The organism is Candidatus Paceibacterota bacterium (assembly GCA_035452965.1).
Taxonomy (GTDB): domain Bacteria; phylum Verrucomicrobiota; class Verrucomicrobiia; order Limisphaerales; family UBA8199; genus UBA8199.
On record DAOTCE010000008.1, the window covers coordinates 1 to 57,671 of the forward strand.

37 protein-coding genes, 2 tRNA genes and 1 other RNA gene (1 of these 40 running past the window's edge) are annotated in these 57,671 nt (G+C 62.6%); 22 read left to right on the forward strand and 18 right to left on the reverse strand.

What is annotated here, in order from left to right; translation table 11 throughout:
* A partial coding sequence (gene groL, locus P5205_08775; GenBank protein ID HSA10451.1) for a chaperonin GroEL occupies nt 1-1,215 on the forward strand: 1,215 nt, incomplete at its 5' end.
* Nucleotides 1,216-1,392: 177 nt separating this feature from the next.
* Nucleotides 1,393-1,747: a transfer-messenger RNA gene (gene ssrA, locus P5205_08780) on the forward strand.
* Nucleotides 1,748-1,822: 75 nt separating this feature from the next.
* Here the strand turns inward: ssrA and P5205_08785 are convergent.
* Nucleotides 1,823-2,629, reverse strand: coding sequence for a TatD family hydrolase (locus tag P5205_08785; protein ID HSA10452.1), 807 nt, complete (start codon nt 2,627-2,629; stop codon nt 1,823-1,825).
* Nucleotides 2,630-2,759: 130 nt separating this feature from the next.
* Here P5205_08785 and P5205_08790 point away from each other — a divergent pair, with 130 nt between their 5' ends.
* Nucleotides 2,760-3,791, forward strand: coding sequence for a TIM barrel protein (locus P5205_08790; protein HSA10453.1), 1,032 nt, complete (start codon nt 2,760-2,762; stop codon nt 3,789-3,791).
* A gap of 351 nt (nt 3,792-4,142) precedes the next feature.
* Here the strand turns inward: P5205_08790 and P5205_08795 are convergent.
* Nucleotides 4,143-4,233: transfer RNA gene (locus P5205_08795), tRNA-Ser, on the reverse strand.
* A 296-nt stretch (nt 4,234-4,529) separates the two neighbouring features.
* Between P5205_08795 and P5205_08800 the strand changes: the two genes are divergently transcribed.
* Nucleotides 4,530-7,712 carry a hypothetical protein gene (locus tag P5205_08800; GenBank protein ID HSA10454.1) on the forward strand — a complete coding sequence of 1,061 codons (3,183 nt, stop codon included), beginning with the start codon at nt 4,530-4,532 and terminating at the stop codon, nt 7,710-7,712.
* An 86-nt stretch (nt 7,713-7,798) separates the two neighbouring features.
* Here P5205_08800 and P5205_08805 read toward each other — a convergent pair whose 3' ends face one another.
* From P5205_08805 to P5205_08815, 3 genes are all read right to left on the reverse strand, one after another.
* On the reverse strand, nt 7,799-8,584 hold the full coding sequence (locus P5205_08805; protein ID HSA10455.1) for a glycosyltransferase family 2 protein: 786 nt from the start codon (nt 8,582-8,584) through the stop codon (nt 7,799-7,801).
* 109 nt (nt 8,585-8,693) lie between these two features.
* Nucleotides 8,694-9,446 carry a PTS sugar transporter subunit IIA gene (locus P5205_08810; GenBank protein ID HSA10456.1) on the reverse strand — a complete coding sequence of 251 codons (753 nt, stop codon included), beginning with the start codon at nt 9,444-9,446 and terminating at the stop codon, nt 8,694-8,696.
* Between the two features lie 55 nt (nt 9,447-9,501).
* Nucleotides 9,502-10,008: a ferritin gene (locus P5205_08815; protein ID HSA10457.1), complete on the reverse strand. Its 507-nt coding sequence runs from the start codon at nt 10,006-10,008 to the stop codon at nt 9,502-9,504.
* Nucleotides 10,009-10,311: 303 nt separating this feature from the next.
* Between P5205_08815 and P5205_08820 the strand changes: the two genes are divergently transcribed.
* Entirely contained in the window at nt 10,312-11,688 is a 1,377-nt protein-coding gene (locus tag P5205_08820) for a metallophosphoesterase family protein (GenBank protein HSA10458.1), read from the forward strand.
* Nucleotides 11,689-11,824: 136 nt separating this feature from the next.
* Here the strand turns inward: P5205_08820 and P5205_08825 are convergent, their stop codons facing one another.
* Nucleotides 11,825-12,703 (reverse strand): TIM barrel protein, encoded by an 879-nt coding sequence (locus tag P5205_08825; protein ID HSA10459.1) that lies wholly within the window; start codon nt 12,701-12,703, stop codon nt 11,825-11,827.
* 795 nt (nt 12,704-13,498) lie between these two features.
* On the opposite strand from P5205_08825, the gene P5205_08830 reads away from it, so the two are divergent.
* Together P5205_08830 and P5205_08835 are read left to right on the forward strand one after the other, a co-directional pair.
* Nucleotides 13,499-14,155, forward strand: a complete 657-nt coding sequence (locus P5205_08830; protein HSA10460.1) for a hypothetical protein — start codon at nt 13,499-13,501, stop codon at nt 14,153-14,155.
* Between the two features lie 137 nt (nt 14,156-14,292).
* Nucleotides 14,293-17,304, forward strand: a complete 3,012-nt coding sequence (locus P5205_08835) for a TIGR03790 family protein (protein HSA10461.1) — start codon at nt 14,293-14,295, stop codon at nt 17,302-17,304.
* Nucleotides 17,305-17,488: 184 nt separating this feature from the next.
* On the opposite strand, the gene P5205_08840 is transcribed toward P5205_08835, so the two are convergent.
* Nucleotides 17,489-18,250: a prepilin-type N-terminal cleavage/methylation domain-containing protein gene (locus P5205_08840; GenBank protein ID HSA10462.1), complete on the reverse strand. Its 762-nt coding sequence runs from the start codon at nt 18,248-18,250 to the stop codon at nt 17,489-17,491.
* Nucleotides 18,251-18,408: 158 nt separating this feature from the next.
* Here P5205_08840 and P5205_08845 point away from each other — a divergent pair, with 158 nt between their 5' ends.
* Nucleotides 18,409-19,491, forward strand: a complete 1,083-nt coding sequence (locus tag P5205_08845) for a DNA replication/repair protein RecF (GenBank protein HSA10463.1) — start codon at nt 18,409-18,411, stop codon at nt 19,489-19,491.
* Nucleotides 19,492-19,507: 16 nt separating this feature from the next.
* Here P5205_08845 and P5205_08850 read toward each other — a convergent pair whose 3' ends face one another.
* From P5205_08850 to P5205_08870, 5 genes are all read right to left on the reverse strand, one after another.
* Nucleotides 19,508-20,803, reverse strand: a complete 1,296-nt coding sequence (locus P5205_08850) for a Gfo/Idh/MocA family oxidoreductase (protein ID HSA10464.1) — start codon at nt 20,801-20,803, stop codon at nt 19,508-19,510.
* Nucleotides 20,804-20,806: 3 nt separating this feature from the next.
* The gene (locus P5205_08855; protein HSA10465.1) at nt 20,807-21,892 is read right to left on the reverse strand and encodes a uroporphyrinogen decarboxylase family protein; all 1,086 of its coding nucleotides are present in this window, start codon (nt 21,890-21,892) and stop codon (nt 20,807-20,809) included.
* Nucleotides 21,889-24,252 carry a glycoside hydrolase gene (locus tag P5205_08860; protein HSA10466.1) on the reverse strand — a complete coding sequence of 788 codons (2,364 nt, stop codon included), beginning with the start codon at nt 24,250-24,252 and terminating at the stop codon, nt 21,889-21,891. The genes P5205_08855 and P5205_08860 overlap by 4 nt, the downstream gene beginning before the upstream one ends.
* A 15-nt stretch (nt 24,253-24,267) precedes the next feature.
* The gene (locus P5205_08865; GenBank protein HSA10467.1) at nt 24,268-25,278 is read right to left on the reverse strand and encodes a hypothetical protein; all 1,011 of its coding nucleotides are present in this window, start codon (nt 25,276-25,278) and stop codon (nt 24,268-24,270) included.
* A 121-nt stretch (nt 25,279-25,399) separates the two neighbouring features.
* A complete protein-coding gene (locus P5205_08870; protein ID HSA10468.1) occupies nt 25,400-26,290 on the reverse strand; it encodes a prepilin-type N-terminal cleavage/methylation domain-containing protein in 891 nt (296 codons plus the stop codon).
* A gap of 612 nt (nt 26,291-26,902) precedes the next feature.
* On the opposite strand from P5205_08870, the gene P5205_08875 reads away from it, so the two are divergent.
* The 4 genes from P5205_08875 (at nt 26,903) to P5205_08890 (ending at nt 33,415) form a co-directional block, all read left to right on the forward strand.
* The gene (locus tag P5205_08875; protein ID HSA10469.1) at nt 26,903-27,982 is read left to right on the forward strand and encodes a uroporphyrinogen decarboxylase family protein; all 1,080 of its coding nucleotides are present in this window, start codon (nt 26,903-26,905) and stop codon (nt 27,980-27,982) included.
* Nucleotides 27,983-28,028: 46 nt separating this feature from the next.
* Nucleotides 28,029-29,168, forward strand: coding sequence for a PA0069 family radical SAM protein (locus tag P5205_08880; protein ID HSA10470.1), 1,140 nt, complete (start codon nt 28,029-28,031; stop codon nt 29,166-29,168).
* Nucleotides 29,169-29,285: 117 nt separating this feature from the next.
* The gene (locus P5205_08885; GenBank protein ID HSA10471.1) at nt 29,286-30,551 is read left to right on the forward strand and encodes an MFS transporter; all 1,266 of its coding nucleotides are present in this window, start codon (nt 29,286-29,288) and stop codon (nt 30,549-30,551) included.
* A gap of 128 nt (nt 30,552-30,679) precedes the next feature.
* A complete protein-coding gene (locus P5205_08890) occupies nt 30,680-33,415 on the forward strand; it encodes an alkaline phosphatase family protein (GenBank protein HSA10472.1) in 2,736 nt (911 codons plus the stop codon).
* A gap of 166 nt (nt 33,416-33,581) precedes the next feature.
* Here the strand turns inward: P5205_08890 and P5205_08895 are convergent, their stop codons facing one another.
* Entirely contained in the window at nt 33,582-34,202 is a 621-nt protein-coding gene (locus P5205_08895) for a DUF1080 domain-containing protein (protein HSA10473.1), read from the reverse strand.
* A 160-nt stretch (nt 34,203-34,362) separates the two neighbouring features.
* Between P5205_08895 and P5205_08900 the strand changes: the two genes are divergently transcribed.
* The 3 genes from P5205_08900 to P5205_08910 all read left to right on the forward strand — a co-directional run bounded on the left by P5205_08900 (nt 34,363) and on the right by P5205_08910 (nt 38,942).
* The gene (locus P5205_08900) at nt 34,363-35,607 is read left to right on the forward strand and encodes a Gfo/Idh/MocA family oxidoreductase (GenBank protein ID HSA10474.1); all 1,245 of its coding nucleotides are present in this window, start codon (nt 34,363-34,365) and stop codon (nt 35,605-35,607) included.
* Between the two features lie 302 nt (nt 35,608-35,909).
* Nucleotides 35,910-38,597, forward strand: coding sequence for an alanine--tRNA ligase (alaS, locus tag P5205_08905; GenBank protein HSA10475.1), 2,688 nt, complete (start codon nt 35,910-35,912; stop codon nt 38,595-38,597).
* 87 nt (nt 38,598-38,684) lie between these two features.
* Nucleotides 38,685-38,942, forward strand: a complete 258-nt coding sequence (locus P5205_08910; GenBank protein HSA10476.1) for a hypothetical protein — start codon at nt 38,685-38,687, stop codon at nt 38,940-38,942.
* Nucleotides 38,943-39,055: 113 nt separating this feature from the next.
* Here the strand turns inward: P5205_08910 and P5205_08915 are convergent, their stop codons facing one another.
* Nucleotides 39,056-40,831 carry a phosphoenolpyruvate carboxykinase (GTP) gene (locus tag P5205_08915; GenBank protein HSA10477.1) on the reverse strand — a complete coding sequence of 592 codons (1,776 nt, stop codon included), beginning with the start codon at nt 40,829-40,831 and terminating at the stop codon, nt 39,056-39,058.
* Nucleotides 40,832-41,082: 251 nt separating this feature from the next.
* Between P5205_08915 and P5205_08920 the strand changes: the two genes are divergently transcribed.
* The 5 genes from P5205_08920 (at nt 41,083) to P5205_08940 (ending at nt 49,303) form a co-directional block, all read left to right on the forward strand.
* The gene (locus tag P5205_08920) at nt 41,083-42,486 is read left to right on the forward strand and encodes an ROK family protein (GenBank protein ID HSA10478.1); all 1,404 of its coding nucleotides are present in this window, start codon (nt 41,083-41,085) and stop codon (nt 42,484-42,486) included.
* Nucleotides 42,487-42,688: 202 nt separating this feature from the next.
* The gene (locus tag P5205_08925) at nt 42,689-43,546 is read left to right on the forward strand and encodes a PIG-L family deacetylase (protein ID HSA10479.1); all 858 of its coding nucleotides are present in this window, start codon (nt 42,689-42,691) and stop codon (nt 43,544-43,546) included.
* Between the two features lie 52 nt (nt 43,547-43,598).
* Nucleotides 43,599-44,066, forward strand: coding sequence for a nucleoside deaminase (locus P5205_08930; protein HSA10480.1), 468 nt, complete (start codon nt 43,599-43,601; stop codon nt 44,064-44,066).
* 116 nt (nt 44,067-44,182) lie between these two features.
* Entirely contained in the window at nt 44,183-45,592 is a 1,410-nt protein-coding gene (locus P5205_08935) for a hypothetical protein (GenBank protein HSA10481.1), read from the forward strand.
* Between the two features lie 141 nt (nt 45,593-45,733).
* Nucleotides 45,734-49,303 carry a PAS domain S-box protein gene (locus tag P5205_08940; protein HSA10482.1) on the forward strand — a complete coding sequence of 1,190 codons (3,570 nt, stop codon included), beginning with the start codon at nt 45,734-45,736 and terminating at the stop codon, nt 49,301-49,303.
* Between the two features lie 353 nt (nt 49,304-49,656).
* Here the strand turns inward: P5205_08940 and P5205_08945 are convergent, their stop codons facing one another.
* From P5205_08945 to P5205_08955, 3 genes are all read right to left on the reverse strand, one after another.
* Complete coding sequence (locus tag P5205_08945; protein HSA10483.1) at nt 49,657-50,322, reverse strand: response regulator transcription factor; 666 nt, start codon at nt 50,320-50,322, stop codon at nt 49,657-49,659.
* Nucleotides 50,323-50,389: 67 nt separating this feature from the next.
* Complete coding sequence (locus tag P5205_08950; GenBank protein ID HSA10484.1) at nt 50,390-51,271, reverse strand: hypothetical protein; 882 nt, start codon at nt 51,269-51,271, stop codon at nt 50,390-50,392.
* A 392-nt stretch (nt 51,272-51,663) separates the two neighbouring features.
* Nucleotides 51,664-51,748: transfer RNA gene (locus P5205_08955), tRNA-Leu, on the reverse strand.
* Nucleotides 51,749-51,993: 245 nt separating this feature from the next.
* Here P5205_08955 and P5205_08960 point away from each other — a divergent pair.
* Entirely contained in the window at nt 51,994-53,541 is a 1,548-nt protein-coding gene (locus P5205_08960; protein ID HSA10485.1) for an amino acid permease, read from the forward strand.
* Nucleotides 53,542-53,588: 47 nt separating this feature from the next.
* Nucleotides 53,589-54,605, forward strand: coding sequence for a DUF1080 domain-containing protein (locus P5205_08965; protein ID HSA10486.1), 1,017 nt, complete (start codon nt 53,589-53,591; stop codon nt 54,603-54,605).
* 73 nt (nt 54,606-54,678) lie between these two features.
* Here P5205_08965 and P5205_08970 read toward each other — a convergent pair whose 3' ends face one another.
* A protein-coding gene (locus P5205_08970; protein ID HSA10487.1) for a glycoside hydrolase family 38 C-terminal domain-containing protein crosses the window boundary here: on the reverse strand, nt 54,679-57,671 show its 3' portion. 1,270 nt of this gene lie beyond the right edge of the window; 2,993 of the gene's 4,263 nt are visible here — the last part of the coding sequence; its start codon lies off the right edge, out of view; it ends in the stop codon at nt 54,679-54,681.

Consider the following 57,671-nt stretch of genomic DNA (forward strand, 5'->3'; position numbering starts at 1 on the left):
GAGATCAAGCAGGTCGCCACCGTGTCCGCCAACTGGGACACCACCATCGGCGAGATCATTGCCGACGCCATGGACAAGGTTGGCAAGGACGGCACCATCACCGTCGAGGAAGCCAAGTCCATCGAGACCACGCTCGAAGTGGTTGAAGGCATGCAGTTCGACAAGGGCTATTTGTCTCCGTACTTCGTGACCAACGCCGAGACCATGGAAGCCAAGCTGGAAGACGCCTACATCCTGATCTTCGAGAAGAAGATCAGCAGCCTGAAGGACATGCTCCCGCTGCTGGAGAAAGTCGCCAAGGTTGGCAAACCGATGCTCATCATCGCTGAGGAAGTGGAGGGCGAAGCCCTGGCCACCCTGGTGGTGAATAAGCTGCGCGGCACGCTCAACATCGTGGCCGTCAAGGCCCCGGGCTTCGGCGACCGGCGCAAGGCCATGTGCGAAGACATCGCCATCCTCACCGGTGCCAAGTTCATCAGCGAAGACCTCGGCATCAAGCTGGAGGGCGTTGAACTCAGCGACCTCGGCAAGGCCAAGAGCATCGTGGTGGATAAGGAAAACACGACCATCGTGGAAGGTGCCGGCAAGAGCTCGGACATCCAGGGCCGCGTGAACCAGATTCGCCGGCAGATCGAGGAAACCACCTCGGATTACGACCGCGAGAAGCTTCAGGAACGCCTGGCGAAGCTCGCCGGTGGCGTGGCCGTCATCAACGTCGGCGCCGCAACCGAGACCGAGATGAAGGAGAAGAAGGCCCGCGTCGAGGACGCCCTGCACGCGACCCGCGCAGCCGTTGAAGAGGGCATCGTCCCTGGCGGCGGCGTGGCATTGATCCGCTGCCTGGACGCCATTGACAAGGTCAAGGGCGCCAACGAGGACGAGCGGATCGGCGTGGACATCGTCAAGAAGGCGATCGAGTTCCCGACCCGCGAGCTGGCTAACAACGCCGGCGAGGAAGGTTCGGTCGTTGTCGAGGAAGTCAAGAAGCGCAAGGGCAACGATGGTTACAACGTGGCGGACAACAGCTACGAAGACCTCGTCAAAGCCGGCGTAGTGGACCCGAAGAAGGTCACCCGCACCGCGCTGCAGAACGCCGCGTCCATCGCCGGCCTGCTCCTGACGACGGAATGTCTCATCACTGAGATTCCGGAGAAGGAGAAGAAGGCCCCGATGCCGGGCGGTCACGGCGGCATGGGCGGCGACATGGATTACTAAGCCCATCGCAGCCGCGGGCATGGCCGGATGGGCCGGAGGCCCGTACTGTTCCGCGGCGCTTGCGGGAGGAACCGTTGAATCGAGCGAGGCTGGCGCACGCCAGCCTCGCTTTTCGTTGAGAGCCGTTGGATCCTTGACCCGTGGGTTGAAATGGGCGAGATTGGCCCTGCAGCTTTTGGGGGCGTACTGGTTTCGACTTGGAAGATGCGCCAGAGGCGGCATGCCGAGGATGGTTCGTTGGCCTCGTTAATCATCGGACCGAACATTAATTGCTAACGAAGAATTAGCTCTCGCGGCCTAAGTGCCACGACGTTCGCCGGCGGACACCTGCTGCGCCGGACGAACGCCACAGCAGGTTAGGCCAGTCGCGGCGTCCGCGCGCGCCTGGTTGAAGCTCTTACCCTGCGGGCTAGGCTGGGCGACTCGGTGTCAGGCCGCAATCGCCTGGTAGAAAACTCTCTCCTGACTAAGCATGTAGTCGCGGCTGGCAAGTTTGCCAAGGACGCGGGTTCAACTCCCGCCGCCTCCACCATTTGCGGGAGGCGGGCCTGTCAAACGCTGCCAAAACCACCCGTTGACGGCTGAGGAACAAATGTTCTGAGGTTTCCTACAGTTTACCGAAGAACCTCGCAGCGGTGGCACACGTGGCAGCGCTCAGCTCTTCGAGCGAACAGCCCTTGACCTGGGCGGCGACTTCGGCGGTCTCCTTCACGTAGGCCGGCTCGCAGCGTTTCCCCCGGTAAGGCGCAGGCGCAAGGAAGGGGCAGTCGGTTTCCAGCATGAACTGGTCGAGGGGAGTGGCGGCGAGAGCATTCCGAATCGTCTGATTGCTCTTGAAGGTTAGAATGCCGGTGAAACTAACCAGCGAGCCCAGCGCCAGGATGCGCCGCATGGCCGTCGCATCGTCGGCGAAGCAATGGAACACGCCGCGCACGCGCCCGGCGAATGGTTGCACCTGGGCAAGCGTGTCTTCCAGCGAGTTACGCTGGTGAATGACGCAGCCGAGTCCAAGCTCGGCGGCCACTTCCAGGTGCTGGCGGAACAGCTCGATTTGCCTGGCCTTGAAGCGTGCGTCATCGGCGGCAGTGAACCCGGCTTGCCGGCTCGGCAGGCGGTAGTAGTCCAATCCAGTCTCGCCCAGCGCGACAACCTTGGGATGCCGCGCCAGCTCGCGCAGCGCCGGCCGGAAATCGTCGGGGGCTTCGAGGGCGTGGGAGGGATGCCAGCCGACGGCGGCATACACGTTGGGGAATTGCTCCGTCAATTCGACGGCGCGCCGGCTGCTGGCGAGGTCGGTGGCGATGGTAACAATTTTCGTGATACCCGCGGCGGCGGCCCGCGCGATGACCTGGCCCAGGTCGTCAGCGAACTCGGGGCGGCCAAGATGGGCGTGAGTGTCATAAAACACCGACATAGGCTGAAAGTAAGTGCGAGAGAGCAGGCTGCAACCAAAATCCGAAAAATGGGATTGCGTTCGCTAGCCGACGCCAGTAATGCTCTGGCGGTCGGTCAATGAATAAACCTGTATAACCTTACGCAACATTATGGCAGACAATTGTTTTCATCCCAGCATCGAAGGAGCGCAGCACGGAGCCAAGAGTCTTGCGCAGTTCCTTGAATACGCGAAGAGGTCGGGCGCCGCCGGGGCGCAGCCGTCCAATTTCATGCTCCAGAGCGGCACCGGCTTCAAGAGCGCGAAGGAGATCAAAGACGCGTTTGCCAAGGCCAAGCTGAGCCTGGACGGTGTCTCCGCGCACTGCCCGTTCTGGGTGCACACAACCGCCTGGACTGGCAGCCCAACCGTCCGGCCATTCATCCCGGGCGACGTGGCGAAAAAGTCGCCCGCGGAGATTGAGAAGTGGGCGGAGGATTACATCCTGCGGCTGCTGGATTTGTGCGCTGAGCTGGGCGTCAAGATCGTGCCGATGTTCTGGGGCGTGGCGTTTGGGTGGGAGCTGGCGACGGGCTACCCGTGGGGATTCTGGAAAGGCGGCGACTACGACTTCCTCAAAGAAGGACAAGAGCGCTTTGTCAAGAAGACCGCCAAGATCCGCAAGCAGGCCAAGTCACTAGGCATCTTCCTGGCCCACGAAATCCACCCCGGCACGGCGGCGATGTGCGCGGATGACTTCAACATGCTGGTGGAGATTTGCAGCGGGGACAAATGCCTCACGGTCAACGCCGACCCGTCTCACTGCTGGGAGGGGGAGGATTGGGAGACTCGATTCCTGAAGGTGGCGCCGCGCATCTACGCCTGCCACGTGAAGAACTTCGTCATCCGCCCGGGCCTGCCACTGCGCATGATGGAGGCGGGCTGGCAAAAGCGCGCGATGCAGTTTGTGGACATCCCCACGGGCGACCTCAACATGATGCGCTATGTGGAGCTGCTGATCCATACCGGCTATCCCCAGCGCTACTGCCAGGTGATGGGCACCAAGTCCGCGCCGCTGATTGTCGAGGCCGAGAGCGCCTACCGCGATTTGGACGCTACCAGCGCCAACGGCATCCAATACGTGCGCGACAACCTCTGCTTTCCGCTGGCTGCCGGCTCGTTCGAGGACGGCATGGGCGCGTAGCCTGGCAGTTTGTTAGAGGAGCTTAACCGCTTGCACCCTCTCTCTTCCGGTTGGAAGGGAGAGGGCTTTCTATTGCGGGTCAATTCACGCCCGTCCGATTGAGCAGGTAGATTATCACGCCAACTGCCACGCATGCGGCCACGCTAAGAAAGACAGCAAAGTACAACGACTGCATCTTCCGAGTGCGAACGTGCCTCGGGTTACCTGGAAAAAGCAATTGCGCCAACCTGCCCATCTTGCCCGGCAAGGAATATAGACGCGGCGATGAGTTTCGCAATCATTCATTCCCTGAATCCAGATTAGGCAGGGAGCCGACACCGCTACCGGGAACCGGCAACGGAGCGTCGGAATTGGCGGAGAGACTGGGATTCGAACCCAGGGTGGGGTATAAGCCCACTCACGCTCTCCAGGCGTGCGCTTTAAACCACTCAGCCATCTCTCCAGCCGTTCAACTTCAATGGACTACGTTTTCGATCCGGCGCTCAGCCTTACGGCTTGAAGCCGCAACCTGAATTCGGCGGGAGGTCCTCTGACCGCGCAGGCAAGCTTCGGCAGAGGATGCCCGAACCGAACCGGGCTCGTCACGTACCATCGCGCATGTTATTCACATGAATCTGAGTTAAGCGCAAGCCGATTCGGCACTCCGGGTCACTGAAGTTTGCTTCACAAGCCGGCCACGCGACCGTATCGTTGGGCAACGAAACCCAGGCTGGCTTGGGGACTGGCAGGTTCGAAGAGATGTACGGCTGGCAAAAGCGCGACGAGGCGGCCAATCTGCCCCCGGGCAGGCTGACCAAGCTGGTCCCATTGCTGGCGGCGGCGCTGATTACGGTTTGTTTCGTGTCGTTCCCCTCTGCACCGCCGGACAATGACGTGGATTCCTCCTTAAGCGCTGGGTTGAACTACGCTCAGGAGGAGGGGCTCCAGTTTGGTTCTGACCTGGTGTTCACGTATGGGCCGCTGGGATTCCTGATGTTTTACTATTACTCGCCCTGCGCCGCGGGTTGGCGCATGGCGGCAGACGTGGCGTATTGCCTGGCGACAGCCGTTGGATTATGCCTGCTGGCGTGGCGATTGCGACCGCTGTGGCGCTGGGGGTTGCTGCTGCTGTTTCTCTGGATCGCCCCCAACATTCCGACTCGGGCAGACCTGGTGATTAATATCGGACTGCTATCCTGGAGCTTGCTGTGTTTGGTCGAATCCGGTTACCGCCTTCTGGGGTGCTTGCTGGCGTTTGCGGTTCTCGCGGCTTTTGCCGCGCTGGCGAAGATTTCGTTTCTTTTCACCGCCACTGTCGGCGTGGCGGTGGTTGCGGGAGACCTGGCACTGCACGGACGTTGGCGGTTGGCGGTGGGGATGACCGCTGGCTTCGGCACAGCATTCGTATTGGGCTGGGCAGGCGCGGGGCAAGCGTTCGCGAGTCTGGGCGCCTATTTGGCTAACGGTCTGGCAGTGGCGCGGGCCTACAATGGCGCGCTGGGTTGGGAAGGTCCGGTTCTGCTGCAGAGCTTATGCCTGGCGCTGGCGCTGGTGGTCCTAGTCATGATTATCCTGCGCGTGGCGGCGGCGTTTGAGGGCGGCCAGGCGCAGCGAACTGCCCGTCTGGGTTTGTTGCTGGCGTGGTTGTTGTTGCTGAGCTTTGCGGCTTGGAAATATGGGTCCGTGCGGTCGGGGCGGGAGGTGTACTTCCTCGGGTTCATCGCGGTGTTGGCGTTTGGTTTGGAGACGCTGCCCGGCGAGGGGCGGGTGGCGCGCCGGTGGGCCCGGGGCCTGGCATTGGGTGTCTGCGGGTTGTCATTGATAACCATGCAAGTGAACTGTTTCGCAGGCTGGCCTGGATCGTTCCGGGTGCCGTTTCGCACGTTCGGGCAGAATCTGTCCTGGCTGATGAACCCGGCTGGCTATCGGTGCCAGATGGAGGAGGCGCTGGGCGCGAGGCGGCGCGAAGCGCAATTGCCGCGCTGCACTGAACAGATCGGGCGCGCCAGTGCAGACGTGTTTGGCCACTGGCAGGCCTACGCCTTGCACAACGGCTGGAACTATCGCCCGCGCCCGGTCTTCCAAAGCTACGTCGCGTGCAGCCGGGCATTGATGCAGCTAAACGAGAGTTTTTACCTATCCAAGGCGGCACCCGAGTATGTGCTGTTCCGGCTGTTCGCGCTTGACCGGAAATTCCCATCATTGGAGGACGCAATGGTGTTGCGAACGCTGCTGGCTAATTACCAGCCCATAGCCGCCGAAGACCGGTTCCTCTTGTTGAGGCGAATCGGCACGAAGCGGCCCGTCCTTTCACTGGTCCGCGAGGGAACCGTGCAGCCGGGCCAGGCAATTGACTTGCGCGAATTCGGGAACACGGATTTGTGGCTTGAAATTTCCCTGCAACCGACCCTCTTGGGCCGGCTGAGACAGGCACTTTACCGGCCACCGACAGTTCGACTAGCTGCGTGGCGCGAGCCCGGCGGAAAGCTGATGGTCCGAAATCGAGCTCCCGCCCAGATGCTGGCGGCCGGCTTCCTGGCCAGTCCGCTCCTGCTCAACAACGACGACGTGCTGAACCTCTATGCGGACCGGGCGGTCGCGCGTCCGGGCGCCTGCTCCGTCGAGTTGCTGCCGGGTGAAGGGTGTTACTGGCAGGAGACCATTCACTATCGCATCCACAAGGTGCAAAGTCGGTTAGGCCGGTGCGTGCCGGCGGATTTGGCGGAGCAGTTGTCCGAGCAAATGTCCGGGCAGCAGGCGGCAGGGCAGAGTTCACTCAATGCTAGCCCCTCTGCGGTTGCGGCTCCTGCCTCGCCGGCGAAGCATCTGTTCAGGCTGTTTCCGGTGGCGCGATGGCGACCGGCGGCGCCACTGCCTGGGGGATGGCAGGAGAACGTCACCTTCGGGTTGTTTCTGGCGGCACCGATGGCGAGCATCGGTTTGCTGCTGGTATTTGTCAGACGAGGCAGGAGGGGTGTAGCTCCAACCGGCTGGGGCCGCCTGGTCATCGGGAACGCCCTGGTTCTGGCTTGCCTGGTAACACCGGTCTTGCTGGTTGGGGAAACTTACTTCCGTTTCTGCTGTGACACCACGGACTCGCTGGCCTTCACCCGGATTTCGGAGCGTTGGGTGCAGCGTCATTGGCGCGTGAACGGCGCGGGCAGCCGTGATAATCTGGAATACTCGCCCGCGCTGACGTCCGGCAGACGCCGGATCAGTTTCGTCGGGGATTCCTTCACCGCGGGGCATGGCATCAAAGATGTGGGAGACCGGTTCGCGAATCGGCTGCGCCAGGCCCATCCGGATTGGGAGATTCACCTGCTGGCCTCGGTTGGTTTGGACACGGGCGGGGAGATGACAGTGATGAAGAAGGCTATTGCGCGAGGCTACCAGCTGGATCAGGTGGTGTTAGTCTATTGCCTGAATGACATTGGCGACCTGCTGCCCCCGCAAGCCGACGCCACCAGGCGCATCCTGGCAGAGCTCGACAACAGCGGCTGGCTGGTGCGCAACAGCTACATGATGAATCTCTGGTATCATCATTACCGGGCGTCGCGGGATCCATATCTGGGGAACTACTGTGCCTTTGTGCGCGAGGCTTACAACGGCGCGGTCTGGGAGCGGCAACAGGAGCGGCTGAAGGCCTTTCGCGACCTGGTTCAAGCTCAGGGCGGGCGTCTTGCCGCGGTCACCTTTCCATTCCTGCACGCCCTCGGGCCCAACTACGAATACCGGCCGGTTCACGTCAAATTGGATGAGCTCTGGCACGAGTTGGGGGTGCCGCACCTTGATCTGTTGGAAGTCCTTGAGGGCCTGCCGCCGAGCCGGTTGACGGTGAATCGGTATGACGCCCACCCCAACGAATACGCCCACCAACTCGCCACCGCGGCGATTGACCAATGGTTGCAGAAGCTCATGGCGATCCGCCCTCGGCCGGATTGATGGCCGGTTCAGAGTAGAGCACTATGTCGCACCTGATTTTCTAAACGAAACTGGAAGCAAAGAGACGGACGAAGCGCGAGGTTACCTCATCGTGCTTTTCTGTAGTCACCGCGGCTAAAGTACTTCTCGAGCCAGACGTAGAGGCAGATGAACAGATATCGGCTGCCCATCTCCCGGAGCTTAAGCTTGGCCACGCCCGTGCGCCGGTTGCGCCAGGTGATGGGGATGACCGTCCAGGAAAATCCCCGGACGATCGCCTTGAGCGGCAATTCGACGGTCAGGTTGAAGTGCGGCGCGATGAGCGGGCGGCACCCCTCGATGACCTCGCGCCGGTAGGCCTTGAAGGCGTTGGTCGTGTCATTGAGGCGGATGGCAAAGAGGGCCTTGAGAAAGAAGTTCGCCAAACGATTGATGAAGAGCTTGATCTTCGGGTAGTCAATCACCCCGCCCCCCTTCAGGAAGCGGCTCCCAAAAACGCAGTCCCAGCCCCGGTTCAACTCCTGCCAGTAGCGCACGACGTCCCGGCAATCGTCCGATTCATCGGCCATCATGATGACCACTGCGTCGCCCTTCATGTGGTTCAACCCGCAGATGATCGCCCGGCCAAAGCCGTGCGGTCCCTCGTTCTTTACCGGCGTCAGTTCGGGGACTTTGGCCTGGAGATCAGTGAGCAGTTCCCAGGTTCTGTCCGCGCTGCCATCGTCCACCACGAGAAGTTCATGCGGCACGTTATGGAGCCGCAGTTCAAGGTGGAGATGCTCGACGGTTGAACAGATGCATCCCTCCTCATCGCACGCGGGTATGACGACCGAAAGCAATGAAAGCGGGCGCGCGTGGGCCGGAGGGGAATCGTGTGACGTCTTGTTGGCCATGCCTGGACTTGGGGGCAGATTCTAGTCCGGCGTGGCGCAAGGGCAAGCCAAAGCAGAGCCAGGTCCCGGAAGACATCGGCTAGTCGTCCAGCCGCTTGGCCCGGCTCCTTCAGGCTGGAGGATCAGATGAGTCCGCCAGGGGCTTCCGATTGGCCAGGACGGCCTGTTCTGCGGCGAGAATGCTCTGGCACATGGCGTCGGCATCAGTCACTTGCCGAAGGTCGGCAAGCAAGTCCGTCTTCTGCGCCATCAGGCACAAGCGAGCCAGCGTGTGCAGATGCATTCGGTCATCCGGACAGCCGATCAGGAAGAAGAGGTCGGTCGGCTGACCGTCCGGCGCGCCGAACGGGATCTGCTGGATGGTCCGGCCCAGGGCCAGAAAAGAGGCTTCAAACAGATAGGACTCCGGATTGCGTGAATGCAGCAGGGCCAGACCGCCCGGGATGCCGGTTGAGCACAACTCCTCTCGCGCCTGCAAACCCTCCAACAGCGTTTGCGGATCGCAGACGCGCCCGGTCTTCTCGGCCAGAGCCACCATTTGGCGCAGCACGGACGCTTTGGTCTTGGCTGTCATGGCCGGCTCGATGAACCCGGGCTGGATCATGTCCGGCATGATGGCCTCGTTTGGGACGATCTGCCGGGTGCCGCGGGAGGATCGCTGGTGGTAATCGGCCAGGGGCCGGCCTTCCAAGCCGAGGATGCGTTGCGAGGCCCACGAATCAATATCCACCTTGCGGAACACCAGCCGTTCGCCGTGCCGCTCGAAGGGGATATGCTTGTCTTTTACCAACCGCTCGATGTCGGCACCGCTCAGGTGCAGATAACGAGCCACCTCGTCAAGGCCGTAGGTCCGGTAAGGCATGCGTTGCGGGCCGCGCCTGCCCACCATCCGGCCCGGCGCCGCCTGGAGGCCAGCACTAATCCTTGTCTTCTTCGGCCCGGCGTCCCGCCTCGCGGTCTATTTGGTAAAGGGCGCCGCGGTGATCGCCGGCCAGTTCGAGTTTGGTAAGGAGATCGCTGACGTTCCGTTCCTCCTCGACCTGCTCATCGAGGAACCACTTAAGGAATGACAGAGTGGCATAGTCTTTCTCCGCGGCCGCCAGTTCGTATATGGCGTAGATCGCGGCCGAAACCTTCTGTTCGTGGCCCAGGCTGGCCTTGAAGGCGTCCAGGGGCGACCTGTAATCGCACTTGGGCTCGGCGATGCTTTGTAAACCTACTTTGCCGCCCCGTTCCACCACATACTTGAAGAAGCGGTTGGCGTGATCCAATTCCTCCTTGCTCTGGACTCTCATCCATTTGCCGAAGCCGGTGAAGGGGGTGCGCTCGAAATACGCCGCCATGCCCAGGTAGGCGTAAGCGGAGGAGAATTCGAGGTTGATTTGGTCGTTCAGAACCTTTTCTAGCTTGCTGGATAGTTTCATGGTGCACAAACACTAACCCAAAAACTGGCCCAATGGCAAGTTGGAAGGACGCTGCGGCGGCTTCCTACATGCCTCTTGACACTGGCATCATAGTGGGAGAATAACAAACGATGGCTCATCCAAACGTCAGCTTGTCGCCAAGGTCAGCGCCGCTGCCAGGGGCCAGGCCAACAATGGACGCAGCCGGGGCGGCTCCATCTCGCTGTCTCGAATCAAGGCCGCCGCAGCAACCATTGGGACGATCTCCGGCGACCACGCGAAAAGGCCACAGCACAGAGCTGCGAAGTTCAGAAACACTGAAGAATGAAAGCGCGTAAGTTGGCCAAGCCGAGAAACTGCGGCAGAGTTTTCGCCGGACTGCTCAAAGTTGCAGCCTGCCTGAACTTATGCGTCGCCACACCCGCACTCAGCCTGGGGGCGCCGGCAATAGCCGGTAGCGTGTATTCGATTGTCACGAATCCGGGCGAGGACGCCGCAACCCAAATGAATATCGGCTGGCACGCAGATTTGGGAGCCACCAACTGCTTTGTCACCTATGCGAAGAAGTCCGATACCAACTGGGCGCACGCCGCGACCGTGAACGGAACTTGCGAGCGTTGCGATATTTTCAACGGCGTGTATTCGAAGACCGGCTCCGGCGCGGATTTTAACGAAGACGCGGTCTTCCTGGATTACGGAGCAATGTTAACCGGCCTGGAGCGGGATACCGAATACATGTATAAGATCGGCATTGAGGGCGGTGTTAGCAGCCCAGTCCACTATTTCAAAACCGCCGGCGCGGCAGAATTCAGCTTTCTGTGGATCGGCGATTTTCACGCCTATCCCCCACTTTCCGGACGCCTGAACAACGCCGTGAAAGTAATTGACGCAGCGCTGGCGAATGACCCGGGTGTGGACTTCATTTTCTCGACCGGCGACGTGGTGGCCTGGGGTGGCAGTTACTCGTTCTGGAGGCTCTTATACGAGCAGGATTTCATCAAGAACTACATGTTCGCCAACGTCCTGGGCAACCATGACGCCATGACCCGGACCGGTTCCACCAGTTCGGCTTACTTCAAGGTGGCCAACAACTTCCCGGGCAACGGCTACCCCGGCCAGGAGGGAGTGTGCTACTGGTTCACATATGGCAACGTCCTGTTCATCACGCTCAACAACGAGGTCATGTCCAACCGTCCCAGCGAGCAGACGATTGCGAGAAACTGGGCAGCCGACGTGATCCGGCGGCTCAAAGGGAAGTACCGGCATATCTTCCTTTGCGAACACTATCAGTGGTTTGACGGCCGGGCGGGCAAGACCAGCTGGTATGCGAACTGGAAGGACTTCTGCGACGAATATGGAATTGCCCTCGCGTTGGCGGGTAATAACCACGTCTATCAACGAACCCATCCTCTGTATCAGGACAAAGTCGTGGCGGACGGGAAGGGGACGGTGTATATGGTGGTGCCGTCCTCGGACGGTGATCGCGGAGTGAAGGCGGGCACGCTCACATACAATGCCGAGAAGCTTGCCTTTACCTATTCCAGGCAAGCCAGTTCCAGCAATGCGCAGGTTAAAACCATCGGGTGCGTTTTAGTAAAGGTCCATGCCGAGGGAATTACGACGAGGCTGGTCTATCTGGACGAGGACGCAGCCGTTCATGTCGCGGATGAGCATACCACCCTCGCCTTGCCGGCGCGGTAGGCGGGGTGGCCGCCCTTCCGGTTTGAGCCATCTGGCGGGCACAGTGTCGGCCGACGTTTCACCCCAGGTTCACTCCGATCCGTCCCCTTGAGCACAGCGGCATTGAGGACAGCCTCGGAGAGAAGTGTGAACTGAATCACACCTCGCAGATGCTCATCATTTGCTCGAGCGTCTCGAGCGGTTTTTTGGTGGGCGTGTATTCGTGTGCCAGGTAGCCTTTGAAACCCAGATCCGCAATGGCCCGGCAGATGCCTTTGTAGTTGAGTTCCTGCGAGTCATCGAACTCGTGCCGTCCCGGATTTCCGGCGGTGTGGAAATGCCCGATATACTGGATGTTCTGCTGGATGGTGCGGATGACGTCGCCCTCCATGATCTGCATGTGGTAGATGTCATACAGCAGTTTCACCCGCGGTGAATTCACTCGCTTGCAGAGCTCGACGCCCCAGGCCGTGTGATCGCACATATAGCCGGGGTGATTAACCTTGCTGTTGAGCAGTTCGGTGCACAGGGTCACACCTTGCTCTTCCGCCAGGCTCTTGATGTTGTTCAGGAACTGCACGCTGTTGTCGAGGCCTTCCTCGTCCGTAAGCCCTTTACGGTCGCCGGCCAGCACGATCACATTGGGAGCCCCGGCCGCCGCCGCCGCCTTGATCGCATCCCTCATCTTCGGCTCGATGGTGGCATGGTTGTTCTTGTCGTTAATGCCCGCTTTGATGCCGCTGCTGCCGCGAACCATGGTGGGAATCAGCCCGTGCTTCTTGAGCGCCGGAAACTCCTCCGGCCCGACCAAGTCAATGCCGTGCGCCCCCAACCGCGCCGCCTCCCGGCATTGGCCTTCCAGGTCCAATTGGGTGCCTTTGAAGACCCCGCGGCATACCGCTTGTTTGAGGCGCCCTTTGCGGGTCGCCGCCCGGGCGCTTGGGACCGCCACACCTACCACGGCAATGGCCCCGACACTTCCGAGAACACTGAGGAATTGGCGACGGCCCAATGTCGGCGAATGAATTGCATTCATGGGTTGAACATAGCCACGCCACGAGCAAGATCAAGCCCCGGGGACCATTGTTGGGCCGGGATTCGACCTCAGCGGCGTTCGTCATTCAGTAGGAATCATGGTGATCCGCCGTCTCGAACTCCCCTTCTTACCGCCAGCAGCCCCTCCGAACGGACGACGGCACCGTTGCAGTAACCGCATCCTGGTTTTGGCTTGCGGATGGCATGTTAATGCGGTCCGGCTACGGTGTGTATCCCATGGGGAGCGCTCCCCATGGGATACACACCGTAGCATCACCGTGCCGGCACCGTATCCGCCAGCCAAGGGCACCGGAGCCAGCGGAGACTGGAAAGGGCAAATAGCCAGCATCACTGTCCCAAATATGGACAGCGCACGGGTCGAGATTTCGAAGATTCGATTGAGTTCTGATTGGAGAGCCAGGTTAGCCCTGTAATCCTCATGACTCGGCTATCCAGATTGTGCGAATGCTGGCCACCGTTGGCGCCTTCCGCGAAACCACAATGAGCCAGCTTGTTAGCTGCGTTCGCGAAGTACGATGCGGGCGAACCGGTTGGAACGGTTGGATAAGCCCCATCTACGCCCCACCCACAAGCGTGGTCCGGAAGGGGGCAAGTCCGGTTATCCCATCCGCCCCACCGTTTTTGCTCTGGAGCACGCCAAGATCTGGGGCAGGCGACGCAGAAATACTTGTAAAAAAGGCACCTAAATCCCTTGACTAGTTCGACTGCCTGAGGTTAAATAAGGCCAATGTAAAGTCAGTGGGCGTAGCTTCCTGCTGATGGAGCATCAAGTCCTATGAAAAGACTATTTTTACTTCTGACTGTGGTGGCAACCCTCGCCTTCGTCTCAACCAGCAATGCCAGCATCACAAACGCGTGGTGGCATGATGACAGAGATGGTACAATCGTCTGCGATCAATGGTCTTGGAATCCTGCCGAGGCCAAGCTCTGGATGTCTGGCGATCAATTTGGTGCCCCTGGCCAGCCGTATGCGCCGGCCCACATGGTTGGCTGGGTGGAGCTAGACAGCGATGTGGACCCCACGCTGACACTGAGTGGGACAGTTGAGAACGACACAGGGAATGCTTGGTACGGCTATCAAATCAACGTCAGGATGGATCTGCCGTTTACGTTCACCACTCCCGGCCCCACCGTTGGCAACCCTCCTCTCAACGACTGGTTCTGGGCCCAAACCTGGGATCCTGTGCAACTGGTTAGCGGCCCGTACGCCGGCATGTGGCAAGGCAGCATTTTCTTCTCTGAAGGCACGTCCATTCTGAACGGTGGGAGCTTGGATTTCCTCTATTCCATTAACTTCTCCGGGACGTGGGGCTTCGAATTCACCCAGGAGATGATTCCCTGGGCAACGCAGATTCCTGAGCCGTCCACGGCTGTTTTGGGCGGGCTGGGTGTCCTGTTATTGGTCGCCCGTCTGCGCGGCAACCGGCGTTAGTCAACAGTGCTTCTCTGTCCGCGCGAGCCTTTCGGCTCGCGCGGTTTCACGTACAGCCCTAATGCCAGCAAACTGGCTTCATGCTGCGCCAGCATGGGGGTGCTGGCATACTGCCTGCTGCCCTGATGCCAAGTAATATGCAGTTTTCAGGGCTACGAGGGCCGGCGCTGACGTTCCTGCTGGCGCTGAGCTGCACAACCGCTTCCCATCTCCTGGCAGGAGGCAGCGGTTTGAACACCGTTGTCGTCGTTAATCAGAACAGCGCCAACTCCCGCGAGCTGGGGAACTACTATTGCGAGCGTCGCCAGGTGCCACCCGAAAATGTCCTGCGCATCGCCTGGTCGGGCGGGAACACCAACTGGAGCAGCTCAGAGTTCCAGGCAGTTCTCCTGACACCGCTGCTCGAGATGCTGGCTGCCCGCCAGTTGGCCAGCCAGATCGAGTACGTCGTGCTGTCAATGGACATACCCTTCCAGACCGTTTACGGCGGGAGGATCAACAGCACAACGTCCGCCCTCTTTTACGGTTTGAAGGATGACTCGCCAGGCAACGCGCGGGACCTCACCAACAGCTACTACGCGAGCGAACAGGCCTTCCCGCAGGCAAAGCCCGCGTCCGCCCCGGGTTTCTCCTTCCTGGCCACAATGCTGACCGCGGGCTCCCTTGCCCAAGCCAAACAGTTGGTGGATCAGGGCGTCACCAGCGATTCTACCTGGCCTACTCGACCCGCCATTCTTGCGAAGAGCTCCGATACGACGCGCAACATCCGTTACCGCGCTTTCGACAACGCCATCTTCAACAGCCAGCTTCTGCAGCGCTGCACTCTGCTGCGCACCAACACGGACAGCATCCTGGGCCTGACAAACCTCCTCGGCTGCGAAACAGGTCTGAACACCCTGGGCGTTCCCGCCAATGCCTTCATCCCGGGAGCGATGGCGGACAACCTTACCTCCTACGGCGGTGTTATCATCGGCACAAACCTCCAAACCAGTTTGCTGGCCTTCATTCACGCGGGGGCGGCGGGCAGCTACGGCACCGTCACTGAGCCGACTCCCAACACGCAGAAGTTCCCCAGCCCGCAGAACTACTTTTATCAGGGCCGCGGCTTTTGCCTGGCGGAGTGTTATTACCAAAGTCTGTATCTCCCCTACCAAGGGCTCATCGTCGGCGAGCCGCTGGCAGCGCCGTTCGCGCGGAAGGCCACGGCTAGTTGGGTCGGCACGCCAGCCAGTGGAGTTATTCAGGGCGCGCCACAGCTCGGCCTCGCTTTCGCCAGCGCCGATCCTGACCACCGGCTGCAGCAGGTTGACTTGTTCGTAGATGGCAAATACTACCAAACCCTCACCAACTGCCCGCCCTGCCCGGGTAACCACATCAAGGTAGCGCTCAACGGCTATCCCCTCACCTACACTGTGTCGACCAACGCCACCCTGGCCACTATCGCGTGCGGCCTGGCGGCGCTCATCAACGCCCCGACAGTCACCAATCTCACCTGCATCACTGCCCAAGCCTGCGGGGACCGCGTGGAGCTGCGTTCGCTGGCGACCAATCCCTTGGCGACGCCTTACTTCATCACCGACTATACCGCCAGCAGCCCCGCCGGACGATACTACCGCGCGCAATACGTGTCCGCCACACCGGCGCCACTGCTGAGATTCCTCGGCCGGGGCACCAACGGCTCCGCGCGTTTCACCGTGGAGACGCCGGAGGGCAGACCCTCCTACCTGCAAGCCTCGACCGATCTGTCCTCGTGGGTCACTATCTTCACTAATCATGCAGGCGGTGCGGTGGAAATATCGGACACCGCAGCGGGAGCGTATCCACGGCGCTTCTACCGGCTGGCGGCGACACCGGCAAATCGGTTCGCGCAACTGGCCCCCCTGGGCATGAGCGCCGGCCAGGGCTTCAGGATGCGGGCCGTCGGCCCGAGCGCGGCGCCATACGTCCTGCAAACCTCCTCAAACCTGCTCGACTGGTCAACCATCTTCACCAACTCGGCCGGAGGCACGGCGGATTTCCTTGATCCCGGGGCCACCAATTCAGGCCGCCGCTTCTACCGCACGCTGCTTTGGGCGCAGGCGCTGTCGGGTCCGGCCGTTACTGTCCACGGCAGCGCGGGCGCCAATGGCGTTTTGCTGCGCGTGGACGGCGCCGTGGAGCCCTACGTTTTGCTGGCCTCCACCAACCAGAGCCAGTGGACGCCCATCTACACGAACTCGGTTATGGGCCAGCCTCGATTGGCCGTCAGCACCGCTTCCGGGTCCGCCAACGCCCTGACGACCTTCGCCACTGCAAGCCGAAGCACCTTCCTCAACTCGCCGGGCAACGGCATGCGAACCTTCAACGTCACTGGCACGATTGCCCTGGGCGCATGGCTCCAACTCCATGTAACCAAGACCAACTGCACGCTGGTGAGCCTGGCCGTCACAAACCAATCGAGCACGGCGACGCTCTATGACCTTGCGCGGCAGTTGGTCACCGCCATTAACGCCTGCGTGGCTTTGCAGGGTGAAGACGGTGTGCTTGCCGAGGACCTGATGGCGGGAGGCTTCGGCACAGCCAGTTTCAGTCTCTACGCGCGCAGCCCCGGGCGGGAAGCTGCGGGTGTTCAGGCCAAACTGGTCACCTCAGCCACTCTCGGCGCGAGCCCGTCATCCGCGATGCGCCTGGACGTGAACCTCTCCGACCTGCTGCCGCGCAACCACATCTACGTCATCGCGGGCGCGAGCGCGTTTAGCTTCGACATCACTATCGCTACAACCTCCCTCGCGGATGGTTTCCACGAGCTGGCCGCCGTCGGTTACGAAGGCACACACGTCCGCACACAAACCCGCACCACGCTTCCCCTCCAGGTACAGAACACCTCTCTCTCCGCCAGCCTGACGTTGCCGGAGCTTGTGCCCATGGCTCTTGCTCAAGGCCAGTACCACGTGCAGGTCGCCGCCAACACCACCAATGTAACCGCCATCACCCTCTTCAGCACGGGCGGTGCGCTGGGCACGGTCACCAACCAATCTGCTGCCACATTCACGGTGGACGGTGCCTTTTTGGGCGCAGGCTTGCATCCCTTCTATGCGACCGTCCACACGGCGGACGGCCGAAACTACCGCACCGCGACCACTTGGACACGGCTGGTAAGTCGCCCGTGAGCGGCCAAGCCGCCAGCGAAGTTGGTCAATTGCTGAGTACTGACAAGAAGACCGGCTGCTTGAGGTTCCGGCGAAAGCGGGCAGGAGAGAATCGTGCCGCTTCGGAAATCAGCCAGGGCCGCAGGTTTGCAGCAAGACAAAGCAGCCCCTATCCGCCAACGTCGCTTGGCGCCGGCCCTGCTCCCTATTCCGGATCCCACATCCACCGAGGGTCGTAAATGCCGTTGCCCCCGAGCGCGGGAATGCCGGTCGCCGTCGCGCCGGTGGCATCCTGGCCGGGGAAGTACTGAAAGCCATAGCTGCTGACGCGCGCGGCGGCGGCGTGGCCGTCGGCAAAGGCGCCCGTGCAGCGCTTGTGATGGCGGTTGAAGGCGCGCTGCGGGTCGGAGGTCCAATACCCGCCGGACAACTCATTCAAAGGCGTGCGAAAATAGAGCTGTTGCATGTTCTCTTGCTCCACCCACAAATCCGGCCTGGTCTCGGTGGGGTTGGCGATCAGTCCCGCGTCCGCCAGCACGAGCGTGTCCACTGGCCGCTTGATGCGCGAGATCTTGATCGAGTCAACCAGCCAGCGGCCGATATCCGGATGGTTCATGGCGATGCCAAAGCCGCCGCGCACCGAGGGGCAGGCCAGGAGGTTCGCGGTGTTCTGATAGGGGCGCAGCAGGTCCGGCCACCAGGTGCAGAGGGTGTTGGGGAAGAACGACCCGGGCGGAGACGGCACCCGGTCGGCCAGCATCACGACCTGATCCCGGTTGTCCTGCTCGTACATCCTCATGCTCAGGCCGGTCTGCCGCATGTTGTTGAGACACTGGATCGCCCTCGCCTTCTCCTTGGCTCGGGCCAAGGCGGGCAACAGCAGGGCCGCCAGAATAGCGATGATGGCGATGACCACCAACAATTCGATCAACGTGAATCCCCATTGAATCGCGTTCGCTCGCTTCATGTGCGTGAAGGCCAGACTGTGGCGCCGTGTTAGTGCCTCAGGATAAGCTCCTCCCGCCAAGCGCACAAGCAGGCATGGGCCGAGACAACCCTCGGCCAGTCTGCCCGCCGGCACGAAAAACACTCGCCCGGCGGGCTCGCGAAATCCATGCTCCATTCATGCATCTGGCCCATTTGCGCCTCCGCGACTTCCGCAATTACGCGCGGATGGATGTGGACTTTGCCCCCGGCTTTCATCTGCTGCTGGGCGATAATGCGCAGGGGAAGACCAATGTTCTGGAGGCGATCTATCTCATGGCGACGCTGCGGTCGTTTCGCGGCGTGGGCGGCGCGCAGATGATCCGGCATGGACAGAAGGGCTATTTCGCGGGGGGCAGGATCGTCGGGCAAGGGGAACACGACGTCAAGATGTATTGGTCCAGCCGGGAACGAAGCCTGAGCCTGGATAGCCGGCCGGTGCGCAAGCTCAGCGATTACCTGGGGGTGCTGCGCACGGTTGTCTTCTGCACGGAAGACTTGCTATTGGTCAAGGGGGTGGCGCGCGTGCGGCGCCGTTTCATGGACCTGCTGTCATCGCAGACGCATCCCGCCTACCTGCCGCTTTTGCAGCGCTACACGCGGGCGTTGCGCTCCCGCAACGCGCTGCTGAAGCAGCCGGCCCCCGATCCAATGGCGTTGGACAGTTTTTCGCGGGAACTGGTCAAGGCCGGTGAAGAAATCATCCGTCTGCGGCGCGAGCTGGTCCCCAAGTTGTCGCCCCTGGTCCGGCTGGCCTATCGGCGTATTTCGAGCGCGGCGGAGGAACCGCGGCTGGATTATCGGCCGAGCGTCAAGCAGGACTTCGGCGTTGAGCTGGCGCAATCGCGCCGCCGGGAAGGGGTGTATCGCTCGACGCTGATCGGGCCGCACCGGGATGAACTGGAGCTGTTGCTGGACGACCGGCCGGCGGCAGCTTTTGGCAGTGAAGGCCAGAAACGCACGCTGGCCATCGCCCTCAAGCTGGCGCAGGCGGAGTACCTGACCGGCCTTCACGGCTCGCCGCCGGTGTTGCTCATTGACGACATCATGGGCGAACTCGACACGAAGCGCCGGGCTGGCTTCCTGCCGCTGCTGGACCGGGCGGAGCAATCGCGCGGCCAGGTCTTCATGACGGCGACCGAGGCGAGCTGGCCGGAGGGACCCGGGCGCGAAGTCCAGCGCTGGCGAGTGCGGGACGGGACATTGCTCAAAGAAAGCAAGTGACCCGCCGGCGCAGGGCTCAGCGGGGCGCGCCAGCTTGATTGCGGCAGAACTGATCGAGGTCCACGGTTCGCCCTGTCACGCGCGCCTGCTCGGCGGCAAAGGCGATCAGGTGGCTGTGCACCGTCGAAGCGAGCCCCGCTTCCAGCGGCGCCCCCGGCGGGCGGGTCATCTCGTCATAGAGCGCGTTGACCAGGCCCGCGTCGCCACCCCCGTGCAACTCGTAGCCTCCGTCCTCGGCCTGCACAGTGTAGCGCACCGCCTTGCCTTCATGCGCGATGAAGACCAGGTGCGTCCCGAATTGGTGGCGGTACGTCTCGCCGCCCTTGAGCACGCCGCGCGTCCCGTAAATCTCGATATGCCGGCCATTCTCGAACGCGGTCATCGTGAACGTGCCGGTCAATCCGCCTTCGAACTCCAGCGCCAGCACCTGCCGGTCCACGGCGTCGTTGTCGCAGCGGTAAACACAGCGGCCCCAGGGGCTGGTGCGGAGCCAGGCAGTGACTTCGTCCGCTGTGGCCTCCTGCGCGCGGTCATAGACCATGGCCAGCCACGGCGCGCGCATGTCGCCCGCGTATCGAAGCGCGTTGTATGGGCAAGTATCACCTGCCGGGCAGCCGTCGGTGCAGCGTGCCGGGGCTCCCGCCGGAGCCCGCTCACGGCGGAAGTAGTCCAGCGAACCGAAGCTCGCGACTCGCCGGCAGCGCCGCCCCGCCAGCCAATGCACGATATCCATGTCATGGCAGCACTTGGAGAGGATCATCGGGGAGCTTCTCCCCACGACGGACCAGTGTCCGCGCACGAATGAATGCGCCTGGTGCCACGGCATCACCCCTTCGCTGGCCTGGATCGAGGCCAACTCCCCCAGCGCTCCGGAGTCAATGATCTCCTTTACCTTGCGGTAGAAAGCGGCAAAGCGCAGGACGAAGCACACCATCACGCGCCGATCCATCTGGCGGGCCAGGCGCTCGATCTCCAGGACCTGCTCCACGCGTGTTGAGATAGGCTTCTCCAGCAGCACGTTGTACCCCAGCCGCAGGGCGCCCGTGCAGTGGCCGTAGTGATCGTTGTCTTGCGTGGCCACGATGATGAGGTCGGCCAGCTTGCCCGCGGCCAGCAGCGCTTCGGCGCTTGCGAATCCGCGGAACTCCGCCCGGCCCGAGATGCCGCGAATCTTCTCGACCCGCTCGGGCACCGGGTCGGCGCCCGCGACGATCTCAAAGCGATCCGGCCGGCGCGCGGCCAGCGCGGCATAGGTCTGCGCCCGCGCCCCGCACCCGATGCAGGCGAGTTTCAACGGCTTGGCGGTGGCCATAGATTACGGGCACATTTCATCCGCCGCCGCGAAGAATGCAACTATGTTTTCCCATGGCGTCTCCGGCCCCAGCACATGCGCCGGCGCCAGGATCAACCCGCCATCATGCCCCACCTCCCGGATGCGCGCCCGCACCTCCGCCCGCACCTCCGCCGGCGTCCCGAATGGCATCGTCCGCTGCACGCTCACCGTGCCCCAGAAGGATAGCCGGTCGCCGTAGCGCCGTTTGATCGCGGCCGGGTCCATGCACTCGGGCTGGATGGGGTTCAGGATGTCAACCCCGACTTCGATCAGCTCGGGAATCAGCTGCTCGATGTTCCCATCCGAATGGTAGAAAACAAACGCCCCGGGATTAGCCCGTTTCACGGCTCGCGCGGTGGCGGCCAGCCGCGGCTTCAGGAACTTGCGCCACATCTCAATGCTCATCAGCAAGCCCTGCTGCCCCGCGACATCATCGCCGGTGATGATGATGTCAACGCCCGCGCGCGCGAATTGCTCGGCGGCGAACTGCTGCAAAGCCGCCGTCCGCTCGAACAGGTAGTGCGCTCGCTCCGGCGCCGACGCCAGGTCCAGCATCAGGTCCTCCAGTCCACGCAGGTACCAGGCTTGCTCGAATACCGAGCCCGCAAAGGCCGCCACCGCCAGACCCCGCGCATGAAGATCGGCGACACGCTGCCGCAGGCCCCGAAACCGATACGGCTGGTCGAGGTCCGGCCAGGGATACTCCCGCAGCCGGTCGATCGGCACCATTCCGCGCAGCGGCGACTCGACCTGCGCGAAGTGGTGGAACGTGCCCGTCCGCCACCACACTCCCCATTCATCCACCTGGCCGCTCTCCAGTGCCGAACCGGCGGCGGCTTCTCCAAACCACTCGGTGAAGCGGCTTCGCGGCAGCCGGGTCGGTTCGGCAGTCACGCCGGTGATGTCCATGCCGAAGTATTCCCGCGGCGCCTGCGGGGCGCACCTCTCGCGCAGCAACCGCTCGATCGGCGGCGTGTAGCCGATCACCTCCTCGTAGAGCAGCCGCGGCACCCGGTCAATCGCCCGCCGCCCCAGCGCCCCCAGCACTCGTTCCCGTGAGGTCATCATTCCGCCTTGTACTCGCGGCTCTCCCCGCTCCCACGCCGCTTCACCACCACGCACCCCCCGCCCACCTTCACCCCGGTTTGCTCGAACTCCTTCCTCCCGAAGTTGGCGACCACTTCGACCTTGTCACCAAAGACAGTGCGCTGCACCGCCGCATCGGGAGTCAGCCATTCGAAGCCAGTCAGCGGCAGCCACGCCGTCTCCCGGTGCAGCGGGGAAAAGAACTCATAGTGCCGCTTGATTTGCCCCCGGCGCTTCTGGAATTCCGGCACGTTGAGATGATACAGCGGCGGCACCTGGTAAAGCAGCTCCAGCAGCTCCACGGTCCGGGCTTCGTCTTGCGCCTTCAGGCTGGCGAATGACCAATTATGCGTGGCAACCACCGAATCGTGGAACACCGTCTCAAACAACGGCAGCCTGAACCGCGGCTCGAAGTAAATATACCGGTGTTCCTCCTTGAGCGGCACGGGCTTGAAGAAAACGCTGGGCTCGTCCGGCGGGTAGTAGGATCCGAGATAATACTTGGATTGCTTGTTGGTCAGGTCCGGATCGCCCCAGCCAATGACCGGCGTCATTACCCCATGCGCAAAGTGAACCGTCGCGGCCACGCCGGCGGAGCAGCCTTCGGTGCCGATGACCGCGCCATAGGTGTCGCGAATCCACGCCATGCGCGACTTGCGGGCTTGCATGTCCGAAAGCTGCGTGGCGGGATGCCGCTCCGAGTAGTCGTCAAAGTACTCCCCAAAACCGTCGCAGTCTATGAACCACGAGTTGGCATGGAACGCCTTCATCAGGCCCGACACGCGCTTCTCGACGTATGGCCGCGCCGCGTCGGGGCTTAGCAGATACCCTTTCTTCTTGAACCCGCGCCGCTTCGTGCCGTCGGCGTTGACAATGGCGCCGGTCGCATACAGCGCCGCGTCGAACTGCGCGGTCTCCCAGGTGTCCGGCTCGTTCGGCCGGTGAATGCTGTGATACGAATCGTAAGGGCCGATCAGGAATCCCGCTTGCTTCGCAGCCGATACCGTCCCCGGCCGGTCCAGGAATCCTCCCCAGTCGTCGCTGCCCAGCCACAGGCGATCCAAGCCCGCCGCCGCAAGCTGCTGGATCATTTTGGGCGAGGTCCCATTGCCCCAGGTATCAGGTCTGTTCAGCAGGCCCGGGAATGCCGCCGCCAGCAAGTGCGAGTTCAGCCGGCAGAGATCCGCCCGGCTCAACTTGCTGCGGTCGGACTTCAGGAGGGAGGCGATGTCCGGCTCCAGCGCGACGGCTTGCCACGTCGCCACGTCGCCAAACTGCGGCTGCCGGAGCAGGCGGTTGAGGGCCTCGATGACTTGCGACTTCTGGTAACGGTCCGGCCACTGCGCCTCGAGGATTTGGCTGACCATCGCCTTGGCCTCCGGCTTTAGCAGGCCCCAAATCCGCCGGGCAGGCGGCGGCCCGGAAGCTGCGTCCCCGTCCTTCAGCGCCCGGGCAAGCCCTTTCCAATCGGCGACATCAGACGGGTCGAGCGGCTCACTGCCCCAGAGATAAACATGCGCCGCGCCGGGCAGTTTCCCGGCTTCAGGCGTCTTCCGCACCTTGTCGCTGAAGCTGACGAACTCGTCGTGCTCCATAAGCCATTGCCGATACCGCCGGGCTGGTTCGACCAGTGAATTGGTTCCCAACTCGAAGACCACCGCGTATTCTTTCACCGGGTGGTTGCGGGTGAACTGGTGCGTCAGGCGCGCCTCCAGCGTGTTGTCCGGCGCGCGAACAAACTGCAGTTGGTTATTGAAAGGGTTGGTCAGGATGCACGTCAGCGTCCACGTCCGCGGCCACGGTTGAGACGCGACAGCCAAGCGATACTCCAGTCCCACGAAGGGCATGGTGAGATCCGCGGTGGTGTTCATCACAGCCTGACTGGTTAGAAATCTCTCCCAATTCGTGTCGCCGCACGGCGCATACACGCCTTCAGAGAGCGGCAGAATCCAGCCCGAGGCCGGGGCGCGCGCGGGAAGGATGGGAAAGGTGAACTCACCAGGCTCCGCCGCCAGGACATGGATCGAAAGGCGGGTTTCCTCCATTGCGAGGCTCAGGGAGATCTGGCGGTCGGGAAACGACCACCGGGCCTTGCTTGGATTCATGTCGCGGTCAAAGATCAGATTGGCCACTCGGCCAAGATTGGTCTGGGCCGCGGACACCACTACCTCACGCAGGTTGCCGCTTCTCAGCGCGACTTCCAGGGTGGCCGGATCAAACCGGGCGACGGAGTTGGTGCTTTGGATGTAGTAGCCGCCTCTGGCAGGTAATCCTCCAGGAAACAGTGCCCCCAGCAATAACAGCAGCGCACCACCTCCGTGGCCCCACTTGGCGAAAGGCATCTTGGCGAATCGCGCTCAGCGGCCCCGGCCGCCCGCGCGACCCCCCCCACCGCCACTTCGGCCGCCAAACGAGACCGCATGCCCGCCAAAGCCACCCCCGCGCCCGCCGGCGGAAATCGCTCGGCTGCCGGAACTGCCGCCGCTGCGGAACCCGCCACCAGTGCTGGTGAAGGCGGCCGGTCGCGCAACGGCACCGGCCGAGCGGAACCCGCTGCCCGGCGCCGGACGGGAAATTGTGTGCGGGCCCGGCCTGGCCAAGGAGCGCCCGCCCGAATAATGCGGGTAGCCGTGAGAGCCGCCCCGGCCGTAGTAGCCACTGTGGCCGTAATGACCGCCACGTCCCCAGTAGCCGCTATAGCCACAGTAGTTGCCGCCGCCGTGACGCCCCCAGTACGGGTAGCGGTAACCACAGTATCCGCGATACGGGTAGCAGCCGTAAGAGAACGACAGCGCGGGCCAGTAATACGGCCACGAATAACCCCAGTTGTAGTAGCTGTAGTCGTATGCGGGATACGCATAGGAGTAGTAGGTCGGATACGCGTAAGTTGCCGCCGGGGCGCTGTAAGCGTAACTGGCGTAAGCCGGAGCATACTGGGCGGCCGCGCCCGAATTGTCCCGCGGCGCTGCGGCAACCGCTGTCGCCGGCCCGGCCCGCTGCGCCTGCGCCCTGACCTCCGCCCCGCGCTCCAGCATCGCCGTGAGAATCTCCGGCTTCACGCCGCGTTCCTTCAAGGCGATGATTTCCGCCGCGCTGGGATTGTAGGCAACCGAAGAGTTCCTGATGAAAGTGGTGATGACCCCGGTGTCGACTTTCGCATCTGCGAGCTTCAACACGTCCGCGATGCCGGCCGAGTATGTCGCCACGGGAGCGCCCGGCGCCACGGCCGTGCTGGACTCGGCCGCGCCTGGCGCAACGACGTTAAGAGCGTTTGATTTGGCGGAGCCCCCAAGCACCACGGCTCCCGCCAACAGCCAGGCACCGAGGACGTGGCCGATCCGACGCTCGCTTTGTTTGACCGCTTTCATAACCGCTGCCAGTAATGACGATCTACTCTACCATCCTATTCATAGCCCCGCTGTCAAGGGGCAGACAGCGATTGGCGCTCGCGCCTTGGCCGGTCGCGGGCCAATTTTCACCCGTGTTCTATTACTTAGGACGTGTCGCGCGATCTTGCATCCACGCAATATCCACGTTGTTGGGCTGCGGAAGCGGTGTGCTGCCATTGAAGATCACGCCGCCTTCCATGATTGGTTGTGTGGTGCGCCCATCGCGCCATTTCTTGATCTCGGAATGGCCATCGCAATAAGCAATGCCGCAAGCACCGCCATGGTAAGAACCCGGGATGTCCAGCCACTTGTGGGAGGCGGGGGCGTAGGGTGAGTAGCCGGACATATCCTGGATATAGTTGCCCCAGTTGATTGCGTCTTCGCGCTGGTCAATGAAAAGCGAGATCTTATCGGGCCCGGGTTTGCTGAGATGGCCGTATTTCAAGTATAGAAGGTATGCGGACATGTTCCCGGTGCTGATGGCCTTGCCGCCAAATCCGCCCACAAAGGCGTTCATCGCCACGCTGCGCAATCGCGGCCGGCGCGCCCCGCTCAACGTCACATACGACTTGTCCGCGGGACAGCGAAAGATGCCTGCGTTCTTGCCGCAATACGGCCACAGCGGGCTCTTCTCGAGGTCCACCCTCGGATCCCAATTGGAAGCGTTGCCGGGATTGAAATCCATCTTGCCGGTGCACCAGGTGAAATCCCACGAGGCGTCCCGCGTGCTGAGCGACCCGACATTGGCACTCGCGTAGAGCAGCTTGTCGTTATTGTCCTCGGTGTACATGCGCCAGGCCATGGCAAGCTGGCGCGTGTTATTCATGCACTGCACGCCCTGGGCCTTGAGCTTGGCGCGCGTCAGTGCCGGCAACAGCAGCGCGGCGAGGATCGCGATAATGGCGATGACCACCAGAAGCTCGATTAGGGTGAACCCGCGTGAAAGCCGCGGATGTATCCGGATGGGTAAGCACAGAGGCTTCGCTTTCATCAACCGTCAGAATGCTCGACCAACCGCCCAAAGGCAAGGCACAAAAAGAGTTCCATTGTGGATTTCTGTGATCTGCCAACAGCGGCTTTTACCCGCACAACCCGGACGGCTGAAACATAGGGATTAACAGGTCACCATTGCTCCCCAACCGGAACCGGATAGGCCCTACCGATTTCCAGCCCGCGCACTGTCCATATTTTGGACAGTCCTGCTGCCCGCCTGTCTTTTCCAGTTACCGCTGACCTCGGCACCCTTGGCTTGGGGATACTGTGGCGGCATGGTGGTGCCCCGGTGTGTATCCCATGGGGAGCGCTCCCCATGGGATACACACCGGGGCACCACCCCACTAACAAGCCATCCCCCAGCCAGCCGCAAGCCGACGCCAGCGGGCTGGGCTGCATCCGGCTCAACCATCCGTTGGCAGGGCAAGGACGCCTCGCCGAGATGTCCGGTTGCGTGCCCAGACGGACGTTTCGGCGAGGCGTCGCCGCCAAACAGATCAGCTTGATGCCCCACTGGGCAACGGAATGTTCCCGTTAATCTTGCTGACAGGCACCCGGGTTAAAGTTACATACTCAGGCCACGCCCCGATGAATGGGCCGGACCAGCAGCATGAATCCGAAACAGCGCGTTCTCGCCACCCTTAACCGCCGGCCCGTGGACCGTCTCCCCGTGGATCTCTGGCACACGCCCGAAATCGCCGCCGCGCTGCGCCAGGATCTTTCCGTGGCTGATGACTTTGCCATGTGGCGCGCGCTCGGCCTGGATAAGATCGTCTGGGTGTTCATGGACTACCAGACCGAGGCTGGCGACCGGGCCGGGGCGCAATCGGGCGCGGGCGCCGAGTCCGCCGGCGACCGCACGATGTGGGGCGTGCCGCTCAAGGAAATCCAGGCCGGCGAAGCGTGCTACGCGGAATTCGCCGCCGCGCCAATGGCCGGCTACGACACGCCGGCGGCGCTGGATCGCTATCCCTGGTGGCCCAAGGTGGAACGCTTTGCCTACGACGCGGCGATTGACCTGGCCCGGCGCGCGGCGCAGGACTACGCGGTGATCGGGCCGTGGGTGTCGTTCTTCGAAATCTACTGCCAACTGCGCGGCCTGGAGCAGGCACTGCTGGACCTGTTGGAGAATCCCGCGTTGGTCGAGGCCACGCTCGACCGCATCGAGGCGATCCAGACCGAGATGATGCAGCGCTTCTTCAACCGCGCCCGGCAATACCTCGACCTGGTCTTCATCAGCGACGACATCGCCGGTCAGAAATCGCTGCTGTTCTCGTCGCGGATGTGGGAACGCCATCTCCAACCCCGGTTGAAGCGCTGGTGCGACCTGATCCATGCGCAGGGGCTGAAAGTCTTCTACCACACCGACGGCGCGGCGCGTCCGCTGCTTAAGTCCATCCTCGATTGCGGCGTGGATGTGCTCAATCCCATCCAGCACGCCTGCCCCGGAATGGACCTGGCCGGGCTGAAGAAGGAGTTCGGCGCGCGCGTTATCTTCCACGGCGGCGTGGACAACCAGACCGTGCTGCCGCGCGGCACCGCCGACGACGTGCGGGCCGAGGTCGGCGAGCTCCTCCGCACGCTGGGCGCGGGGCGCGAGGGCTTCATCTGCTGCTCCTGCCACAATGTCCAGGCCGGCACGCCGCTGGAAAACATCTTCGCCATGGTCGAAACCGTGCAGCAGTCCTGACACGAGTGGTTTGCCGGCTGGGGTCGGCTCGCCTACATTAGGATCCGTGAAACCCAGCCGCCCATCGCCGCCGGCCCGCGGCGCCGGCCGCAACCCGCCCAATCGCTTCGAGCGGCTCACGCTGGAGCGCGACGCGGACTGGGACCCCGAGCAGGACCCGCTGCCGCGCACGCAGTTCCTCCGCGATCGCAGCCGCAGCATTATTTCCCACAACGACAGCCCGGACATCGGTTTCGAGGCCAGCCTCAATCCCTATCGCGGCTGCGAGCACGGCTGCATTTACTGCTTCGCGCGGCCCACGCACGAATACCTTGGCTTCTCCGCCGGCCTGGACTTCGAGACGAAGATCATGGTCAAGGATGACGCGCCCCGGCTCCTGCGCAATGAGTTGTCAGCCCCCGGCTGGGTTCCCAAGGTCATCTCCCTGAGCGGGGTGACAGACCCCTACCAGCCCGTCGAGCGCCGGCTCAAGCTGACCCGCCGCTGCCTGGAGGTGCTGGCCCAATTCCGCAACCCGGTGACGGTCGTGACCAAGAACAGCCTGGTGGCGCGCGACCTGGACCTCCTGGCCGAACTGGCGGGCTGCCAGGCTGTCGTCGTGTATATTTCGCTCACCACGCTCGACACCGAACTGCGTAAAATACTGGAGCCGCGCACCTCGCCGCCCGCCGCGCGGCTGGCGACTATCGGCGCGCTGGCCAAAGCCGGCGTCCCGGTTGGCGTGCTGGTGGCGCCCGTCATTCCCGGGCTGACCGACCATGAGATTCCGGCGGTCATCGCGGCTGCGGCGAAGGCGGGTGCGAAGTTCGCGGCCCATTCCGCCCTGCGCCTGCCGCTGGCCGTGGCGCCCCTCTTCGAAGAATGGCTGGCCCGGCATCTGCCGGAGAAGAAGGACAAGATTCTGCACCGTGTCCGCGCGATGCGCCGGGGCAAACTCAACAACCCGGAGTTCGGCTTGCGGATGCGCGGCGAAGGCATCTTCGCCGATCAGATCTCGGATCTGTTCCACGTGGCATGCCGCAAAGTCGGCTGGACCGGCGAAGGGCCGGAACTGTCCACCGCCGGCTTCCGCCGCCCCGGCGCGGCGCAGTTGCCCCTGGCCCTGCCGGGGAGCGATACGCCGCTGCCGGGAGTGCGCGCAACAGGAAGTTGCGGCACAGCTCGCACCGGCGCTAACCAATCGTAAGGGCGCCCGCTCAAAAACAGGTTGCCCGGCTGCCGCAGCTCTTCCACCATGCCGCCCGCAATGGCTGAGCCGGCAACGACCACCCCTCCCCCGCCGCACGCGGCTCCCTCTGCTTCCATGCGGCCTACGCACACGCGTTACTGGGTGATCGTGTTTGCGGTGGCGCTGGCGATCATTCAATACATTGACCGGGTCTGCATCTCGCAGGCGGCGCCATTCATCTCGGCGGACCTGGCCCTGGACAAGCGGCAGATGGGGTGGGTGTTTTCCGCCTTCACGCTGGCGTATGCGCTCTTCGAGATACCGGCGGGCTACCTGGGAGACCGGATCGGCCCGCGCAAGGTGCTGCTGCGCATCGTGATGTGGTGGTCGTTCTTCACCGTCGCCACCGGCTGGGTGTGGAATTGGGTGTCGCTGCTGGTGACCCGGTTCCTGTTCGGCGCGGGCGAAGCGGGCGCCTTTCCGAACCTGACCAAGGCCTTCCACCGGTGGCTGCCGCTGCACGAGCGCACGCGGGCGCAAGGCATCATGTGGATGAGCGCGCGGCTGGGCGGAGCGTTCACGCCGGCACTGGTGTTCCTGTGCCTGCAATATGTGACGTGGCGCCAGGCGTTCCTGCTCTTCGGCGTGCTCGGCATTGCCTGGGCAATCATCTTCTTCTGGTGGTATCGGGATGACCCCCGCGCCATCAAACAGGTCAACGCTGCTGAGGCCGCGTTGCTGCCGGCTGAGACGAGTGAAGGCCGCCATTTCAAAGCGCCTTGGAAGCTGCTGTTCACCTCGCGCACCGCCTGGTGCCTCTACGGGCAGTACTTTGCCTGCAGCTATTGCTTCTACTTCTTCATTACGTGGTTCCCGACCTATCTGCTGGAAGCCCGGCACTTCGAGCTCGGCAAGGGCTCGCTGCTGGCCGGCTTGCCTTTGCTGTTGGGCGCGTGCGGCTCCTTCTTCGCCGGGTGGATCTCGTCCCGTCTGGGCCGGCGCCCGGGAGGGGCGGCGAGCTCGCGGCGGGCCCTGGGGGCGATCGGCAGCATCGGGGCCGCCTGCCTGCTGGTGTTGCCCACCTGGCTGGTGAATCCTTACCTCGCCGTAGCCGCGATCGCGCTGGTGGGTTTCTGCAACGACATCCAGTTGCCCGGCGCCTGGGCGTCCTGCATGGACGTGGGCGGCAAAGCGGTCGCCACCCTCTCCGGCACGATGAACATGATGGGCAACATTGGCGGTTTCGTCTCCCCGATCGCCTGCGGTTACATCGTCAAGCAGACGGGCAACTGGAACCTGGCCTTCTACTTCACCGCCGGCGCCTACTTGCTGGGCGCGCTTTGCTGGCTGGCCATGGACCCCGTCACGCCGCTCGAGCAACAGGCCCGGCGAAAAGCCTGAACGTGGGCGAAGCATCGCCTCGCCGCCTCCGCCCCTCGGCTGTCCGAATCCATCACTCCGCTCGCCGGTTGCTTATCTTCGCATTTGAGTCCGCGGGCCAAAGAGTGTACAACCTTGCCGCCGTTCAGATGAAATCTCCGCAATCAAAGCCGTTGACTTCGCCAACCTCCTTGGGCGCCTGCGCCTGTCTTCTTCTCGCCGGACTGCTCGTGGGTTGCCATGCCCCGCCCTCGTCCGTAGCGCCGGATTCCACCAAAGACACTGTCGGGCGCGTCGGCTCGAACCGGTATTTCACCCCGGCCAACCAGATTCTCACGCCAGCCGGATTGCAGGTCGAGCTGCCGGGCATGCGGCCGCAGGCGCTGGCGCTGAGCCCCGACGGCAGACTGCTGGTCACCGCCGGCAAGACCCACGACCTCGTGGTCCTTGACCCCGCCTCCGGCAACGTGCTCCAGCGAGTTCCGCTGCCTTCCGAGAAGGACCTCGACCCCACACCCGAGCCCGTCTCCGACCACATTCTCCAGCCCGACAAGGACGGCCAGCTCAGTTTCACCGGGCTGGTCTTCTCGCCGGACGGCTCGCGCATCTACCTGGCTAACGTGGACGGCAGCATCAAGGTGTTCGCCGTTGCGCAGGAGGGCAAAGTGGTCAGCGCGTTCACCATGCCACTGCCGCCGGCAAACGCCCCGCGGCGCGTGCGTGAAATCCCCGCCGGTCTCGCGGTATCGTCTGACGGCAAACGGCTCTACGTGGCACTGAACCTCTCGAATCGCCTCGCCGAGTTAGACGCCGCCACAGGCAAAGTCCTGCGCCTCTGGGACGTGGGCGTCGCGCCGTACGACGTCGTGCTGGCCGGGAACAAAGCGTATGTGAGCAATTGGGGCGGGCGGCGGCCGGACTCGAACAGCGTCACCGGCCCTGCCGGACGGGGCACACTGGTCCGCGTGGACCCCGTGCGATTCATCGCCAGTGAAGGCTCGGTGTCCGTGATTGAGCTGGGCCAGGGTGGGGTTGCGCCCAAGGCCCAAAGCCCGAAGTGCGAACTGCTGACTGGCCTGCACGCCTGCGCCATGGCGCTCTCGCCCGACGGGCGATGGCTGGTCGTGGCCAATGCGGGCAGCGACACTTTGAGCGTGATTGACACCCGCACCGACGCACTGGTCGAGACCATTTGCGCCCGGCAGAACCCGGCCGACCTGTTTGGCGCGCAGCCCAATGCGCTGGCGTTCAACAAGTCTGGCAAACAGCTCTTTGTGTGCAACGGCACCCACAATGCCGTGGCCGTGTTCGACTTTGCCCCCGGCAAGTCGGAGTTGCTGGGGCTGATCCCGGTTGGGTGGTTTCCCGGTGCCATCGCGCACGATTCGCAGCGCCAAATGCTCTACGTGGCCAACATCAAAGGCCTCGCTTCCACCCAGACGTTGAATCCCGCCAGGCAAACCGGCGCCAACACCCATCAGTATCGCGGCGCGCTCTCGCTGGTGCCGGTGCCCTCTGCTCGCGAATTGGAGGCGCATACGCGGGCCGCGCTCGCCAACATGCGCTATCCGCTGCTGCGCCAGGCGGCCCTGAAGCCGCGGCCCGGCCAGCCTCCCCGACCGGTGCCTGAGCGCGTGGGCGAACCCAGCGTCTTCAAGCACGTCGTTTACATCATCAAAGAAAACCGCACCTACGACCAGGTGCTGGGGGACATGCCGGAAGGCAACGGCGACCCGTCGCTGTGCATCTTCGGCGAACGCGTCACGCCCAATCAGCACAAGCTGGCCCGCGAGTTCGTGCTGCTCGACAACACCTACTGCTCGGGCATCCTGAGCGCCGACGGCCACCAATGGGCCACCACCGCCTTTGCCACCGACTACATGGAGCGCTCCTTCGCCGGCTTCCCCCGCAGCTACCCGGATGGCATGGAAGACGACGACACGGACGCCCTGGCCTATTCGCCCGCGGGATTCATCTGGGACAACGCCATCGCCCACGGCAAGTCGCTGCGTAACTACGGTGAGTTCGCCATCACGGAGACGCGTTGGAAAGACCCCGCAAAGAAAGGCTCGCCCAGGTTCCTCGATTACTACCGCGACTTCATCAACCAAACCGGCGCAATCGAGATTCGCAGCCGTCCGGCCATCGAATCGCTCCGCCCCTACCTCGTGACCAACACCGTCGGCTGGAATATGGATATCCCGGATGTCTTTCGCGCCGCGCAGTTCATCGCCGAGCTCAAGCAGTTCGAGCAGCGTGGCGAGTTCCCTAACCTCTGCATCATGTGCCTGCCGAACGACCATACCAGCGGCACCCAGGCCGGTTCCCCCACGCCCGACGCGCAAGTGGCCGACAACGACCTCGCCCTGGGCCGGATTGTCGAGGCCATCAGCCGCAGCCGGTTTTGGCCCCAAACGTGCATCTTCGTCATCGAGGACGACCCGCAGAACGGCTGGGATCATGTCAGCGGCTACCGCACCACCGCCTACGTTGCCAGCCCCTACACGCGCCGCGGCGCAACCGTCAGCACCCAGTACAACCAGACCAGCCTCATCCGCACGATGGAGCTGATGCTCGGCCTGCCCCCGATGAACCAGCTCGACGCCACCGCTACTCCGATGACCGATTGCTTCACCAACACGCCCGACTTTGCCCCCTTCACGGTGTTGCCGAACAACATCCCCCTTGACCAGATGAATCCCGAACCCCGGCAACACTCCGACCCGCTCCTGCGCAGAAACGCCTACGCCTCCGCCCGCCTGCCGCTGGACCGGATTGACCAGTGCCCCGAAGACGTGCTCAACCGAATCCTCTGGCACGCCATGAAAGGTCCCCAGGCTCCCTATCCCGCCTGGGCCGTCCGGGTCCAAAAGGACGATGATTAGCGCTCCTCTCTCCGCCGCGCTCGCGCCGCTGCGTTCCACCCCGGATTCGTAAGTACAACAGAGATTACGCTCACCCCCTGTCCGGAGCTTGCTTCGGGTTTGCCGGAACCTCTGTGTTTACGCGGAAGCGGACGCCTCGGCGGCCACGGTCTGGCGGGAAGAGCGATTATGGCGAACCGGCCTTCTGCGTTGGCGGCAGTTCCTGGATGCGGAGGTTGCGGAAGTCGAAAGCCTTATTCTCCGCCTGGATGCCGATGTAGCCGCGGGCAGCGTCCAGTTGGTTGAACTCCCAGGCCCGCTCGCCGTCCACGTCCAATGTGATCTTGTTGCCGCGGGCTTCGATGCGGAACTTGACCCATGTATTCAAAGGCATCGGCGGCGTCTCGGCAGGCACCATGGTCTTGTAGCCTTTGACGAGGCTGCCGAGCGCGCTGCGCAAGAGGTTGACCTGCCAGCCGTCCTTGGGCCACGGCTTGCCGTCCAGGCCGGCGCGGAGAAAAAGACCGCTGTCGTACTGCGGCACCAGCGCGCGCCACTCGGCTTCGAGAATGAAATCGCCGTATTGTTTCTCCGACCGCAGCCAGCCCATGCCGGTGACAAGGCGCAGATTGCCGTTGGTGACCGCAAAAGTCACATCATGCACCGGCACCCAGCCCGACAGGTCTTTGCCGTTGAAGATTGATTCCCAGCGCCCCTCCCTGGGAGTTTCAGCGGCCGGGCCCGTTAGAGTTGTGGCGAAGCAGGCCAGCAGAGCGGCCACCCAGAGTTTCGGCAGTGTCGTTCGCATGCAGGTGTGTGGATCAAAATGGTTGCGCGGGCGGAAACGTAACGCACCGCGCCGGCCAGAGGAAAGCCAAAAGCCGCCGCTGGACAAGATTTGACAGGCGCCCGCCAACTTGGTTCGATGCAAGGCAGTTCGACAACCTTTGCTATACTTAAGGCCCCAAATGACTACAACCCAACTCCAGCACGAAACAAATGACTCGCACCCCATCACCCGTCGGCGCTTTCTCGCCGGCACTGGCGCCTCGGTCCTGGCTTTCACCGCCTTGAAACCCGGACTGCTGCGGGGCGCGGAGGCGAACTCGAAAATCAACATCGGCCTGATTGGCTGCGGCAACCGCGGCAAATGGGTCGCCAGCCTCTTCCAGAAACACGGCGGTTACAACCTCGTCGCGGTGGCGGATTACTTTCAGGACCACGTGGACGCCGTGGGCGACCAGTTCAAGGTGGAAGCGGCGATGCGTTTCACCGGCCTGGCCGGCTACCGCCAGCTGTTGGAACAAAAGCTCGACGCGGTGCTGATCGAAAGCCCGCCTTACTTCCACCCCGAGCAGGCCGCCGCCGCCGTTGACGCCGGCAAGCACGTCTTCTTGGCCAAGCCGATTGCCGTGGATGTGCCCGGCTGCCTCACCATCAGCGAGAGCGGCAAAAACGCAACGGCGAAGAAGCTCTGCTTCCTCGTGGACTTCCAGACGCGCGCCTGCAAAGTGCATCAGGACGCGGTCAAAGCCGTCCACGACGGCGAGATCGGCAAGATCATCTCGGCCGAGGCGGCGTACCACTGCGGCCCCACCTGGGAACGCATGGACCAGATCCTCCGCAAGGACCCGAAGAACCCCGAAGTGCGCCTGCGCGCGTGGGGCGTGGACCGTCTGCTGTCCGGCGACGTCATCACTGAACAGAACATCCATGCCCTTGATATCACCTGCTGGCTGCTCGACGCCGAGCCGGTGCGCGCTTATGGCACCGGCGGACGCACACGCGAGTTTGTCGGCGACTGCTGGGACCACTTCGCGGTCATCTTCTACTTCCCAAACGACGTGGTGGTGAGCTTCAACTCCACTCAGGCCGGCTACGGTTACGACGACATCATGTGCCGCGTGTTCGGCCTCAAGGGCACTGCCGACGTGCATTATTCCGACAACGTCACTGTCAAAGCCGCTGAATTCCACAGCGCCGGCAAGGTGGGCGCCATTTACAGCGAAGGCGTGGAGAACAACATCGCGACTTTCCACGACAGCATCACCAGGGGCGAACACGCCAACCCAACCGTCGCCGCCAGCGTCCGCAGCAATCTCACCACCATCCTGGGGCGCATGGCCGCCTACAAGAACGGCGTGGCCACGTGGCAGGAAATGATGAAGGCCAGGGAAAAGTTCACCCCCGACCTCAAAGGCTTGAAGGCGTGACGCTTCTATAGCACATTTCATTCGACAATCGGACGGAGCTGGACTATAAATATCAGCCAGGCGCGGTCGGGAAGCGCCCCTGGGCTGAGGAGGTCCGGGACAGGGCAATCAAGGCCCAATCATGGAGTAATCATGCTCCAATCATGCTCCAATGATGCTAGCAACACCGGGGCAACACGCCGGCAACCCAATCCAATCCCGCGCAAGATCCCCGTCGGGCGCCGCAAGCCCGGGCCTCCCAGCGCACAGCCCCGACAGAAAATCCTTTGCGTTCTCTGCGTTCTTTGCGGTTAAATTACCCCATGACCAGCGTGGAAATACGACAGTCGTTCCTTGATTTCTTCAAGTCGAAGGGGCACACGATCGTGCCCTCTTCGAGCCTGATGCCGGATTCGCCGAACTTGCTGTTCACCAACGCCGGCATGAACCAGTTTGTGCCGATCTTCCTCGGCCAGGTGAAGTGCCCTTACACGCCCGGCCGCGCTGCCGATACTCAGAAATGCATCCGCGCCGGCGGAAAGCACAACGACCTCGAGGACGTCGGCCTCGACACCTACCACCACACCTTCTTCGAAATGCTCGGCAACTGGTCCTTCGGCGATTACTTCAAGCAGGAGGCCATTGACTGGGCTTGGGAACTCGTGACCGAAGTCTGGAAATTCCCCAGGAACCGCCTCTATGCCACGGTCTATTGCCCGGACAAGACCAAGGGCGATCCCAGCGAGTTCGACCGGGAAGCCTGCGACACCTGGGCCGCCAAATTCCGCGCCGCCGGCCTCGACCCGAACGTCCACATCGTCAACGGCGGCAAGAAAGACAACTTCTGGATGATGGGCGACACCGGCCCGTGCGGCCCATGCAGCGAGCTTCACGTGGATCTCACCCCCCAGGGCGACACCAAGGGCAGCCTCGTGAATAAAGGTGACGTCCGCTGCATCGAAATCTGGAACCTCGTCTTCATCCAGTTCAACGCCAATCCTGACGGCACCTTCTCCCCCCTGCCCGCCCGGCATGTGGACACCGGCATGGGCTTCGAGCGCGTCACCGGCATCATCCAGAACACAAAAAACTTCACCGACTTCACCCGCGCCATCTCCAACTACGAAACCGACATCTTCCGTCCCCTGTTCGACAAACTGGAGCAACTCAGCGGCAGGCAATACCATTCCACCCTGCCGGACACCCCGGGCCCCCAGCCTCCAGCCTCCAGCCTCCAGGCTGATGTTGCCTTCCGCGTTATCGCTGACCATATCCGGACCCTGAGCTTCGCGATTGCCGACGGCATCCAACCGGGGAACACCGACCGCAAATACGTCCTGCGCCGCATCCTTCGCCGGGCCGTCCGCTATGGCCGCACCCTCGGCTTCCGCGAACCTTTCTTCTACAAGCTGGTCGCCGTCCTGGCCGACACCATGGGCCACGTATTCCCCGAACTCCGCGCCAAGCAAGACCACGTGGAGCAGGTGATCCAGCGCGAGGAGGAGGCATTCAACAAGACGTTGGATCGGGGAATTGAGTTGTTCCGTGAGGAGACTGAGCCAGGATGCGCGGATCAGCTAAGCGGCGAGTTCGCGTTCAAGCTTTACGACACTTACGGCTTCCCGCTCGACCTCACCGAACTCATGGCCCGGGAACGCGGGCTGACGGTTGATGTTGCCGGCTTCAACCAGTTAATGGAGGAACAGAAGGCCCGCGCCCGCGCCGCGCAGAAGAAGCAGGTCATCGAGCTGTCCCAGGTCGAGACCACTGCGCCCACCCGGTTCGTCGGCTACGACAAACTGGAAGCGCCCGCCAAAGTCCTTGAGGTCGTTGCCGTGAAGGACAAGACCGCGGTGATTCTTGACACTTCCCCGCTCTACGCCGAAATGGGCGGGCAGGTCGGCGACACCGGCGAACTGGAACATGGCGGCGAGCTCTGGCGCATCGTGAATACGCAAAAGGCGGGAGACGCCTGGCTGCATTTCCTCGAAGACAAGGATGCGCCTGAGCCAGGCACGGAGGCCCAGGTCTCGGTTGACCGGGAACGCCGCCTCGCTATCCAGCGGCACCACACAGTAACCCACCTGCTCCACTGGGCCTTGCATGAAGTCGTCAGCCCCGACGCCACCCAAAAGGGCTCTTACGTCGGGCCGGAAAAGCTCACCTTCGACTTTAGCAGCGCGCCGCTCACCCCGCAGCAGGTGTCCGACGTCGAACGCCTCGTCAACGAGCGCATTCTCGACAATGCCCCTGTCACCTGGACCGAGGTCAAATACGGCGATGTTAGGAACCGCAAGGACATCCGCCAGTTCTTCGGCGAGAAATACGGCGACGTGGTGCGCGTGCTGCAGATCGGCGGCAGGCCCGGAGGGTTGGACGGCTATTCGATGGAACTGTGCGGAGGCACGCACACCCGCGCGACGGGTGAGATCGGGCTCTTCCGCATTGCCGCCGAATCAGCCATCGCCGCCGGCGTCCGGCGCATCGAAGCCGTCTCCGGCCTGGAAGCCTACCGCCGGGCGAGCGAGGAGCTGCAGCTCATCAAGGCGGTCGCCGGGAAGGTTAACGCGCCAGTGGGCGAACTGGAAAAGAAGATCGAATTGCTGCTCGCCCAGCAGAAGGACCTCGAGAAAAAACTGATGGCGATGGTCCAGGAACGCGCCGCCCGTGCCGCCCAGGACATCCTGACGCGGGCTCAGACGATCAACGGCACCCCGGCGCTCATCGAGCGATTCGACACCGACGGCGACAAGCTCCAGGGCATCGTCAACGAACTGAAGGGCCAGTTCAAAGGGGTGATCGTGCTGGGCGGCGCGGCCAACGGCGCGGTCGCAATCGTCGCCTCCGTCTCGCCCGAGTTCACGAAGAAAGTCCAGGCCGGCAAAATCATTCAGACCATCGCGCCCGTGGTGGGCGGCAAGGGCGGGGGCCGGCCAGACAACGCCCGCGGCGGCGGCAAGGATGTGAGCAAACTGGACGAGGCGCTGGCAAAGGCGAAAAGCCTGTTTTGATTGAACACTTCCGCAGCCCCGGAGTCTGATACCCCATCAAGTATTGCTTGAAACCAGAACAGAATAGAGCATTATAGCTAAACGCATATGAAGAAAATCCTCCTCACGGTAATGGTGATGGCCTTCGCGGTTGCGGTGCAAGCCGACGACGCCAAGTGCTGTCCGCTCAAAGACAAAGATAAACCGGCCTGCTGCCCCAGCAAGGTCAAGACCTCGGTTCAAGCCAAGGAAGGGGTTTGCCCCGTTGGCAAAGCCGCCTGCTGCAGCAAAAAAACCGCGGCCAAAGCAAATGCGGCCAAACAGACTGCACTGGTGAGCCCAAAGGCCACCGACTCGGCCAAGTAACCCTTCCCGCTTCGTCTTCAAAATCCCCGGACACCTGTGGCGCCCGGGGATTCTTTATTCCCGGAGTATGAACCGGGCCTCGCGCGGAAGGTTCACGCTTCGGAGCCGCGGCCTTACAGACGTGCCAGAAGCAGCTCGCGCTGGAAAATCAACTCTTTGGGCAGCCGCGCATGCAGCTTCATAAACAGCTCGTCCTGCATGATTATTTCGCGGCGCCATTCTTCTTCGTGGATCGCCTGGGCCCGCTCAAGGTGCTCAGACGAAAAGCTGCTCAGGCCGGATAGATCGAGGCCCGTGGGCCCGGGCACCCACCCGAGAGCGGTTTCCTCCGCATCCGCGCGGGAGTGGCAGCGATCCACGATCCATTTAAGCACGCGCATGTTCTCCCCGAAGCCGGGCCAGAGGTATTCCTCCTGTCCATTCTTGCGGAACCAGTTCACATGGAAGATCCGCGGAGGGTGCTTGATCGTCTTGTGCATGTTGATCCAATGCCGAAAGTAGTCCCCCATGTGGTAGCCGCAGAACGGCAGCATGGCCATCGGATCACGGCGGACCTGGCCGGTGCCGCCCACTGCGGCAGCGGTCATCTCCGAGCCCATGGTAGCGCCGATGTAAACGCCGTGAACCCAGTTGAAGGCCTGGTAGATCAGTGGCGTCGTGTTGCTCCGCCGGCCCCCAAAGATAATGGCGCGGATCGGCACGCCATGGGGGTCGTTGACCTCCGGAGCCAGCAGTGGATTGTTGGTCATGGGCGCGGTGAAGCGGCTGTTGGGATGCGCCGCCTTTTCCTCCGAGTCCGGCGTCCATTTATTGCCCTTCCAGTCCAGGCACTGTTTGGGTGGCGGACCATCCTTGCCTTCCCACCATACATCGAGATCGGGGGTGAGCGCCACGTTCGTGAAGATGGTGTCCCGGGAAATCATCTCCACCGCCGCCGGGTTTGACTTCGAGTTGGTGCCCGGCACAACACCGAAATAGCCCGCCTCAGGATTGATGGCATAGAGCCGGCCGTCGGGTCCCGGCCTCATCCAGGCGATGTCATCGCCAATTGTCCAAATCTTCCACCCCTTGAGTTGCGGGGGGGGCATCATCATGGCGAAATTGGTCTTGCCGCACGCGCTGGGGAATGCCGCCGCCACGTAGGTCTTCTCGCCGGTCGGTGATTCCACGCAGAGGATGAGCATGTGCTCGGCGAACCAGCCCTCCTGCCGCCCGAGGTAAGAGCCGATGCGCAGGGCGAGGCACTTCTTGCCGAGCAACACGTTGCCGCCGTAATTCGAGCCGACCGAAATAATGGCGTTGTCCTTGGGGAAATGCGCGATGTAGCGCCGCTCCGGGTTCACGTCCAACATGCAGTGCAGGCCCCGGTTGAAGTCGTCGCTCTTGCCCAGCTCCTCGAACGCGATGTCCCCCATTCGGGTCATCGTCCCCATGCTCAACACCACATATATGGAGTCGGTCAGCTCCAGGCCGACTTTGGCCAGCGGGGAGCCGGGCGGCCCCATCAAGTAAGGGACAACGTACATCGTCCGCCCGCGCATGCAGCCGTCGGCATAAGCGCGCAGTTTCTGATACATTTCCCTCGGGGGCATCCAGTTATTGGTCGGTCCGGCCTCTTCCTGGCTCTCGGTGCAGATATAGGTGGACTGTTCGACGCGAGCCACGTCGTTCGGGTTCGACCGATGGTAATAACAGCCCGGCAGCTTCTTCTGGTTGAGCTTGATGAGGATCCCCTCTTCGACCGCTTCCGCCGTCAACGCCTTGCGCTCCGACTTGGAACCGTTGCACCAGTAAACACGGTCGGGCTTGCAGAGTTTGGCCATCTCGTCCACCCACGCCAGCACCGCTTTATTGCTCACCTTACACTTCCCGCTCGTTTGCTTCGTCATAAAGAATCGCTTTGCCGTGCAGGCTGTTACCGTACCACCGGCCAAATTGCAAGAAACGTTCTGCCGCTTCAGTTGTCATTTCGCCGCAGCCACAGGCGAGTGGTCGGACGGTTCAATTCGATAAGGAGCGTGCCTGTCCTTTGCCGCTTTTCCTGCCCGCGACTGTCGCGGGCCGAAGCTCGCAACCGCATTCCTGGGTCCGGTCCTGACTTGCGCCCCGCTCGGGTCTGAATTACAACACTTCGTGCAAAATGAATACTAATAACGGGCTTCCTTTGGTCGCGCCGCGAGTGACACCGGTCCTTGATCCTGCATTCCGGCCTGCAGTGCTGGCCAACCGCGCCTTTCGGGCGCTGGCCCGCGCCACCCCCGGCGCGAACACTGTCTGCCTGGCGCTGGAACAAACCGATGGCACAACCTCCCACTTCACCACCCAGATCCTGCCAGACGGCCATCCGCAGGCGGCGGGCAACTTCACCTACCTGGAGCGCATCGCTAAGTTCCTGCTCTGGTCGCGGGGCGGGTTCCGCCTCCACGTTGACGGCCCGGCGCCGCTGGCGGCGAAACTGGCGGCCCACTACCGCGAGACGGCCACCGGCAAGTTCGACTCGAACCTCGTCGGCGAGCGCATGTTCGATCATCCCATCGAGGTGGTTCACTCAAAAGCTCCCCCGCCCGAGAGGCGCAGCGCCGCTTCGCTCGGCCGGCACCTGGACGGCTGCCGCATCGGCTTTGACCTCGGCGGCAGCGATCGCAAGGTGGCGGCGGTCATTGAAGGCAAGGTGGTCTACAGCGACGAAACGGTCTGGGACCCCTACTTCCAGCCCAATCCGCAATACCACTACGACGGCATCATGGATTCGCTTAAGAAGGCGGCGGCACACCTGCCGCGGGTGGATGCCATCGGCGGCAGCGCCGCAGGGGTTTACGTAAACAACCGAGTCAAGGTCGCATCGCTTTTCCGCGGGGTGCCACCCGATGCGTTCAACAAACGGGTGAAGGACTTGTTCCTGGAAATCCGCAGGGCGTGGAACAATATCCCCCTGGAGGTCGTGAACGACGGGGAGGTCACCGCACTGGCCGGCTCCATGTCCCTGGGCAGGAACCGAATCCTGGGCATCTCGTTGGGCACAAGCACCGCCGGCGGCTACGTCAACGCCGAGGGTAACATCACTTCCTGGCTCAACGAGCTGGCCTTTGTCCCGGTTGATCTCAATCCCGCCGCTGCCACAGACGAGTGGTCGGGCGATTACGGCTGCGACGTCCAGTATTTCTCACAGCAATGCGTCGGACGCCTGCTCGCGCCCGCAGGCATCGAGGTGGATGCAAAAATGCCGCTCCCCGAGAAGCTGAAATACGTCCAGAAGCTGATGGACGAAGGCGACTATCGCGCCCGCAAGATCTACGAGACGATCGGAACGTATCTCGGCTACGCCATCCCGCACTTTACCGATTTCTACGACCTGGAGAATGTGCTGATCCTGGGCCGGGTCACCTCCGGACCTGGCGGCGACCTCATCATCGCCGGGGCCAAGGAAGTCCTGAAGGCGGAATTCCCCGAACTGACCGGCAAGATCGCCTTCCACATTCCCGACGAGAAAGATAAGCGCCACGGCCAGGCGGTCGCGGCGGCAAGCCTTCCAAAACTGAAGTAGCCTATGACACTATCGCAGATGGCACCATCGGCAGATCTCATTAACACCCCGCTTCAGCGGGGTGGAAACGCGCTGCCAGAGGTCTGGAACCGCTTCAGCGGTTTCAGGCGGTGCGGGGAAACCGCTGAAGCGGTTCAGAGCCTTTCCCAATCGTCCTGTCACCCCGCTGAAGCGGGGTGTTAATGAAAAACTCGCTAAATCCATGACTCCATATCATCAACTCGTATCTGACTACGCGCGCCTGCTCAAACAAGGCCGCACGTTTCCGCTCGGCACCTTCCCGCCCGCTCCGCGGGTCGAGATTCCCCCCAACGCGCCCAAAGCGCTGTTCTTCGCGCCACACCCGGACGACGAATGCATCGTCGGCGCTTTGGCGGTGCGGCTTATGCGCCAGGCGCGGATGAACTTGATCAACGTGGCCGTCACCTTTGGCAGCAACAAAGAGCGCCAGCAAGCACGCTTGCGTGAACTGCAGAACGCCTGCAAATACATCGGTTTCAACCTCGTGACTACTGCGCCAAACGGCCTGGAGAAGATCAATCCCAAGGCCCGCGAGCAGGACCCCCAGCACTGGGCAGCCTGCGTCAAGATCATCAAAGGCATTATCGAGCAGCACCAGCCGAAGGTGGTGTTGTGCCCGCACGACCGCGACTGGAACAGCACGCACATCGGCACTCACTACCTCGTGATGGATGCCCTGAAACAGATGCCCGCAAGCTTCGCCTGCCACATTGTCGAAACGGAATTCTGGGGCGCGATGACCGATCCAAACCTGATGGTCGAGATCAGCGCCGAAGACCTGGCCGTCATGATGGCAGCGACCAGCTTCCACGTGGGCGAGGTGGGTCGCAATCCGTACCATCTGCTGCTGCCTCCCTGGATGATGGACAACGTGCGCCGCGGCGGCGAGGTCGTCGGTGGCCAGGGCGGTGCGGCGCCCGACTACACGTTTGCCGTGCTCTACCGCTTGCGCAAGTGGAGCCAGGGCCAGGCAACACGGTTCTTTGAGGGCGGCAAACAAGTGCCGCTCTCCATGAACGTCGGCGACCTGTTCGCATGAACCTCGTGGCAGAGCGCGCTCGCCGGGCGCGCCGCCCCCATCGGGGATTTGTATGAATCCGAAGTTTATGCGAGAGGCCATTCGTCTCTCGCTCAGGAACATGCGCCGCGGGCAGGGCGGACCGTTTGGCGCGGTAGTGGTGCGCAATGGGCGAATTATCGGCCGGGGCTGGAATCAGGTTACCTCGGCGAACGACCCGACCGCCCACGCGGAGGTGGTCGCCATTCGTCAGGCGTGCAAGCGCCTGAATAACTTCCAACTCGAAGACTGTGATCTCTACACCAGTTGCGAGCCCTGCCCAATGTGCCTCTCGGCGATCTACTGGGCACGCCTGCGCAGTGTTTTTTACGGCAACACCCGCCAGGATGCCGCTCGGATTAACTTCGACGACGACTTGATCTATCGTGAAGTGGCGCTGCCGATTGGGAAGCGCCAGCGCAAGCTCAAGCAACTCCTGCGCAAAGAAGCCCTCGCCGCCTTCCACGAGTGGGAACAGAAGCCGGACAAGATTTTGTATTGAACCGGATTAGCCCCGGGGTGGTCTCGCCAGTGATCCGCAACTGTGTGCGGCCGATGATGATCTCGCGGACAAATCCCGCTTGTTGGCGGTGCTGGGTTGGGGCTTAATCAGTTGCGATGGGCAAATCAACGGATGTCCGCACAATCGCGGCAGCGCTTTACTTTCTGCCGGTGCAGACGCGGGTAGCACTGAAGTTTGGCGCGGAGACACTGACGCAGGTCACCTGCGCGCGCGCGCGCGTGACCGTGGCCGACGAGCAGGGGCGAACGGCGGAGGGATGGGGGGAAACACCACTGAGCGTGCAGTGGGTCTGGCCAAGCAGGATCCCTTACGAGGAACGGCACAGCGCGCTGAAGGCTTTCTGTATCGAGCTCAACGAGTTGTGGGGGGGCATTCAGGCGCGGGGGCATCCGATGGAACTGGGCCACGATTTTCTGGAGACGGTGCTGCCGGGATGGCTGGAGGGATTCAACCAGCGGCAACGCCGCGGCAAGGAGCCGATGCCGTGGCTGGCGGCGCTGGTGTGCTGTGCGCCGTTCGACCTGGCGGTGCATGATGCCTACGGGCAATTGCATGGCTGCCCGACATATCAAACCTACCATGCGAAGTTCATGAACCGCGATCTGGCCTATTACTTGCAGCCCGCGCCACGCTCGGGCGCGTCGTTCGCAGGCAAGTATCCGGCCGACTTCCTGGCCCCTCGCCGCGCGGAAAGCCTGGTGGCATGGCATTTGGTCGGCGGTCTTGACTTGTTGGAGGCCACGGAGCGGACAGGCGAGGAGCCGAAGGACGGCTACCCGGCGCTGCTGGAGGATTGGATTCGGCGCGATGGCCTGAAGTGTCTCAAGGTCAAGTTGCGAGGCAACGACACGGAGTGGGATTATCACCGTTTGGTCCAGGTCGCGGGCATTGGCCTCCAGCATGGGGTTGACTGGCTGTCGGCGGACTTTAACTGCACCGTGGCCGAGCCGGCGTATGTGAATGACGTCCTGGACCGGCTGCGGGACGAGCACCCACGGCTTTATGGCATGATTCTGTACGTGGAGCAGCCCTTTCCATACGATTTGGAGAAACATCCGCTGGACGTGCGCAGCGTGTCGGCCCGCAAGCCGTTGTTCCTGGACGAAAGCGCGCATGACTGGCGGCTGGTGCGGCTGGGGCGCGAGCTGGGGTGGTCGGGGGTGGCGCTCAAAACGTGCAAGACGCAAACGGGTGCGTTGCTGAGCGCGTGCTGGGCCAGGGCGCATGGCATGAGCCTGATGGTGCAGGACCTGACCAATCCAATGCTCGCGCAGATTCCGCACTTGCTGCTGGCCGCGCACACGGGAACGATCATGGGGGTGGAGACCAACGCCATGCAGTTCTATCCGGATGCCTCGCGTCCGGAGGCGGCAGTGCATCCGGGCCTCTACCAGCGACGAGAGGGGGAGGTTGGGCTCACCACCGTGCAAGGGCCGGGATTCGGTTATCGTTTGCGAGAAATCCGGCGGGTCTTGCCGGAGCAGGCAGCAGCGCTGGCCGGCTAAAAGGCTTCTTTCGGGGCAAGATCGAGGGTAAATGAGGGGGGGAAACCCGCCCGGGAACTCCTTTTCAGGCGACTGGCCGGCTAGTGGCACCGGGGTTGCTGTCTCAATAAGGAGATTGGCCGGAAATACTATGTCTATGGCATGAACCAACCGCTGCGCATACTGCATCTGGAAGATGACCCTGATTACTGCGATCTGGTGCGTTCCCTGCTTGAGCGTGAGGGAATCAGGGGCGAAATAACGCTGGTCGAAGGGTGGGAGGCTTTTGAAAGTGCGCTGGCTTCGGGGAAGTTCGACCTCATCCTGGCGGACTACCTGCTGCCGTCCTGCAACGGCCTGGATGCTTTGCGATTGGCGCGCGAGAGAAGCCCCGAAACACCTTTTCTGCTCGTCTCCGGCACAATCGGCGAACAGGCAGCCATCGAGAGTCTTAGGACCGGGGCAACTGATTATGTGCTTAAGCACTGGCCGGATCGGCTGGTTCCCGCCGTGCGCCGCGCAGTCGAGGAAGCCGGGGAACGATCGCAACGGCGGCAGATCGAAGCAGAACTGGTTCGGCGGGAAAAGTATTTCCGCACTCTGACGGAGAACGCCCTCGATATCCTCAGCATCCTGGACCGGGACGGCCATTTCATCCACAACAGCCCGTCGGTCAAGCGTGTGCTGGGTTACGATCCGCAGGAACTGGCGGGAAAACGGGCGTTTGCTTTCCTGCACCCGGATGACCTTCCCCGCGTCCTGCAGGCGTTCCGCTGCGGGGTGGCGAACGCGGAGCGCCCGGTCACGGTAGAGTTCCGTGTCCGGACCCGGGATGGCTCCTGGCGTTACCTGGAGGCGGTTGGCCAGAGCCGGCTGCACGATCCGGATATCGCCGGGATAGTTGTCAACTCGCGCGATGTCAGCGACCGCAAGCAGGCAGAGATCGGCCTGACCGAAAGCGAGCAGCAGTATCGGTTGGTCTTCCACGGCAGCCCGGTTCCCATGTACGTGTTTGACCACGAAACACTTGCCTTTCTGGAGGTCAACGACGCCGCGCTGGAACACTACGGATACTCGCGCGAGGAATTCCTCTCGATGAAGCTCCAGGATATCCGCCCGCAAGAGGAGGTCCCGGCGCTTATCGAATACCTGCACACCTTGCTGGCGCCGGACCAGCCCATCCGGCCCGGGCTGGTGGGGAGCTGGCGGCACCGGAAGAAAGACGGGACGCTGATGGACGTCGAGATCAAATGGAGCCCGATTTCCTTCCGGGGCCGGGTGGCCTCGATGTCCATGGTCAACGACATCACCGAGCGCAAGCGCAACGAGCATCGGGACGCGGCGTTCTCCAAGCTGGGCCAGGACTTGAGCTCGGCGACATCACCCGCCGAGGCCGCGCGGATCATCCGCGCCGTTACGAACGATCTGTTTAATTGGGACGCGTTCACTCTAAACCTCTACTCGGCTGAACAGGGCACGATTCAGCGGATCCTGGGAGTGGACACGGACCGGGAGGGCGGGCGCTTTGACATTCCGCTTACCGGCCAGGCCGGCCAGCCCAGTCAAATGGCGCGGCGGGTGGCCGAGCACGGCGCGGAACTAATCTTGCGCGAGGAGCCGATCACCATGCCGACGGATAGCGTGCCGATCGGGGACACGTCGCGCCCGTCGGCTTCGCTCATGCTGGCGCCCATTCGGAACCGCACCAAGGTCATTGGCATACTTTCGATTCAGAGTTACGCCCCCAAGGCCTACACCCGGGCGGATCTCAATATGCTCCAGACCCTGGCCGATCACTGCGCGGGAGCACTTGAGCGGATTCGGGCCGAGCAGGCGTTGCGCGACAGCGAACAGCGCTTCCGCGAACTGATCGAAGCCTCGCCGGACGCGGTGTTCGTGGAAGACCTGGAGGGAAACGTGCTGGACGTCAACCCGGCGGCCTGCCGGCTGCACGAAATGACGGCAGGGGAATTAGTCGGCAAGAACGCCTTCGATTTGGTGCCACCGGAACAGCGCGAAAAAGCGGCGCGCGAGTTCAAAGCACTGGCGGAAGGCCGGCTGGGGCGAATCGAGGGGGCTAGCCGCACACGGGACGGCCGCTTTGTGCCGGTGGAGATTCGTGCCGGCCGCGTCAACTACGCCGGCCAGCAGGCGGTGCTGTTGCACGTCCGCGATATCACGGACCGGAAGCTGGCCGAGACGGCCCTCCGCAGCTCAGAGTTGCTGTTCCATTCGGTGTGGGAGAATTCAGCGGATGGAATGCGGCTGACGAACGAGCAAGGCAACATTGTTGCCGTCAACAAGGCGTTCTGCAAGATCGTCGGCCGGCGCCGTGAGGAGCTGGAGGGCCAATCGCTCACCGCCCTGCACACCGGCTCCGAGCCGCCCGGGAAGATGCTGCAGGAGTACATCCAGCGCCTCCAGGGGCGGGTCACCGAGCGAGAACAGGAAAGGCGCTTGACCCTGCGCGATGGCAATCTAGTGATCATGGAGGAAACCAGCTCGTTTGTGGAATTGCGCGGCCGACCGCCGCTGCTGCTGGGAATATTCCGGGACGTGACGGCGCAAAAGCGGCTGGAAGAGCAACTGCGCCAGTCGCAGAAGATGGATGCCATCGGCCAGCTGGCCGGCGGCGTGGCTCACGATTTCAACAATATCCTCACCGTCATCCACGGCCACGCCTCGTTGCTGATAGCAGGAGGCAGCCTGAAGCCAGGCGCCGCAAAGTCCGCCCAACAAATTACCCAGGCGGCGGAGCGGGCCGCCGGATTGACGCGGCAATTGCTGGCGTTCGGCCGCCGGCAGGTGATGCAACCCCGGCTGTTGGACCTGAATGAACTGGTCGCCAACATGACGAAGATGCTGAGCCGGATTCTGGGGGAGGACATAGCGCTTCAGCTAAATTACCTCCCGCAACCGGCGCTGGTCCACGCCGATGGCGGCATGCTGGAGCAGGTATTGTTGAACCTCTCCGTCAACTCGCGCGATGCGATGCCCAGGGGCGGTCAGCTCACCATCAAGATTTCAGGGTTCGAGGCGGACGCGAAGCGCCTGGTCGGCCAGCCGGTGCCGTGCCCGAACGGCGTTGTCTGCCTGAGCGTCGCCGACACCGGCTGCGGCATTCCGCCGGAGAACGTGCGGCGCATTTTCGAACCGTTCTTTACCACCAAGGAAGTGGGCAAAGGCACGGGCCTGGGGTTGGCGACGGTGTACGGCATCGTCCAACAGCACCGCGGATGGATTGAGGTGGAGAGCGAACCGGGCCAAGGTTCGACTTTCAAAGTATTCCTGCCGCGGAGCCTTGAACCGGCGAAACCCGCCAACGGACCGTCAACCGAACCCACGGTGCGGGGCGGCACGGAAACCATCCTGGTGGTGGAGGACGAAGCGGCCGTGCGCGAGCTGGTTTGCGAATTTCTCACCCGGCACGGCTACCGCATCCTCCAGGCCGACTCGGGCGCGAAAGCGCTCCAGGTTTGGCGCGAGAGCAAGGACCGCATTGACTTGCTGTTGACGGACCTGGTCATGCCCGGCCAGTTGAACGGGCGCGAGCTGGCGGAAGAGCTCCGAGCGGAGCGACCTCGGCTCAAAGTGATCTTCACCAGCGGCTACAGCGCGGACGTAGTGGGCAAGGACTTCGTTCTGCGCCGCGGCCTGCATCATCTCCAGAAGCCGTATCATCCGCGCACGCTGGCCAAGGTGGTGCGGGATTGCCTGGACGCGGTGAATTAGGCGCCCTCGGCGGCTAGGTTTGCGCGGGGGCTTGAATCCACCCGCGCGCCGGCGTCAAACCGAGTGGCAAAGCCCGCGATCGCATCGGGTGCCGAGGATTGCGCCTTAGCACCCTCCCACACCACTGGAGGTGCGAGTTTCAGCATCGGGCATTTGAACGCAGCGACTTGCTTACGTATGGACGGCGAGGTCTGATGGCATGAGAAACCCATGAGCTCGCAGTCGGGTGTCACTCAAGGCGGTGCGCAGGGATGGGCTGGCTGCGCGCTCCCCTAGAGCACAAGTGGATCGGCCACTCTCCGCCCCTTGCCCCGTCGCGCCCTTTAACTGAGCCACATCCTCATGCGCGGGGATCAGCCGCTGCGCCACCGAATTGAGTTTGCCGACAATGACGCGGAGTCGCGGTACCTCATCACCGCCTGCGTCCGCGAGCGCACATGCAGTTTGTCGTAAATATGACGGATGTGGTTGTGGACGGTGTCGTAGCTGATCCCCAAGGACTGGGAGATTTCCTTATACAAGAAGCCTTGGGTTAGAAGCTCGAGTACCTGCTGCTCTCGGGCGGAGGGTTTGCTGGTGTCCGTCTCAAGCGGTGCCGGGCGACGAAAAGACTGGACCACCTTGCGGGCGATATGGCTGGTCATGGGCGAGCCGCCGTGCCGCACTTGCTGAATCGCATCGAGCAATTCCTGGCGGGTGGCTAACTTAAGAAGGTATCCACTGGCGCCAGCGGCCAGCGCATTAAACACGCTCTCTGTGTCCTCATAAACCGTCAGCATGATAAACTCGATCCCTGGATTGGCGGCCTTGAGCCGTCGCACGCATTCGATTCCGCTCATGCCGGGCACGTTGATGTCCATCAGGACGACTTCAGCAGCAGTCGCCGCCAGAGAAACAACAGCGTCTTCGCCGGAAGAAAACGTGCCAACGCAGGAGCAGACGCCAAACTCGTCCACCGCGCGCGCGAGCTTTGTGCGCACGCCATCATCGTCATCTACTATGGCGATTCTGATAGGCATAGGTTCCCTTCGACGTGCCGAATCTAGAGTCCTTGAATCTTAAAACTGGTTGTAGGCAGATCAAGTTTCAGGCGGCTATTTTTTCGGCGACGTAAGCGTCCAAAGCATTTTGGAATTTGGCGTAGTCGGCGGCCAGGGTGGCGGATGGCAAGGGGTGGGGATCGTGCAATTCAGAGAGTCCGCGGCGCACGAGCCGCTGGTAAGCGCGGCTGTAGAACAGAGCGGTCTTGAGGCCGAAGGCGGTGAGCCGGTAGCGCTGGGTCTTGGGGAGGCGCTCAATCAGGCCGTGGAGGCGCAAGCGGCGCAGGTCATAGCTCATGCGCCCGGGGCGGATTTGAGATTCGGCCAGGCCGGGCCACTGCGCAAGCAATGGCCGCAGTTGGCGATTACGAAAGCCCTGGGGCTGGAGGCAGAACAAGAGCAGCACCGCCAGCAAAGCCTGCACCCGCTCCTGCCCGAAGGGCAAGGCGGACACATGCTGGCCGTCGACCTCGGCCGATTTCTGGAGTTGATCCAACGCCTGGGCGCCGATGTGGCAGTCATGGGTCAGTTGCTCGACTTGGAGCACGCGCCGGTTGGCGGCGAAGCCGATCTGGCGCAAGGCGGCCAGGTTTTTGAGGCGGCGGCCCACCCCGAAGTCGTAAGTGTTGTTGATCGTGGTCTCGGTCCGCAACCCGGCGCCTTGGGACTGGCGTTTGTGGTATTGTTTGAGGTGGGTGTTCTTATAGTAGACGTGCAGGGAGGGCACCACGCCCTCGGTGACAATGCGCGTCCGGCATCGGCCGTCGGTGGCGGTCTTTCTTTGCATCTGGCGGGCAAAGATCAACTGCACCTGTTCAGGACGGCCCAAATCGATGTTTTCGCGGATGACTTCCTCGAAGAAGCAGCGCCCGTGGACTGGGCGGTCCCAGACTTGGGTGAGGGAGAACTCGGCTTGGAGCACCGACAAATCATAGCGGTAACCGGCGCGGCGGTCCTTGGCGCTGTAGGGGTGAGGCAGGCGGGCGAGCCATTTGCGGAAGAAAGCGTCGATTTTGGTGTCGCTTAATCCTTCACAGAGGCGCTGGGCGGCTGGGAGATCCGCGCAAGCCAGCAGGCCGTTGTCCAGGGCTTGGAAGGCAATGCCGCGCTGGGCCAGTTGGCACTTCAGATACTCAAGGCCGTTGAGACAGAGCTTGGCCGAGTAAGGAAAGTAGGAGCAGAACTTGAGGAAGAAGGGGCCGAAGTCCCGGTCGCGGCAGTAGCTTCCTTACGACGATGATGATGCGCCGTCGTCCAACCGCGATTGCGTCAGCAACGTGTCAGCAAGTCAACAACAACCAACAAACCTCTTGATTTTGTTGGTGGGCGCGACAGGGGTCGAACCTGCAAGGATTTCTCCAAAGGATCCTAAGTCCTTCGCGTCTGCCAATTCCGCCACGCGCCCGCGGACCAGGACATCTTCGCTGCGCGGGCAATATTTGTAAACTCTCATGATTGACGCCGGATTGGCCGTCGCAGCCGGGCAAGGCGCGGTGACCAGGCGTGCGCAGACCTGCCAGGGGATCAGGCAAAGCGGCGCCGCGCCTAACCAGCCGATCTGCTCGCGCAGGCTCCACATTTCCTTGACTTCCAGTCTCCGCCGGACCATACACCCGGACCAATAATCAATTCGCTTAGCTCCGACCGGCCATGAACCTGTTCCGACGCAAGAGTGTTGCCGATCTCCAAGCCGAAGCTCTGGCCGACCAGAGTCTGCACCGGGCGCTCGGTCCCGTGAATCTAACCGCCCTGGGCGTAGGCGCTATAATAGGCACTGGCATTTTCGTGCTTACCGGAACCGTTGCGGCCCAGAATGCCGGGCCGGCGGTCGTGCTCTCGTTCGTGCTGGCGGGCCTGGCTTCCATCTTCGCGGCTTTATGCTACAGCGAATTCGCTTCGCTCGTGCCCATGGCCGGCAGCGCCTACACATATGGCTACGCGACGCTGGGGGAGTTGTTTGCCTGGATTATCGGCTGGGACCTGATCCTTGAGTACGCCGTCGGAGCCATCACCGTTGCGATTGGCTGGTCGGGTTACGTCGTCTCCTTCCTGAACGACTTTGGCATTGTTGTGCCGCCGGAGCTTTCCGCCGCTCGTGGCACCCAGTTGATCCAACTCCCGGCCGCGCTGGCCGCGGCCTTGAAGATGAAGGCCGGCTGGACAGCACTCAGCGCGGGCTTGGCGGATCAGGTTAAGGTCCTCGGCACCGACTCCGCCATGCTGCCGCAGGTCACCGCCATCTTCAACCTCCCGGCGGTGCTGATCATCTTCGTTGTCACCACGCTGCTGGTGGTGGGCATCAAGGAGTCTGCCAACTTCAACAACGCCATCGTCTGCGTGAAAGTGGCCGTGGTGCTGCTGTTCATTGCGGGAGCCGCCCGAGCCATTCAAACCGCCAACTGGCACCCGTTCATTCCGGCCAATGCCGGCACGTCAGGTCACTTCGGCTGGTCGGGAATCATGACCGGCGCGGGAATCGTCTTTTTCGCCTACATCGGTTTCGACGCCGTCAGCACCGCCGCGCAGGAAGCCAAGAACCCGCAGCGCGACATGCCCATCGGCATCATCGGGTCGCTGGTCATCTGCACGGTGCTTTACATTCTGGTGTCGGGCATTGCGACCGGCGTGGTTCCTTACGCTCAACTCGACGTGCCGGACCCGATTGCCGTGGCGGCCGACCGCGCGGGCATGGGCTGGATGGGCAAACTTATCAAACTCGGCGCCGTTGCCGGCTTGTCCTCGGTGATTCTCGTTATGCTGCTGGGCCAATCGCGCGTGTTCTACAGCATGTCCCGCGACGGCTTGTTGCCGCCGGTCGTCAGCCAGGTCCATCCGCGCTTTCGCACCCCCTGGATTACTTCGATCGCAACCGGCATCGGCGTAGCGTTCTTCTCGGCCGTTTTCACCGTGCGTGAGGCCGGCAGCCTTTGCTCGATCGGCACGCTGTTGGCCTTCGTCATCGTCTCTGTCGGCGTCCTAGTGCTGCGCGTGCGGGAACCGAATCTGCAGCGCAAATTTACCACCCCGGCCGTGTGGTTTGTCGCGCCCGCCGGGGCTATCTCCGCCCTTGCCTTGATGGCCGCATTGCCGCTCACGACCTGGGCGCGCCTGATCGTCTGGTTCGTAATCGGCATGGTAATCTACTTTGCTTACGGCGCGCGTCGCAGCAAGCTGGCCAACCACCAGCCCAAGGCCTGATTACAAATCTGCTTGCGTTGCCCGGCGGGGCGAATCATAAAGCCCGCATGTCTCTGGGCTTGCATCAAGCGCGATTCCTCATTTGCGTGTTCACTTTTGCCGCAGCCTTCGCTACCGCCCTGGCGGCCAACAATCCCTTTCTCGGCGGATGGGAACTCACCATCCCTGATGGCCGGGCCGGCTGGCTGGGCATTGAAGAAGCCGGCGGACAACTCAAGGCCAGCCTGCTTTGGGGCGGTGGCAGCGTGTTGCCGTTGGAGTCGGCCAGGATCGAGAATGGCCGGTTGGTGCTGACCCGACAGCACTCCTTCGAGCGCAAGAACAAAACCGGCAAGGCCGCCAAAGGCGTCCGCATTGAGACCATCACCGCCACCGTCGAAGACAACATCATCAAGCTCTCCAGCGAAACGCCCCGTGCGAATAGGCTGGGGGTTGACAAAGCCGAGTTCACCGGCCGGCGAAGCAGGCCCATGCCGCCCGCTCCCGATCCCAGCCGGGCAATCTTCGGCGAGCCCATTCGCATCTTCAACGGCAATGACCTCACCGGCTGGCGCCTCGCCGATCCCAATTTGGAGTGCGGTTGGAGCGTGCAGGACGGACTGCTGGTCAACGTGGCGCCTCAACAGGAAGGCAAGCCGCGCAAGCGCTACGGCAACCTGCGTACGGATTGGGAGTTCGAGGACTTCAACCTGACGGTCGAGACTCGCGTGCCCAAAGGTGGCAACAGTGGCATATATCTGCGGGGCATTTACGAGGTCCAGGTGGCCGATAGCTGCGGCAAACCGCCGACCCTGCACGGCATGGGCGCCATCTACAGCCGCCTCCAGCCCGCCGTCAGCGCGGAGAAGCCCGCGGGTGAATGGCAGGCCTTGGACATCACCCTTCTGGACCGGCATGTCACTATCATCCTCAACGGCAAGACGATCATTGCGAACCAACCGCTCCTGGGTTGCACCGGCGGCGCCTTGTGGTCCGATGTCTCCCGACCCGGACCGATTCTCCTCCAGGGCGACCACACCAGCGTTGAATATCGCAACCTCGTCCTCCGACCAGTGCGGAATTAGGCCGCAGTCGAACCAAAGCGAACATCGGGGAGTTGGATTTGGGAGCAACGAAGCGGCGCCCAACGCCGCAGAATTACATTGTCGGCTCTACCAGCGATTCCCGTCCGTCAGGGAGAACAAGCATAAGTTCGCAGATGCGGACAATTCCATCCACATCCGAGCGCTCCGATCTCGGCAAGTCAGCCGCAGGAACCAGGACCCGCAAGCCGGCGGCGGTAACCACTCCCTGAAAGTTCACCGTCACGGTCCTGCCAGTGGCGGCTTTCAACTCTCCGACCGTTTTCCAGGCGCTACCCTCAGGAACCTGAACCTGGAGGTTTCGATGCAATGGGATGACCTCGCGGTCGTCGCCGATGATCTTCACGCCTTGGAGCTGGCGCTGCTTGCCGCCATGAAACTCGATAGCCCACCAAGTGCTTAGCGGCTGCTCTTTGGTGCCTCCGCCGTAGGGCTTGGAAATCCAGGCGGCAAATGGATCAGGATTCCCGTCAATGGCATTCTCCGGGCCGTACTCGGGCGCATAGACCGATTGAGCGGTAACCTTCCCCGCCGCAGTCGGGATGAGTTTGGGTCGCGCCACGGCCTCATGTGAAGTCGGCCCGCGTTGACCCGCCGTGTCCACCGCGCAGACGCGGTAGAAATACGTCGCGTGTGGCTGTGTGCTGTCATCTTTGAACATCATGTGGTCGTAGTCCCCTGCCCGGTGGTCCAGTGGCACATGACCATAGGCGGTCGAACCCTTGACCACCGTCTCCGCATCGGCCACCCCAATGCACGTGGACGAATCCGGTTCAAATCCGGCACGAGTCGAGCGATGAATCTCGTAGCGCCGCACGTCCGACTCGCAGCTTGTGCGGAACAACAGGTTCACAAAATTCTGCGGGCTGATGGGGCTGATCAGGACCGCGCGCAAGCACTCCACGCGCAGGGGCGGCATATTCTGCTCGTCCGATCGGAGCGTGGTGGCGGCAACCGGCGGGGACAGCGGGCCTTCGTTGTTCCAGCGGTCCACCATCGAAACGCGATAATAGTAAGTTGTCGCCGGTTCGAGACGGTTGTTAATCCACCCGCCATAGTGCAACCTCGGTTGATCCACATGCGACGCCGAAATGGGCCTTCCGACCAGGTTCCGCAGCGACGGCGCAAAGTCAGGCCGGGTGCCGCGATAGACGTTGTAGTGGCTGGCCCGGCTGGCGGCGCGCGCGTCAGCCATCCAGGAGAGTTCGATCTGCATATCCGAGCGCGGCCTGGCCTTGAGCGCGGAAAGGACCGGCAGGGAAACCCGGAGTGCGGCGGCCAGGCGAATTGTCTTCACGCCGAACGGGGGCAACGTGAAAGTAACCTCGTTGCCGTTGCTGACCGGCAACTGCGCCAGGCGGTCGTTTTCGAGCAGATCAGTCTCCGTTGCGGCGGTGAGCCGGTCCAGAAACGGCAGCGCGACGGTCGCCGTTGTCTCGGAACCGTGCGTCTCATTGAAACGCGCGATGAATCCGGCGCCATTAGCCTCCGCCGGTTTAAGAGTGCTGCACACTACGTTGGGCTGGTCAATCCGCACGAAGCTCCCATCCGTTCCCAGGCTGCCTTTCTGCTTCCCCGCCACCACTTTGGCGATCAGCGGGTTCAGCACATCCCAGCCGAACTGGTCCGCTCTTCCCGCCTGCCAGCCGCCCGCATGGCTGCGCAGGGACCAGCAGAATCGCACCGGCCCCTGCTGATCCCAGCGGATGTTCACATCAAACATGTTGTTCATGAGGTAGAGATACATCCGGCTGTTGGCCGGGTATTGCATGACCCGCTCGAACTGGCTCTCCTGCCCTGCGGGAATCAGGCACGAACGCGGATGCCCGTATTCGAAGAGAGCAGCATCCGGGCAGGAGACGGTCACTCCGTAGCGGTTGTTGGACACATCGGCGAAATGCCGCGCCGCGTAGTATGCCGTGCAGGAGCCGTCGAACTGGTCGCGAATCGGCTCGGCCACCGCCCCAGGCAGCTCGTGATGAAACCGGAAATCCGGCACGGCAAACGGCAGCGTCACGTAAACCGATTCCTTGTTCAGCACACTGCCGTGAGAGATTCGGCAGGTGCGGCCGGATGGGGCCTTCACCAGATCGAGCACGAAGTCAATGCGCTTCAGGTCATGGTAAAGCAGGACCGCTTGCTCAATCTTGTCCGCCCCAACGGCCGATGCCCGGACGCTCAGGACGTCGGCGACCGGACCGCGGGCAACCGCCACCTGCGCCGACTGCACTCGGTACCACTTCGAGGTGCGGGCGTTCGGACTCTCGTAGCGCTCGTAGAGGTACTCATTGAACTTGTGCGGCGCGCCCTCATCAACCAATTCGACGCCCAGTTGCCGGTCGCGAATGCTGGTGATGGCGCCGGAGGCCCGGTCGAAGGCGATGCGGTAGAACCCATTCTCCAGGCTCGCAGGAGCCGCCGCGAGGGAGCCCTCGGCCAGTGGCGATTCGCGCTCGGCGATTTTGGATTCGTCACTCAGAGCCTCCTCTCGTTGGGGGCTGTCCGTGGCGGGGGAAGCGGCCACGCTGAAGGTCTTGCAGCCCAGGGACGGCACATCGGCGGCAACGAACAAGACGGTGCCATCGGCCAGCGCCTGGTGTGCCACTTCCTTCCCAGTCCTGCCATCGCGCAACTGGAACCGCCGCCCCAATTCCGCGGCAGCCATCCGCACCACATCCGTGCGCGTCCGCGTCAGCGGGTTGAAGACAAGGATGTTTGTGGCGGCCGTTGTCGTCATCATCCCGGCGAGCCTGACCAGGGCGCTCTCGCGGGCGCGGTCGGTAAACTCCTTGGACTCGACCACCATCTCCCGGTTTTCCACCAACTCGGTCTCATACTGCCGCATCCGTTCGGGGTCGCAGTTGATGAAATCTATCGCGTCCGTGTGCTCGTGGTATTGCAGCAGGCGGTGGTAAGCCTGGTAGATGTCCGTCCAGGGATAACCGCCACCCGCCGTGGCCATGGCGATGGTGGAGAACTTCTCGGCGGTGGGGATGGCCTCGCCCTGGCGCCGCGCCAGCGCCAAAAGCCACGCGTCAGTGGAGTCCT

Bases quoted from the DNA above. Each gene is read 5' to 3' on its own strand.
- P5205_08785 (HSA10452.1), bottom strand. From the start codon at position 2,629: ATGTCGGTGTTTTATGACACTCACGCCCATCTTGGCCGCCCCGAGTTC.
- P5205_08790 (HSA10453.1), top strand. From the start codon at position 2,760: ATGGCAGACAATTGTTTTCATCCCAGCATCGAAGGAGCGCAGCACGGA.
- P5205_08800 (HSA10454.1), top strand. From the start codon at position 4,530: ATGTACGGCTGGCAAAAGCGCGACGAGGCGGCCAATCTGCCCCCGGGC.
- P5205_08805 (HSA10455.1), bottom strand. From the start codon at position 8,584: ATGGCCAACAAGACGTCACACGATTCCCCTCCGGCCCACGCGCGCCCG.
- P5205_08810 (HSA10456.1), bottom strand. From the start codon at position 9,446: ATGCCTTACCGGACCTACGGCCTTGACGAGGTGGCTCGTTATCTGCAC.
- P5205_08815 (HSA10457.1), bottom strand. From the start codon at position 10,008: ATGAAACTATCCAGCAAGCTAGAAAAGGTTCTGAACGACCAAATCAAC.
- P5205_08820 (HSA10458.1), top strand. From the start codon at position 10,312: ATGAAAGCGCGTAAGTTGGCCAAGCCGAGAAACTGCGGCAGAGTTTTC.
- P5205_08825 (HSA10459.1), bottom strand. From the start codon at position 12,703: ATGAATGCAATTCATTCGCCGACATTGGGCCGTCGCCAATTCCTCAGT.
- P5205_08830 (HSA10460.1), top strand. From the start codon at position 13,499: ATGAAAAGACTATTTTTACTTCTGACTGTGGTGGCAACCCTCGCCTTC.
- P5205_08835 (HSA10461.1), top strand. From the start codon at position 14,293: ATGCAGTTTTCAGGGCTACGAGGGCCGGCGCTGACGTTCCTGCTGGCG.
- P5205_08840 (HSA10462.1), bottom strand. From the start codon at position 18,250: ATGAAGCGAGCGAACGCGATTCAATGGGGATTCACGTTGATCGAATTG.
- P5205_08845 (HSA10463.1), top strand. From the start codon at position 18,409: ATGCATCTGGCCCATTTGCGCCTCCGCGACTTCCGCAATTACGCGCGG.
- P5205_08850 (HSA10464.1), bottom strand. From the start codon at position 20,803: ATGGCCACCGCCAAGCCGTTGAAACTCGCCTGCATCGGGTGCGGGGCG.
- P5205_08855 (HSA10465.1), bottom strand. From the start codon at position 21,892: ATGATGACCTCACGGGAACGAGTGCTGGGGGCGCTGGGGCGGCGGGCG.
- P5205_08860 (HSA10466.1), bottom strand. From the start codon at position 24,252: ATGCCTTTCGCCAAGTGGGGCCACGGAGGTGGTGCGCTGCTGTTATTG.
- P5205_08865 (HSA10467.1), bottom strand. From the start codon at position 25,278: ATGAAAGCGGTCAAACAAAGCGAGCGTCGGATCGGCCACGTCCTCGGT.
- P5205_08870 (HSA10468.1), bottom strand. From the start codon at position 26,290: ATGAAAGCGAAGCCTCTGTGCTTACCCATCCGGATACATCCGCGGCTT.
- P5205_08875 (HSA10469.1), top strand. From the start codon at position 26,903: ATGAATCCGAAACAGCGCGTTCTCGCCACCCTTAACCGCCGGCCCGTG.
- P5205_08885 (HSA10471.1), top strand. From the start codon at position 29,286: ATGCGGCCTACGCACACGCGTTACTGGGTGATCGTGTTTGCGGTGGCG.
- P5205_08890 (HSA10472.1), top strand. From the start codon at position 30,680: ATGAAATCTCCGCAATCAAAGCCGTTGACTTCGCCAACCTCCTTGGGC.
- P5205_08895 (HSA10473.1), bottom strand. From the start codon at position 34,202: ATGCGAACGACACTGCCGAAACTCTGGGTGGCCGCTCTGCTGGCCTGC.
- P5205_08900 (HSA10474.1), top strand. From the start codon at position 34,363: ATGACTACAACCCAACTCCAGCACGAAACAAATGACTCGCACCCCATC.
- alaS (HSA10475.1), top strand. From the start codon at position 35,910: ATGACCAGCGTGGAAATACGACAGTCGTTCCTTGATTTCTTCAAGTCG.
- P5205_08910 (HSA10476.1), top strand. From the start codon at position 38,685: ATGAAGAAAATCCTCCTCACGGTAATGGTGATGGCCTTCGCGGTTGCG.
- P5205_08915 (HSA10477.1), bottom strand. From the start codon at position 40,831: ATGACGAAGCAAACGAGCGGGAAGTGTAAGGTGAGCAATAAAGCGGTG.
- P5205_08920 (HSA10478.1), top strand. From the start codon at position 41,083: ATGAATACTAATAACGGGCTTCCTTTGGTCGCGCCGCGAGTGACACCG.
- P5205_08925 (HSA10479.1), top strand. From the start codon at position 42,689: ATGACTCCATATCATCAACTCGTATCTGACTACGCGCGCCTGCTCAAA.
- P5205_08930 (HSA10480.1), top strand. From the start codon at position 43,599: ATGAATCCGAAGTTTATGCGAGAGGCCATTCGTCTCTCGCTCAGGAAC.
- P5205_08935 (HSA10481.1), top strand. From the start codon at position 44,183: ATGGGCAAATCAACGGATGTCCGCACAATCGCGGCAGCGCTTTACTTT.
- P5205_08940 (HSA10482.1), top strand. From the start codon at position 45,734: ATGAACCAACCGCTGCGCATACTGCATCTGGAAGATGACCCTGATTAC.
- P5205_08945 (HSA10483.1), bottom strand. From the start codon at position 50,322: ATGCCTATCAGAATCGCCATAGTAGATGACGATGATGGCGTGCGCACA.
- P5205_08960 (HSA10485.1), top strand. From the start codon at position 51,994: ATGAACCTGTTCCGACGCAAGAGTGTTGCCGATCTCCAAGCCGAAGCT.
- P5205_08965 (HSA10486.1), top strand. From the start codon at position 53,589: ATGTCTCTGGGCTTGCATCAAGCGCGATTCCTCATTTGCGTGTTCACT.